The 56,396-nt window shown below is 68.9% G+C and carries 49 protein-coding genes and 1 pseudogene (1 of these 50 running past the window's edge); 35 read left to right on the top strand and 15 right to left on the bottom strand.

Going from position 1 to position 56,396, the window contains the following annotated elements:
- The 4 genes from BW949_RS08345 to BW949_RS08330 form a co-directional block, all read left to right on the top strand.
- A protein-coding gene (locus BW949_RS08345) for a homoserine O-succinyltransferase (protein WP_076365055.1) crosses the window boundary here: on the top strand, positions 1–884 show its 3' portion. Its footprint begins 37 nt before the window's first position; only the last 884 of its 921 coding nucleotides appear in the window; its start codon lies beyond the left edge, outside the window; the stop codon is at positions 882–884.
- The gene (locus BW949_RS08340; RefSeq protein WP_235816249.1) at positions 874–1,902 is read left to right on the top strand and encodes an alpha/beta fold hydrolase; all 1,029 of its coding nucleotides are present in this window, start codon (positions 874–876) and stop codon (positions 1,900–1,902) included. Before BW949_RS08345 ends, BW949_RS08340 begins: the two co-directional genes overlap by 11 nt.
- 101 nt (positions 1,903–2,003) lie before the next feature.
- Positions 2,004–2,888 (top strand): polyphosphate kinase 2, encoded by an 885-nt coding sequence (gene ppk2, locus BW949_RS08335; RefSeq protein ID WP_076365051.1) that lies wholly within the window; start codon positions 2,004–2,006, stop codon positions 2,886–2,888.
- A 7-nt stretch (positions 2,889–2,895) separates the two neighbouring features.
- Entirely contained in the window at positions 2,896–3,513 is a 618-nt protein-coding gene (locus BW949_RS08330; RefSeq protein ID WP_076365049.1) for a TetR/AcrR family transcriptional regulator, read from the top strand.
- A 25-nt stretch (positions 3,514–3,538) separates the two neighbouring features.
- Here BW949_RS08330 and BW949_RS08325 read toward each other — a convergent pair whose 3' ends face one another.
- Positions 3,539–4,174: a LysE family translocator gene (locus BW949_RS08325; RefSeq protein WP_076365047.1), complete on the bottom strand. Its 636-nt coding sequence runs from the start codon at positions 4,172–4,174 to the stop codon at positions 3,539–3,541.
- Positions 4,174–4,632 (bottom strand): Lrp/AsnC family transcriptional regulator, encoded by a 459-nt coding sequence (locus tag BW949_RS08320; protein ID WP_076365045.1) that lies wholly within the window; start codon positions 4,630–4,632, stop codon positions 4,174–4,176. The genes BW949_RS08325 and BW949_RS08320 overlap by 1 nt, the downstream gene beginning before the upstream one ends.
- 124 nt (positions 4,633–4,756) lie before the next feature.
- On the opposite strand from BW949_RS08320, the gene BW949_RS08315 reads away from it, so the two are divergent.
- A complete protein-coding gene (locus BW949_RS08315; RefSeq protein ID WP_076365043.1) occupies positions 4,757–6,133 on the top strand; it encodes a pyridoxal phosphate-dependent decarboxylase family protein in 1,377 nt (458 codons plus the stop codon).
- Between the two features lie 63 nt (positions 6,134–6,196).
- On the opposite strand, the gene BW949_RS08310 is transcribed toward BW949_RS08315, so the two are convergent.
- Positions 6,197–6,472 (bottom strand): hypothetical protein, encoded by a 276-nt coding sequence (locus BW949_RS08310; protein ID WP_076365041.1) that lies wholly within the window; start codon positions 6,470–6,472, stop codon positions 6,197–6,199.
- Positions 6,473–6,641: 169 nt separating this feature from the next.
- Positions 6,642–7,097, bottom strand: a complete 456-nt coding sequence (locus BW949_RS08305; RefSeq protein WP_076365039.1) for a type II toxin-antitoxin system RatA family toxin — start codon at positions 7,095–7,097, stop codon at positions 6,642–6,644.
- A gap of 87 nt (positions 7,098–7,184) precedes the next feature.
- Here BW949_RS08305 and hpt point away from each other — a divergent pair, with 87 nt between their 5' ends.
- From hpt to gluQRS, 7 genes are all read left to right on the top strand, one after another.
- Entirely contained in the window at positions 7,185–7,724 is a 540-nt protein-coding gene (hpt, locus tag BW949_RS08300; protein WP_076365037.1) for a hypoxanthine phosphoribosyltransferase, read from the top strand.
- Positions 7,724–8,251 (top strand): mismatch-specific DNA-glycosylase, encoded by a 528-nt coding sequence (locus BW949_RS08295; protein ID WP_076365035.1) that lies wholly within the window; start codon positions 7,724–7,726, stop codon positions 8,249–8,251. The genes hpt and BW949_RS08295 overlap by 1 nt, the downstream gene beginning before the upstream one ends.
- On the top strand, positions 8,248–8,427 hold the full coding sequence (locus tag BW949_RS08290; RefSeq protein WP_076365033.1) for a hypothetical protein: 180 nt from the start codon (positions 8,248–8,250) through the stop codon (positions 8,425–8,427). The genes BW949_RS08295 and BW949_RS08290 overlap by 4 nt, the downstream gene beginning before the upstream one ends.
- A gap of 225 nt (positions 8,428–8,652) precedes the next feature.
- Entirely contained in the window at positions 8,653–11,421 is a 2,769-nt protein-coding gene (gene gyrA, locus BW949_RS08285; protein WP_076365031.1) for a DNA gyrase subunit A, read from the top strand.
- Positions 11,422–11,582: 161 nt separating this feature from the next.
- Positions 11,583–11,933, top strand: coding sequence for a DUF6614 family protein (locus BW949_RS08280; RefSeq protein ID WP_076365029.1), 351 nt, complete (start codon positions 11,583–11,585; stop codon positions 11,931–11,933).
- A 118-nt stretch (positions 11,934–12,051) separates the two neighbouring features.
- Complete coding sequence (gene trmFO, locus BW949_RS08275) at positions 12,052–13,410, top strand: methylenetetrahydrofolate--tRNA-(uracil(54)-C(5))-methyltransferase (FADH(2)-oxidizing) TrmFO (protein WP_076365027.1); 1,359 nt, start codon at positions 12,052–12,054, stop codon at positions 13,408–13,410.
- Entirely contained in the window at positions 13,386–14,258 is an 873-nt protein-coding gene (gene gluQRS, locus BW949_RS08270) for a tRNA glutamyl-Q(34) synthetase GluQRS (protein ID WP_076365025.1), read from the top strand. Before trmFO ends, gluQRS begins: the two co-directional genes overlap by 25 nt.
- On the opposite strand, the gene hisI is transcribed toward gluQRS, so the two are convergent.
- Positions 14,255–14,614 carry a phosphoribosyl-AMP cyclohydrolase gene (gene hisI, locus BW949_RS08265; RefSeq protein ID WP_076365023.1) on the bottom strand — a complete coding sequence of 120 codons (360 nt, stop codon included), beginning with the start codon at positions 14,612–14,614 and terminating at the stop codon, positions 14,255–14,257. The genes gluQRS and hisI overlap by 4 nt on opposite strands.
- 59 nt (positions 14,615–14,673) lie before the next feature.
- Between hisI and BW949_RS08260 the strand changes: the two genes are divergently transcribed.
- The 3 genes from BW949_RS08260 to BW949_RS08250 all read left to right on the top strand — a co-directional run bounded on the left by BW949_RS08260 (position 14,674) and on the right by BW949_RS08250 (position 15,907).
- On the top strand, positions 14,674–15,129 hold the full coding sequence (locus tag BW949_RS08260) for an iron-sulfur cluster assembly scaffold protein (protein ID WP_076365021.1): 456 nt from the start codon (positions 14,674–14,676) through the stop codon (positions 15,127–15,129).
- 197 nt (positions 15,130–15,326) lie between these two features.
- Positions 15,327–15,482, top strand: coding sequence for a light-harvesting protein (locus BW949_RS08255; protein ID WP_076365019.1), 156 nt, complete (start codon positions 15,327–15,329; stop codon positions 15,480–15,482).
- Positions 15,483–15,496: 14 nt separating this feature from the next.
- Positions 15,497–15,907 carry a light-harvesting protein gene (locus BW949_RS08250; protein WP_076365017.1) on the top strand — a complete coding sequence of 137 codons (411 nt, stop codon included), beginning with the start codon at positions 15,497–15,499 and terminating at the stop codon, positions 15,905–15,907.
- A 217-nt stretch (positions 15,908–16,124) separates the two neighbouring features.
- On the opposite strand, the gene rpoD is transcribed toward BW949_RS08250, so the two are convergent.
- The 3 genes from rpoD to BW949_RS08235 all read right to left on the bottom strand — a co-directional run bounded on the left by rpoD (position 16,125) and on the right by BW949_RS08235 (position 21,995).
- Entirely contained in the window at positions 16,125–18,116 is a 1,992-nt protein-coding gene (gene rpoD / locus BW949_RS08245; protein WP_076365015.1) for an RNA polymerase sigma factor RpoD, read from the bottom strand.
- 247 nt (positions 18,117–18,363) lie between these two features.
- On the bottom strand, positions 18,364–20,346 hold the full coding sequence (dnaG, locus tag BW949_RS08240) for a DNA primase (RefSeq protein ID WP_076365013.1): 1,983 nt from the start codon (positions 20,344–20,346) through the stop codon (positions 18,364–18,366).
- Positions 20,347–20,525: 179 nt separating this feature from the next.
- Positions 20,526–21,995: a Glu/Leu/Phe/Val family dehydrogenase gene (locus tag BW949_RS08235; RefSeq protein WP_076365011.1), complete on the bottom strand. Its 1,470-nt coding sequence runs from the start codon at positions 21,993–21,995 to the stop codon at positions 20,526–20,528.
- 429 nt (positions 21,996–22,424) lie between these two features.
- Between BW949_RS08235 and BW949_RS08230 the strand changes: the two genes are divergently transcribed.
- The 3 genes from BW949_RS08230 to BW949_RS08220 are packed head-to-tail and all read left to right on the top strand — an operon-like array spanning position 22,425 to position 25,316.
- Positions 22,425–24,164 carry a TadE/TadG family type IV pilus assembly protein gene (locus BW949_RS08230; protein WP_076365009.1) on the top strand — a complete coding sequence of 580 codons (1,740 nt, stop codon included), beginning with the start codon at positions 22,425–22,427 and terminating at the stop codon, positions 24,162–24,164.
- The gene (locus BW949_RS08225) at positions 24,164–24,751 is read left to right on the top strand and encodes a TadE/TadG family type IV pilus assembly protein (RefSeq protein ID WP_076365007.1); all 588 of its coding nucleotides are present in this window, start codon (positions 24,164–24,166) and stop codon (positions 24,749–24,751) included. Before BW949_RS08230 ends, BW949_RS08225 begins: the two co-directional genes overlap by 1 nt.
- Positions 24,752–24,764: 13 nt before the next feature.
- Positions 24,765–25,316 (top strand): hypothetical protein, encoded by a 552-nt coding sequence (locus BW949_RS08220; protein ID WP_076365005.1) that lies wholly within the window; start codon positions 24,765–24,767, stop codon positions 25,314–25,316.
- A gap of 46 nt (positions 25,317–25,362) precedes the next feature.
- On the opposite strand, the gene BW949_RS08215 is transcribed toward BW949_RS08220, so the two are convergent.
- Positions 25,363–26,256, bottom strand: coding sequence for a type II toxin-antitoxin system death-on-curing family toxin (locus tag BW949_RS08215; protein WP_083947667.1), 894 nt, complete (start codon positions 26,254–26,256; stop codon positions 25,363–25,365).
- Between the two features lie 16 nt (positions 26,257–26,272).
- Positions 26,273–27,187, bottom strand: a complete 915-nt coding sequence (thyX, locus tag BW949_RS08210; protein ID WP_076365001.1) for an FAD-dependent thymidylate synthase — start codon at positions 27,185–27,187, stop codon at positions 26,273–26,275.
- Between the two features lie 218 nt (positions 27,188–27,405).
- On the opposite strand from thyX, the gene BW949_RS08205 reads away from it, so the two are divergent.
- From BW949_RS08205 to BW949_RS08195, 3 genes are read left to right on the top strand one after another with little or no spacing between them, the layout of a single operon-like run.
- Entirely contained in the window at positions 27,406–28,347 is a 942-nt protein-coding gene (locus BW949_RS08205) for a transferrin-binding protein-like solute binding protein (protein ID WP_076364999.1), read from the top strand.
- Positions 28,299–29,834: a hypothetical protein gene (locus BW949_RS08200; protein WP_076364997.1), complete on the top strand. Its 1,536-nt coding sequence runs from the start codon at positions 28,299–28,301 to the stop codon at positions 29,832–29,834. The genes BW949_RS08205 and BW949_RS08200 overlap by 49 nt, the downstream gene beginning before the upstream one ends.
- 49 nt (positions 29,835–29,883) lie before the next feature.
- The gene (locus tag BW949_RS08195) at positions 29,884–30,312 is read left to right on the top strand and encodes a VOC family protein (protein ID WP_076364995.1); all 429 of its coding nucleotides are present in this window, start codon (positions 29,884–29,886) and stop codon (positions 30,310–30,312) included.
- A gap of 41 nt (positions 30,313–30,353) precedes the next feature.
- Here the strand turns inward: BW949_RS08195 and BW949_RS08190 are convergent, their stop codons facing one another.
- The 3 genes from BW949_RS08190 to dnaE all read right to left on the bottom strand — a co-directional run bounded on the left by BW949_RS08190 (position 30,354) and on the right by dnaE (position 37,089).
- Entirely contained in the window at positions 30,354–30,662 is a 309-nt protein-coding gene (locus BW949_RS08190) for a hypothetical protein (protein ID WP_076364993.1), read from the bottom strand.
- Positions 30,655–33,504 (bottom strand): [protein-PII] uridylyltransferase family protein, encoded by a 2,850-nt coding sequence (locus tag BW949_RS08185; protein ID WP_076364991.1) that lies wholly within the window; start codon positions 33,502–33,504, stop codon positions 30,655–30,657. The genes BW949_RS08190 and BW949_RS08185 overlap by 8 nt, the downstream gene beginning before the upstream one ends.
- A 135-nt stretch (positions 33,505–33,639) precedes the next feature.
- The gene (gene dnaE / locus BW949_RS08180) at positions 33,640–37,089 is read right to left on the bottom strand and encodes a DNA polymerase III subunit alpha (protein ID WP_076364989.1); all 3,450 of its coding nucleotides are present in this window, start codon (positions 37,087–37,089) and stop codon (positions 33,640–33,642) included.
- Between the two features lie 131 nt (positions 37,090–37,220).
- On the opposite strand from dnaE, the gene BW949_RS08175 reads away from it, so the two are divergent.
- The 8 genes from BW949_RS08175 to BW949_RS08140 all read left to right on the top strand — a co-directional run bounded on the left by BW949_RS08175 (position 37,221) and on the right by BW949_RS08140 (position 47,249).
- Positions 37,221–38,666: a xanthine dehydrogenase small subunit gene (locus tag BW949_RS08175; protein ID WP_076364987.1), complete on the top strand. Its 1,446-nt coding sequence runs from the start codon at positions 37,221–37,223 to the stop codon at positions 38,664–38,666.
- Positions 38,663–40,933 (top strand): xanthine dehydrogenase molybdopterin binding subunit, encoded by a 2,271-nt coding sequence (gene xdhB / locus BW949_RS08170; RefSeq protein ID WP_076364985.1) that lies wholly within the window; start codon positions 38,663–38,665, stop codon positions 40,931–40,933. The genes BW949_RS08175 and xdhB overlap by 4 nt, the downstream gene beginning before the upstream one ends.
- A complete protein-coding gene (xdhC, locus tag BW949_RS08165) occupies positions 40,930–41,922 on the top strand; it encodes a xanthine dehydrogenase accessory protein XdhC (RefSeq protein WP_076364983.1) in 993 nt (330 codons plus the stop codon). Before xdhB ends, xdhC begins: the two co-directional genes overlap by 4 nt.
- Positions 41,919–43,520 carry an ABC transporter ATP-binding protein gene (locus tag BW949_RS08160; protein ID WP_083947666.1) on the top strand — a complete coding sequence of 534 codons (1,602 nt, stop codon included), beginning with the start codon at positions 41,919–41,921 and terminating at the stop codon, positions 43,518–43,520. The genes xdhC and BW949_RS08160 overlap by 4 nt, the downstream gene beginning before the upstream one ends.
- 64 nt (positions 43,521–43,584) lie before the next feature.
- The gene (locus BW949_RS08155; RefSeq protein WP_076364981.1) at positions 43,585–44,664 is read left to right on the top strand and encodes an ABC transporter permease; all 1,080 of its coding nucleotides are present in this window, start codon (positions 43,585–43,587) and stop codon (positions 44,662–44,664) included.
- The gene (locus BW949_RS08150) at positions 44,661–45,593 is read left to right on the top strand and encodes an ABC transporter permease (protein ID WP_076364979.1); all 933 of its coding nucleotides are present in this window, start codon (positions 44,661–44,663) and stop codon (positions 45,591–45,593) included. The genes BW949_RS08155 and BW949_RS08150 overlap by 4 nt, the downstream gene beginning before the upstream one ends.
- A gap of 58 nt (positions 45,594–45,651) precedes the next feature.
- Entirely contained in the window at positions 45,652–46,737 is a 1,086-nt protein-coding gene (locus BW949_RS08145; protein WP_076364977.1) for a BMP family ABC transporter substrate-binding protein, read from the top strand.
- Between the two features lie 122 nt (positions 46,738–46,859).
- Positions 46,860–47,249, top strand: a complete 390-nt coding sequence (locus BW949_RS08140) for a rhodanese-like domain-containing protein (protein WP_076364975.1) — start codon at positions 46,860–46,862, stop codon at positions 47,247–47,249.
- Positions 47,250–47,347: 98 nt separating this feature from the next.
- Here BW949_RS08140 and BW949_RS08135 read toward each other — a convergent pair whose 3' ends face one another.
- A complete protein-coding gene (locus BW949_RS08135) occupies positions 47,348–48,748 on the bottom strand; it encodes a GGDEF domain-containing protein (protein ID WP_076364973.1) in 1,401 nt (466 codons plus the stop codon).
- Positions 48,749–48,964: 216 nt separating this feature from the next.
- Between BW949_RS08135 and BW949_RS08130 the strand changes: the two genes are divergently transcribed.
- The 6 genes from BW949_RS08130 (at position 48,965) to BW949_RS08105 (ending at position 56,140) form a co-directional block, all read left to right on the top strand.
- Positions 48,965–50,248, top strand: a complete 1,284-nt coding sequence (locus tag BW949_RS08130; protein WP_076364971.1) for an NAD(P)/FAD-dependent oxidoreductase — start codon at positions 48,965–48,967, stop codon at positions 50,246–50,248.
- A 208-nt stretch (positions 50,249–50,456) separates the two neighbouring features.
- Positions 50,457–51,383, top strand: a complete 927-nt coding sequence (locus BW949_RS08125; RefSeq protein ID WP_076364969.1) for a lysophospholipid acyltransferase family protein — start codon at positions 50,457–50,459, stop codon at positions 51,381–51,383.
- Positions 51,380–52,069, top strand: a complete 690-nt coding sequence (gene pseF / locus BW949_RS08120; protein WP_076364967.1) for a pseudaminic acid cytidylyltransferase — start codon at positions 51,380–51,382, stop codon at positions 52,067–52,069. The genes BW949_RS08125 and pseF overlap by 4 nt, the downstream gene beginning before the upstream one ends.
- Positions 52,070–52,072: 3 nt before the next feature.
- Positions 52,073–53,635, top strand: a complete 1,563-nt coding sequence (gene pseG / locus BW949_RS08115; RefSeq protein ID WP_076364965.1) for a UDP-2,4-diacetamido-2,4,6-trideoxy-beta-L-altropyranose hydrolase — start codon at positions 52,073–52,075, stop codon at positions 53,633–53,635.
- The gene (gene pseI / locus BW949_RS08110) at positions 53,619–54,671 is read left to right on the top strand and encodes a pseudaminic acid synthase (RefSeq protein ID WP_076364963.1); all 1,053 of its coding nucleotides are present in this window, start codon (positions 53,619–53,621) and stop codon (positions 54,669–54,671) included. Before pseG ends, pseI begins: the two co-directional genes overlap by 17 nt.
- Before the next feature lie 2 nt (positions 54,672–54,673).
- The gene (locus BW949_RS08105) at positions 54,674–56,140 is read left to right on the top strand and encodes a capsular polysaccharide export protein, LipB/KpsS family (RefSeq protein ID WP_159440054.1); all 1,467 of its coding nucleotides are present in this window, start codon (positions 54,674–54,676) and stop codon (positions 56,138–56,140) included.
- 13 nt (positions 56,141–56,153) lie between these two features.
- Here BW949_RS08105 and BW949_RS08100 read toward each other — a convergent pair.
- A pseudogene (locus tag BW949_RS08100) lies at positions 56,154–56,396 on the bottom strand (UDP-N-acetylglucosamine 4,6-dehydratase (inverting)); the annotation flags it as partial.

The following is a 56,396-nucleotide window of genomic DNA, read 5'->3' as shown; positions in this document are numbered from 1 at the left end:
ACATCCTCCGCGAGGAGGGGGTAATGGTCATGAGCCCCGGCCGGGCGGCGGCGCAGGATATCCGGCCCTTGCGCATCGGGCTTCTCAACCTGATGCCCAAGAAGATCCAGACCGAGAACCAGTTTGCCCGGCTGATCGGGGCCACGCCGCTCCAGATCGACTTCCAGCTGATCCGCATGACCGAGCATCAGCCCAAGCACACCGCGGCCGAGCACATGGAGGCCTTCTACCGGCCCTTCGCCGAGGTCGAGGCCTCGGGCGACAAGTTCGACGGGCTGATCGTGACCGGCGCGCCGATCGAGCATCTGGAATTCCACGAGGTCACCTATTGGGACGAATTGCAGCGCGTCTTCGACTGGACGCAGACGCATGTGCATTCGACCTTCGGCGTCTGCTGGGGCGGCATGGCGATGGCGTGGCATTTCCACCGCGTGCCCAAGCATATCCTGCCGGCCAAGGCCTTCGGCTGCTTCCGCCACCGCAATCTGGCGCATGCCTCGCCCTATCTGCGCGGCTTCTCGGACGAGCTGCTGATCCCGGTCAGCCGCTGGACCGAGATGCGCGCCCCCGAGATCGAGGCCGCGGGGCTGCGCATCCTGTTGTCCTCGCGCCGGGTCGGACCCTGCCTGGTCGAGGATGCCTGCCACCGCGCGCTCTATGTCTTCAACCATTTCGAATATGACCGCGGCACGCTGGCCGAGGAATACGAGCGCGATCTTCAGGCCGGCAAGCCCGTCGTCGTGCCCTGCAATTACTTCCCCGACGACGATCCCACGCGCCGGCCGCTCAACCGCTGGCGCAGCCATGCGCATCTGCTCTATGGCAACTGGATCAACGAGATCTACCAGACCACCCCCTTCGAGATGGACCTCATTGGCCGTTGAACTTGCCCTGACCGGATTGACGGCGGCGCTCGGGGCCTCGGTGACCTGGGCGCGGGCGCGCCGACATGCCCGCCGCGCCGAGACCGACCACCCTCCGCGCGGGCAGATGATCGCGGTCGCGGGCGGGCGGGTCCATGCGCGGGTGCTGGGCTCGGGCGGGCGCGATCTGGTGATGATCCACGGCGCCAGCGGCAATCTCGAGGATTTCACGCTGGGGCTGGCCCAGGATCTGGCGCGCGATTTCCGCGTGGTTCTGTTCGACCGGCCGGGGCTGGGGCATTCGACCGGCGGGGCGGAGATGGTCGCGCCGCAGGCGCAGGCGGGCCGGCTGATGGCGGCGGCCGCGGCGCTGGATCTGCGCGCGCCGATCGTGCTGGGGCATTCCTATGGGGGCGCGGTGGCGCTGGCCTGGGCGCTGGCCACGCGCGGGGCGGGCGACGCGGCCCCACCCGCCCCGCCTACCCCGCCTTTGCCCCCATCCCTGCCGCCATCCGTGGCCGCGTCCGTCGCCGCGTCGGCGCTGGTTCTCGTGTCGGCTGCGGCGATGCCCTGGCCGGGCGGTCTGGGCCCGCTCTATCCGCTGATGGCCTCGGGGCTGGGGCGGCATGTGCTGGCGCCGATGGTGGCCGCCTACGCCGGGCGCGCGCAGATCGAGGCCGCGCTGGCCAGCGTCTTCGCGCCCCAGGCCGTGCCGCCGGGCTATGGCGCGCATCTGGGGGTGCGGCTGAGCACGCGCGCTTCCGTCCAGCACATGAACGCGCGCCAGGTCAACGGGCTGAAGCCGCATCTGCGGGCGATGGCGCAGGGCTATGGCGGGCTCGATCTGCCGGTCGAGATGGTCCACGGCACCGCCGATGTGATCGTGCCGCCCGCGATCCATGCCCGCCCGCTTGCCCGTCTGCTGCCTGCCGCGCATCTGCGCGAATTGCCGGGGGTCGGGCATATGCCCCACCATGTCGCCCCCGAGGCCGTGGCCGCCGCCGTGCGCCGCGCGGCCGGGCGCATCCCCGACGGCTGAGCCCGCGTCCCCTCCCCTTCGTCCCCCCCTCCTTTGTCTCCTGGCCTCTGGCCCTTTCGGGGCCCTGCCGCCATACTGCCCGGACCGACCCACGAGGCCCCATGAGCACCGACCTGCCCCCCCGCCCCTTCGAAGGCGCCATCACCCGCTATCTGCATGACACCGCCCCGCCGGAGATGCGCGCCGCCATCGCCGCGGCCGGCAAGAACGACATCCTGGCCCCGGATTACCCCTATCCGCGCGAGCTCACGCGCAAGCAGGCCGAGACGCTTCTGGCCCCGCTTCAGGTCGAGCTGGTCAAGATGATGTGGGCGCTGCGCGAGAACGGCCAGCGGCTGATGATCCTGTTCGAGGGGCGCGACGCCGCCGGCAAGGGCGGCGCCATCGAGACGGTGCGGCGCAACCTCAACCCGCGCTCGGCCTATATCGTGGCCCTGCCCAAGCCGACCGACCGCGAGGCCGGGCAATGGTATTTCCAGCGCTATGTCGATTGGCTGCCCGCGGCGGGCGAGATCGCGCTCTTTGACCGGTCGTGGTACAACCGCGGCGTGGTCGAGCATGTCTTCGGCTTCTGCACGCCCCATCAGCGGCGGCATTTCTTCGCCCAGCTTCCCGATTTCGAGAAGATGCTGGTCGATGAGGGGATCACCCTCGTCAAGCTCTGGCTCGAGGTCAGCCGGGCCGAACAGCTGCGCCGCTTTCTGGACCGCGAGCGCGACCCGCTCAAGCAATGGAAACTGTCGCATATCGACGTCGAGGGGCTGGCCCGCTGGGATGCCTATACCGCGGCCATCCACGAAACGCTGTCGGTCAGCGACACGCCCGAGGCGCGCTGGCATGTCATCCGCTCGGACGACAAGCACCGCGCGCGGATCGCGGCGATCCAGGTGGTGCTGGGCGCGCTCGATTATGCCGGCAAGGACGCGGATGTGATCGGGGCGCCCGACCCGGCGATCGCGGGCGGCATCGGCATGATGGGGCTCTAGCGGCGCGATGGCCAAGGCGGGATATCACCACGGCAACCTGCGCCAGGCGCTGGTCGAAGCGGCGCTGCGGCTGATCGAGACCAAGGGCCCGCAGGGTTTCACCCTGTCCGAGGCCGCCAAGCTGGCCGGGGTGACGCCGGCCGCCGTCTATCGTCATTTCGCCGGGCGCGATGACCTGATCGTGGAATGCGCGCGCCAGGGCTATGCGATCTTCGCCGATCTGATGGAGCATGCCTGGAACGACGGCCAGCCCAGCGCGCTGTCGGCTCTGGGGGCGGTGGGGCGCGCCTATCTTGCCTTTGCGCGCAAGTTTCCGGGCCATTACATGGCGATGTTCGAATCCGGTCTGGCCCCGGCCATGACCGCGCCGCTGGCGCCTGCGGCCGAACGCGCCGAAGCGGTGATGCTGGCTGCGGCGCACCGATTGTCGGAACATATCGCCGCGGACCGGCGCCCGCCCGCGGCGATGTTTGCCGCCCATGTCTGGGCGCTGGCGCATGGCGTGGTCGAGCTTTATGCCCGCCCCGGCGCGGGCAAGCGCGCGCCCTTCGCGCCCGAGGATCTTCTGGAAAGCGGGATCGGCATCTATCTGCGCGGGCTGGGGCTGATCGCGGCCGACGCCTGAGCGGGGGCGGCTGCCCGCCCGCGGCTCAGCCCCGCAGGATCAGCCCTCCCAGCGCGCGGGCCAGCGCCCAGACCCCGAACCCCGCCATCATCAGCGACGAGATCCGCGCCACCCACAGCGCAAATCCCCCCGGCAGCCGGTGGTGGAGCGCGGCCACCAGCCCCGACAGCAGCAGCCACCAGGCCATCGACCCGGCAAAGACCCCGGCCACGACCAGCGCCGCCGAGACGGCATCGGCCTGCCGCGCCAGACCCAGCCCCGCGAAGATCGCGGCAAAGGACAGGATCGTGGCCGGGTTGGCCAGCGTCAGCGCAAAGGTGGTGGCGGTCGTGGCCAGAAGGCCCGGCGTCCGGTCTTGCCCGGCGTCCACGGCGCGCGGCGCGGGCGTGCCGCGGGGCCAGCCGCGTCCGCCCAGCCAGATCAGGAAGGCGCCCCCCAGTAGGCCCAGCGGCAGCTCGATCCGCGCCAGCGCCGCCGCGAAGGCCGCAAATCCCGCCGCCGCCAGGCTGGCATAAAGCGCATCCGCCAGCGCCGTGCCCAGCCCGCCGGCCACCCCCGCCCAGAGCCCGCGCGCCAGCGTGCGCTGGATGCACAGCGCCCCGATCGGCCCCAGCGGCGCCGCGATCGCCAGCCCCATCAGCACCGCCTTGAGAAACAGCATCACACCCCCCTTGGCCGGAACGGCGGATCGACCACCGCCGACAGCGCCAGCAGGGTTTCCGAACGTGCGATCTGCCCGCCCGCCTTGAGCCCGGCCAGGAAGGTCTCGACCGCGTCGAGATCGGCCACCCGGATCTGCACCAGATAGGACCAGGGCCCGGTGACATGGTGGCAGGCGGTCACCTCCGGGCTTTCGCGCATGATGTCCCGAAAGGCGGCCTCGTTGCCGCCCGTGGCCAGCTCGACGAAGACAAAGCCCGTCACCGGACAGCCCATCGCCGCGGGGTCGGCATCCACGCTCAGCGCCCGGATCGTGCCGCGCGCCAGAAGCCGGCGCAGCCGTTCGTTCACCGCCGAGGCCGAGAGTCCCGCGCGCGCCCCGAGCGCCGCCAGCGATTGACGCGCGTCAAGGCTGAGGGCTTCGACAATCATGCGGTCTGCGTCGTCTAATTCCGTCATATCTGCGGCCTGAGTCTAGTATTTTCGCAAGAATGACGGAATTAGTTGCGTCCAGCAAGGGCCAATCGGCCGCCTTGCCTTGGCCCTCGCCGCATGGCCCTATGCCGCCCAGGAGGGTCTTGCCATGAACCATGACGATCTGCGCGACTGGTCGAAACGCGCCGCCGACTGGGCGCATGCCTATCACGCCGGGCTGCGCGCGCGCCCGGTGCGCCCCGATATCGCGCCCGGCACGCTGGCCGCGCGCCTGCCCGCCGCGCCCCCGGAAGGCCCCGAGCCGATGGAGGCGATCTGGTCGGATTTCCTCGATCTCGTGCCCGAGGGGCTGACCCATTGGCAGCACCCGCGCTTCTTTGCCTATTTCCCGGCCAATGCCGCGCCGGCCTCGATGTTGGCCGAACAGCTGGTCAATGCGATCGCGGCGCAGGCGATGCTGTGGCAGACCGCGCCCATCGCCACCGAGATGGAAGAGGTCATGGTCGCCTGGATGGCGCAGGCGCTGGGGCTTGAGCAGCGCCGCGGCGTGATCCACGACAGCGCCACCACCGCCACCCTGTCGGCGGTGCTGACGATGCGCGAACGCGCGCTGGGATGGGCGGGGCTCGAGGACGGGCTGTCCGGCGGACCAAGGGTGCGGATCTATGCCTCGGATCAGGTCCATTCCTCGGTCGACAAGGCGGTGCGCGTGGCCGGGATCGGCCAGTCGAACCTGGTGCGCATCCCCACCGATGCCGGCGGCGCCATGCAGGCCCAGGCGCTGGCCGCCGCCATTGCCGCCGATCGCGCGGCGGGGGCCTTGCCCGCGGGCGTGGTCGTCTGCGCCGGCGGCACCGGGGTCGGTGCCTTTGACCGGGTGGGCGAGATCGTGGACCTGGCCCGCGCCGAGGGGCTGATGAGCCATGTCGATGCCGCCTGGGCCGGAAGCGCCATGATCTGCCCCGAGTTCCGCCCGCTCTGGGCCGGGGCCGAGCGCGCCGATTCCGTGGTGATGAACCCGCATAAATGGCTGGGCGCGCAATTCGACTGCTCGATCCAGTTCCTGGCCGATCCCGGCCCGCAGATCCGCACGCTGGGGCTGCGGCCCAGCTACCTCGAGACGCCGGGCCAGGACGAGATCACCAATTTCAACGAATGGACCGTGCCGCTGGGTCGGCGCTTCCGGGCGCTGAAGCTGTGGTTCCTGCTTCGGGCCGAGGGGCTTGAGGGGCTGCGGGCGCGGCTGCGCAACCATGTCGCCTGGGCCGAGGCCGCGGCGCAGGATCTGGCGCGGCTGCCGGGTGTCGAGATCGTGACGCCGCCGTCGCTGTCGCTGTTCAGCTTCGCGCTGGCGAGCGAGGCCGCGACCGAGGCGCTGCTGACACGGATCAACGCCGACGGGCGCATCTACCTGACCCAGACGCGCCACCGCGGCCGTTATGTGATCCGCGTGCAGGTGGGCCCCTATGCGACCACGGCCGAGGATGTGGCCATGATCGCCCGCGTGGTCGAGGAGCTTCTCTGAGAACGCGCGCCGGTCCCGCGGTGATGTGCGCGCGGGGCCGGTGCAGGGGCCCCGTGCGACGGGTCAGCGGCAGACGGCTTCGACCGCGATCGCGCGGCGGCGCAATTCGGTGTAGAGCGCGGGCACGACGCGCGGTCCGTTGACCGCCCGCGCCAGCGCATCGGCCAGCTGTCCTTCGCTGGCGCCCGCGCGCACGCGCCAGACCATGCGGCGCGCCACGCCGTCGTCATAGACGATTTCAAGTCCGTCGCCGCTGCGCGCTGCGCGCAATCCCAGAAAATCCACGCCGCTTGCGCTGTGGAACGCCTTGGTGGCCGTTGCCATGATGTGACTGCCCATGCCTCGAAAGATGCCGCGGCGCGGGATCGTTTGTCGGCCCGCGCTCAGGGCGGCAGAATGGCGCTGCGGGGCGGTGCCGGTCAATCGGGCGCAGGCGGGGTGTCGCGCGTTGGTCACGCGCCTGCGTGATCTGTGCAACACCTGTGGCCGCGGCCCTGGCCTTGCCCCGTCAGGGGCGGCCGTAAAGCTGTTCGGCGCGGGTCTCGAAGGCGCGCACGATGCGCCGCATCGCCTCGTCGAAGACGACCCCGATCACCTTTTGCATCATGAGGTTACGGAATTCGAAATCGACGAAGAAGGCCACGTCGCAGCCGCCGCCGGGGCGGTCGGTGAACTGCCAGGCGCTCTTGAGATAGCGGAAGGGCCCATCCAGATATTCGGTCTCGATCAGCTTCTTCTCGGGCCAGAGTGTGACCCTGCTGCCAAAGCGTTCGCGGAACACCTTGAACGAGATCACCAGATCGGCCTCCATGATCCGGGCGCCATCCTCGCGCGGGCGGATCGAGCGGATGCGCGCCGCCGCGTTCCAGGGCAGGAACTCGGGGTAACGGGCCACGTCGGCCACCAGATCATACATCTGCTGGGCCGAATACGGCATGATGCGGTCTTCCTCGTGCCGGGGCATGGCATTCCTTCCGGGCTGTGACGCAGGAGCGGGTGACGGCGCGCGACTCTTTGGGCTAAAAGAGGGGCGGAAATCAAGGGGGCGAAAATGCCGGATCGTGCCTATGTCATCGACGAACTGATCTCAGCCAAGGCCATCGCGGCGCGGATCGAGGCGCTGGCGCGCGAGATCACCGCCGAATTTGCCGACACCGACAAGCTGGTCGTGGTGGGGCTTCTGCGCGGCTCGTTCGTGTTCATCGCCGATCTGGTGCGGGAATTGCCGCTGCCGGTCGAGGTCGATTTCCTCGAGGCCTCGAGCTATGGCAACGCCACCGAGAGCACGCGCGAGGTGCGCATCCTCAAGGATCTGCGCTCCGGCATCGAGGGGCGCGACGTGCTGGTCGTCGAGGATATCGTCGACACCGGCTTCACGCTGAGCCATGTGCTCAAGCTCCTCGAGGCGCGCAAGCCCCGCCGCCTCGAGACCATCGCCCTTCTCGACAAGCCCTCGCGGCGCGAGGTCGAGATCCGTGCCACCTGGACGGGCTTCGAGATCCCCGATGAATTTGTCGTGGGCTATGGCATCGACTTTGCCCAGCGCAACCGCAACCTGCCGCATATCGGCAAGGTCCGGTTCCTGGACTGATGCTGCCCGACCTGCTGGCGCCGGGGCTGGATGTGATCTTCTGCGGCACGGCGCCGGGGCGGATGTCGGCTGCGCGCGGGCATTATTATGCCAATCCTGGCAATCGCTTCTGGGCACTTCTTGAAGCGCATGCGATCACCCCGCGCCGGCTGTCCCCGGCCGAGGATCACCTGATGCCCGGCCTCGGGCTGGGGCTGACGGATCTGGCCGAGAAGGGCGTGGCGGGTCAGGATGCCGAGATCCCGCCCGGCGCCTGGCGCCCCGAGCGGCTGCGGGCCCATCTGGAGCACCTGCGCCCCGGTGCGGTGGCCTTCACCTCGCTGACGGCAGCGCGGCTGGCGCTGGGGCGGCGGGTCGTGGCGGGGCGTGGCGATGCGCTTGCCGGGCCCCTGTCCGCCGGGCCCCTGTCCGATGTGGCGGTCTTCGTGCTGCCCTCGCCTTCGGGGCTGGCGCGGCGGCATTTCCGTGACGCCCCCTGGGCGGAACTGGGCGCCTGGTTGGCCCTGCGTCGGGAGGAACGGCGATGAACCTGACCTGGCTTCTGCGCATGGCCCGCTGGGCGCGCCACCCGCCCTCGGCGGCGCGGGTGAAACTGGTGCTGGTCGTGGTGGCGCTGGTCTTTGGCCTGTGGGGGATCGAGGCGCTGGGGCTCTGGCCCGACTGGGCGCAGCTCGACCGCCCGCCCCGCCCGCCGCGCCCTTGAACGAACGGCCCCGCAATCGGCCCTGAAATCGGCCATGCGCCTTGGGCATGGGGTGTTGGCACGGGCTCTGCTTTGCGCGCGGCGCGTGCGGGCGCGTGATGCGCGAGCGCGCGCGGGCGGGCGCGAGGCGTTGCAGCCCAGAGCTTGCGCGGCTATAGTCGCACACCACCAAGATATGGCCTCGGTTCGAGCGTGGCCGAACAATTGAAACCTAGGCGGGCCAACGTGAGCGATACCCCAGAAACCCCTGACGATTCGAACGAAATCCGGCCCCGGGCCGAGGATCACGCGGGGCCCGCGGTCTCGATCACGCGCGAGATGCGCACCGCCTATCTCGACTACGCCATGTCGGTCATCGTCAGCCGGGCCATTCCCGACCTGCGCGACGGGCTGAAGCCGGTGCACCGGCGCATTCTCTATGCGATGCACGAGACCGGCAACACCTTCGACAAGCCCTATCGCAAGTCGGCCCGCCCGGTCGGCGACGTGATGGGGAAATACCACCCCCACGGCGATGCGGCGATCTATGACGCGCTGGTGCGGATGGCGCAGGATTTCTCGATGTCGCTGCCGCTTCTGGACGGCCAGGGCAACTTCGGCTCGATGGACGGCGATTCGGCCGCGGCCATGCGCTATACCGAGGTGCGCATGGCCAAGGCGGCGAACTTCCTTCTGGCCGATATCGAGAAGGACACCGTCGACTTCCAGGACAATTACGACGGCAAGGACCGCGAACCCACCGTCCTGCCGGCGCGTTTTCCCAACATGCTGGTCAACGGCGCGGGCGGCATCGCCGTCGGCATGGCGACCAACATCCCGCCGCACAACCTGGGCGAGGTGGTCGATGCCACGCTGGCGCTGATCGACAACCCCGACATGTCGACCGAGGCGCTGATGGAGATCGTCCCCGGCCCGGACTTTCCCACCGGCGGTCAGATCATGGGCCGGGGCGGCGCGCGCAAGGCCTATCTGGAGGGGCGCGGCTCGGTCATCATCCGCGCCAAGACCCGCGTCGAGGAGATCCGCAAGGACCGCTTCGCCATCATCGTCGAGGAAATCCCCTATCAGGTGAACAAGGCCACGATGATCGAGAAGATCGCGGAACTGGCCAAGGAAAAGCGGATCGAGGGCATTGCCTCGATCGCCGATGAATCCGACCGCGTCGGCGTGCGCGTGGTGATCGAACTCAAGCGCGACGCCACCCCCGATGTGGTGCTGAACCAGCTCTTCCGCTTCTCGCCGCTCCAGACCAGCTTCGGCTGCAACATGCTGGCCCTGAACGGTGGCCGGCCCGAGCAGCTGACCTTGCGCGATTTTCTGACCCATTTCATCACCTTCCGCGAGGAAGTGGTGGCGCGGCGCACCGCCTACGAGCTGCGCAAGGCGCGCGAGCGCAGCCATATCCTGTGCGGTCTTGCGGTGGCGGTGTCGAACGTGGACGAGGTGGTCGCCACGATCCGCGCCTCGGCCGATCCCGCCGAGGCCCGCACCCGGCTTATGGAACGGCGCTGGCCGGCCCATGACATCGCCGAATATATCCAGCTGATCGACGATCCGACCCACAAGATGAATTCGGACGGCACCTACAACCTGTCCGAGACGCAGGCGCGCGCCATTCTCGAGCTGCGCCTGCAACGCCTGACCGCGATGGGCGTCAAGGAGGTCACCGACGAGCTTCAGGAGCTGGCCGCCAAGATCCGCGACTATCTGGCGATCCTGGCCTCGCGCGAGCGGATCATGGGCATCATCGCCGACGAGCTGCGCGAGGTGCGCGAGCTTTTCGCCGTGCCGCGCCGCACCGAGATCGTGGATTGGGCCGGCGATCTCGAGGACGAAGATCTGATCGAGCGCGAGGACATGGTCGTCACCATCACCTCGGGCGGCTATATCAAGCGCACGGCGCTGGCCGAATTCCGCGCCCAGCGGCGCGGCGGCAAGGGGCTGGCCTCGATGGCCACCAAGGAAGACGACGTGGTGACCACGCTCTTCGTGGCCAACACCCATACCCAGCTTCTGTTCTTCACCACCGACGGCATGGTCTATTCGCTCAAGTGCTGGCGGCTGCCACTGGCGGGGCGCACCTCGAAGGGCAAGGCCATCGTCAACATCCTGCCCATCCCCGCCGGGGTCACCATCGCCGCGCTGATGCCGGTCGATGCCCCCGAGGAGGAATGGGACGGCTATCAGGTCTTCTTCGCCACCTCGGATGGCGACGTGCGCCGCAACGCGCTGTCGGATTTCGCCAAGGTGATGAAGAACGGCAAGATCGCCATGAAACTGCCCGAGGGCGTCAGCCTTGTGAACGTGCGCATGTGCACCGAGGGCGACGACGTGATGCTGGTCACCGCGCAGGGGCGCGCGATCCGCTTCCCGGTGCCGGAAGTGCGCGTCTTCAAGGGCCGCGATTCCACCGGCGTGCGCGGCGTGCGTCTGGCCGAGGGCGATCGCGTCGTGTCGATGTCGGTCATCCGCCATTTCGAGGCCGACCCGCAGGAACGCGCCGCCTACCTGAAACAGCGCCGCCTGATGGCCGGCGTCACCGAGGACGAGGGCGCCGACGACGACGAAGAGGCCGTGGCCGAGGGCCAGCTCAGCCCCGAACGCTATGCCGAGATGTCGGCGGCCGAGGATCTGATCCTGACCATCACCGCCAAGGGTCTGGGCAAGCTGTCCTCCAGCCACGACTACCCGGTGCGCGGGCGCGGCGGCCAGGGCGTCATGGCCATCGACAAGGGGATGCGCGGCGGCGCGCTGGTTGCGTCCTTCCCCGTCGAGACCAGCGATCAGGTCATGCTGGCCACCTCGACCGGCCAGTCGATCCGCTGCCCCGTCGACGGGATCAGCTTCCGGTCGCGCTCGGCCGGCGGGGTCAAGGTCTTCGACACCACCCGCGGCGAGGAAGTCGTGTCGGTCGCGCGCATCGCCGAGAGCGCCGAGGACGAGATCGCCCCGGATGGTGCCGCGGGAGAGGACGCGGGACAGGACGCGGGCTGAGCGCGCCTTCCCTTCCGCCTGAAGACAGGGCCGGCGCCTGCAAAGCGCCGGCCTTTCTTGCATTTCAGCCGAAATTGACGCGATATTCGGCGTTTCGCGGCGGGATTTAAGTCTTTCTAAAAGGTGTCGTGGTTCACTTTCCCGATAGTTGGGAGGTCGCCATGAACCTGTATCACTGCATGATCGAACTGAAGGACGACGCCAAGGCGCTGGTCTTTGCCGCCGCGGTCGACAACTGGATGGAACATCTGCGCGCGGCGGGGGTGATTTCCGACTGGCGGCTGTTGCGCCGCAAGATGGGGCTGGCCTCGGACACCTATCTGGATTTCCTGCTGGAGATCGAGGTCGAGAACATGGCCCAGTTCGACCGCGCCTTCAGCTATCTGGGCTCGGGCGACGAAGATGCCGCGCGCAAATACGAGCACATGCATCAGCTGATCGGGGCGCGCAAGATCGCGCTCTATCGCCCCTATCCCGACGCCGAGCGGGTCGAGCGGATGGCGATCATCTGACGCCCCTCCCCGCGGCATGTCCGTGATCGGCGGTCTATCGGGTATAGGCGGGTCCGCGTGGCGCCGGGCGCCCGCGCACGGGGCTTGCAATCGGCGCGCGCACGGCTAAACCCGCGCCATGACCGAAACGCATTCTACCCAAACGCTCCATATCGTCGGCGCGGGCCTTGCGGGCTCGGAAGCCGCCTGGCAGGCCGCCCAAGCCGGCGTGCCCGTCACCTTGCACGAGATGCGCCCCGAACGGGGCACCTTTGCCCATCGCACCGGCCTGTGCGCCGAGATGGTCTGCTCGAATTCCTTCCGCTCGGACGATGACGAGAAGAACGCCGTCGGCCTTCTGCATTGGGAGATGCGCGCGGCGAGTGGCCTCATCATGGAGATGGCCGACCGTCACCGTCTGCCCGCGGGAGGCGCGCTGGCCGTGGACCGCGAGGCCTTTGCCGAAGCCGTCACCGAACGGCTGCGCGCCCATCCGCGGATCCGCTTCGTCCCGGGCGAGATCACCGATCTGCCGCGGGACGGGCAGTGGATCATCGCCACGGGGCCCCTGACCTCCGACGCGCTGGGGCAGGCGATCGCCGCGGCGACCGGGCGCGCGTCGCTGGCCTTCTTCGACGCGATCGCCCCCATCGTGCACGCCGACACGATCGACATGGACATCGCCTGGCGCCAGAGCCGCTATGACAAGGGCGACACCGAGGACGAACAGAAGGCCTATATCAACTGTCCGATGACGCGCGACGATTACGAGGCCTTCATCGACGCGCTCCTGGCCGCCGAGAAGACCGAGTTCCACGACGGCGAGACGGCGGGCTATTTCGACGGCTGCCTGCCGATCGAGGTGATGGCCGAGCGCGGGCGCGACACGTTGCGCTTCGGGCCGATGAAGCCCGTGGGGCTGACCAACCCGCATTGCCCCGAGCAGAAGCCCTATGCCGTGGTGCAACTGCGTCGCGACAATGCGCTGGGGACGCTCTACAACATCGTCGGCTTCCAGACGAAGATGAAATACGGTGCCCAGCTCGAGGTGTTCCGCATGATCCCCGGTCTGCGCGAGGCCGCCTTCGCGCGGCTGGGCGGCATCCACCGCAACACCTTCCTGAATTCGCCGACCCTGCTCGATGACCGCATGCGGCTGAAATCGCATCCGCATCTGCGCTTTGCCGGGCAGATCACCGGGGTCGAGGGCTATGTCGAAAGCGCGGCGATGGGGCTTCTGGCCGGGCGCATGGCGGCGGCGGCGCTCCAGGGGCGCGACCTGCCCCCGCCCGGCCCCGAGACCGCGACCGGGGCGCTGGTCCATCACATCACCGGCGGCGCCGAGGCGCGCAGCTTCCAGCCGATGAACGTGAACTTCGGGCTGTTCCCGCCGATCGAGGCCAGGGGCGGGCGCCGGGGCCGGGCCACGCGCTATCCCGCCTATACCGCCCGCGCCAAGGAGGCCTTCGGCCAATGGCTGCTGGACGCGCAGGGCTGAGACGCACGCGCTTTGCGCCCTCGCCCACGGGGCTCTTGCATCTGGGCCATGCGCATGCGGCGCTGGTGGCGCAGGGGCGCGCCGATCCGGGCGAATTCCTGATCCGCATCGAGGATCTGGACCGCGCCCGCTGCCGCCCCGAACACGAGGCCGCGATCTTCCGCGATCTGGCCTGGCTGGGGCTTGACTGGGCGCCGCAGGTCTGGCGCCAGTCGGAACGCGCGGCGGTCTATCGCGCGGCGCTCGTTCGGCTGGCGGCGCGCGGGCTGACCTATCCCTGCCGCTGCACGCGCGGCGATATCCGCGCGGCGCTTTCCGCCCCCCAGGAAGGGGCGCCCGTCGCGGGGCCCGACGGTCTGGTCTATCCCGGCACCTGCCGCGGCCGGCCGATGGCCGAGGCCGCCCCCGGCGACGCGATCCGGCTTGATATGCGCCGGGCGCTGGCCGCCCTGCCCCGCCTGCCCAGCTTCACCGAGACTGGCGCGCTTCATGCCGGGTGCCACCGCCCCGACCCCGACTGGCTGGTCGCGGGCTGTGGCGACGTGATCTTGTGGCGGCGCGACATGGGCGCGGCCTATCATCTGGCGGTCGTGGTGGACGATGCTGCGCAGGGCATCACCGAGGTGACGCGCGGCGCCGATCTTTTCGAGGCGACCTTCCTCCATGTGCTGTTGCAGGCACTTCTTGACCTGCCGGTCCCGGCCTATCACCATCATGCGCTGATCCGCGACGATGCCGGCAAGCGTCTGGCCAAGCGCGACGACGCGCGCGCGCTGGCGACCTTGCGCGCCGAGGGCGCCTCCCCGGCCGATATCCGCGCGATGATCGCGGCCCAGATCGGCGCCTAGAGCATCGGCTTCATGATCTCGGTTTCCGCGCCGTCGCGGATGGCCGTGTAGAAGCACGAGCGGCGGTTGGTGTGGCAGGCCGGCCCCTCCTGGCGGACCAGCACCAGCAGGCAGTCGCGGTCGCAATCCACGCGCATCTCGACCAGATGTTGCAGATGCCCCGAGCTTTCGCCCTTGACCCAGAAGCTCTGGCGCGAGCGCGACCAATAGGTGACGCGCCCGGTCTCGAGCGTGCGGGCCACGGATTGGGCATTCATCCAGGCCATCATCAGCACCTCGCCGGTTTCGGCGTCCTGGGCGATGGCGGGGATCAGGCCGTTGGTGTCGAAGCGCAGGCTGGAAGGGTCGAAGGGCATGGGCTATCTCTCCTGGCTGAGGGGCGGCCCCTCTCTAGCGCCGGCCACGAGGGAAGACCATGACGGATCTGGTGAAGCTCTATTCGACGCAAGTGCTGGCGCTGGCCGCCGCGATCCCGCATCTGGGCCGATTGCCGGCGCCACAGGGGCGCGGCGTGGCGCGATCGCCGACCTGCGGCTCGGAGGTGGCGGTGGAGCTGTGCCTGGAGGGCGGGCGGATTTCGGAATTTGCGCAAGAGGTGCAGGCTTGCGCGCTGGGTCAGGCGGCGGCGGGGGTGCTGGGCGGCGCCGTTCTGGGGCGCAGTCCCGACGAGATCTGGGCCGCGCGCGCCGATCTTGCGGCGATGCTGAAAGGCGGGCCGGTGCCCGCGCCGCCCTTTGCCGCGTTCGAGGCCTTGCGCGCGGCGAATGAATATCCGCATCGCCATGCCTCGGTGCTGCTGGCGCTGGACGCCACGATTGCGGCGCTGCGCGATGCCGGCGCGCTGCCGCCCGCGCCGGCAAGCGGGGCCTGATCCCGCCGCCGCGCACGCGGTTGCCGGAGGTGTTGCCGGAGCACAATAGGTCGCACCCAGACCCGATTGCGAGGCTCACGTTTCCGTGATAGGCTGTGCAGGCCGACCCCTTTTACCGTTCCGCGCTGCCGCGGGGCATGTGGCGCAGCCGCGTCCGGGGGTCCGACGCAGTCGAACACCGTGAGGGGAGACGACCCATGACCGATGATCCGAACAAAGTCTGGCCGACGGGCCTGACCCTGGCCGAAGCCGAGGAAGTGCAAGCGCAGCTGGTGCTGGGCACCCGCGTTTTCGGCGGTATCGCGCTGCTGGCGCATTTTCTGGCGGCGATCGCCACGCCGTGGCTGGGCTGAGGGGGAACTGAGCTATGAATAACTCGAGCATCTGGCTGGTGGTCAAACCGACCGTCGGCGTTCCGCTGTTCCTGGGTGCCGTGGCGCTGTCGTCCTTTGCCGTGCACTACATGATCGTCAAGAACACCACCTGGATGGGTGCCTATTACCAGGGCTCGGCCGTGGTCGAGGCCCCGGCGGTGACCGAAGCGCCGGCCGTGGTGGAAGAAGTCGTGGTTGAGGAAGTGGTCGTGGTGGAAGAAGCCCCGGCTGCGGAAGAAGCTGCTCCGGCCGCCGAGGAAGCCCCGGCCGCGGAAGAAGCCCCGGCTGAGGAAGCTGTTCCGGCCGCTGAAGAAGCGCCCGCCGAAGAAGCCGCTCCGGCTGCGGAAGAGGCCCCGGCTGCTGAGGAAGCTCCGGCTGCGGAAGAAGCCCCGGCCGCTGAATAATCCGGCTGCGGTCTTTTTCAGACCTTGCTTCAACCGGTCGCGTTCAGGCGCGGCCGGTTTTTTCGTGTTTCGGGGTAGCAAAGGGGGCGCTGCCCCCTCTTTGCGCGGGGCGCGCAAATTCACCCCCGGGATATTTGGGCCAGCTCGAACGGAAAACGGGCCCGGCGCAAGAGAACGCACGGGCCCGGTATCTTCGAGACGGTGACGCCGCCGGGCGTCACTGGTCGAGGAAGGAGCGCAGCTTGCGCGAGCGCGAGGGATGCTTGAGCTTGCGCAGCGCCTTGGCCTCGATCTGGCGGATCCGTTCGCGGGTGACCGAGAATTGCTGGCCGACCTCTTCCAGCGTGTGGTCGGTGTTCATGCCGATGCCGAAGCGCATGCGCAGCACGCGTTCTTCGCGCGGGGTCAGCGAGGCCAGCACGCGGGTCGTGGTTTCCTTGAGGTTTTCCTGGATCGCGCTGTCGAGCGGCAGGACCGCGTTCTTGTCCTCGATGAAATCGCCCAGCTGGCTGTCTTCCTCGTCGCCGATGGGGGTTTCGAGGCTGATCGGTTCCTTGGCGATCTTCATCACCTTGCGGACCTTCTCGAGCGGCATTTGCAGCTTCTCGGCCAGTTCTTCGGGCGTGGGTTCGCGGCCGATCTCGTGGAGCATCTGCCGGCCCGTCCGCACCAGCTTGTTGATCGTCTCGATCATGTGCACGGGGATGCGGATGGTGCGGGCCTGATCGGCGATCGAGCGGGTGATCGCCTGGCGGATCCACCAGGTCGCATAGGTCGAGAACTTGTAGCCGCGGCGGTATTCGAACTTGTCGACCGCCTTCATCAGGCCGATGTTGCCTTCCTGAATGAGATCAAGGAATTGCAGCCCGCGGTTGGTGTATTTCTTGGCGATCGAGATCACGAGGCGGAGGTTGGCCTCGACCATTTCCTTCTTGGCCTGGCGCGCTTCCTTCTCGCCCTTCTGCACCTGGTTCACGATGCGGCGGAATTCCGAGATGTCCACGCCGACATATTGGCCGACCTGGGCCATCTCGGCGCGCAGGTCCTCGACCTTGTCGCGCGAGCGTTCGATCAGCGCCTGCCAGCCGCGGCCGGGTTTCTCGGCCATCCGGTCGAGCCAGGTCGGGTCCAGCTCGCAGCCGCGGTATTCGTCGATGAATTCGCGGCGGTTGATGCGGGCGGCATCGGCCAGCTTCACCATTGCGCTGTCGATCGACATGATCTTGCGGTTGATGCCGTAGAGCTGGTCGATCAGGGCCTCGATGCGGTTGTTGTGCAGGTGCAGCGAATTCACCAGCTCGACGATCTCGGAGCGCAGCGTCTGATAGGCGACCTCGGCGGCGGCCGAGAAGCTGTCGTCCTCGTTCAGGGTGGCCGACATGCGCATGTCCTGCATCTCGGACAATTGCGCGTAATCATGGGCGATCTTCTCGAGGGTCTCGAGCACGCGCGGCTTGAGCGCGGCCTCCATCGCGGCAAGGCTCATGTTCGAGCCTTCGTCGTCGTCCTCGTCGTCGTCGTTGCGGATGATCGGGTTGCCGTCGGCGTCCAGTTCCGGCTCGGCGCTGCCCTCGGCGCGGCGCGGGGCGGCCTCGCCCTCGGGCATCGGGGTGACGACGGGTTCCTCGAGGTCGTCCTCCTCGTCGAGCGAGCGCCCGAAGGTGGCGTCGAGGTCGATCACGTCGCGCAGCAGGATGTCTTCGCACAGAAGCTCGTCGCGCCAGATGGTGATCGCGTGGAAGGTCAGCGGGCTTTCGCACAGGCCCGCGATCATCGTGTTGCGGCCGGCCTCGATGCGCTTGGCGATGGCGATCTCGCCCTCGCGCGAGAGCAGTTCGACCGAGCCCATCTCGCGCAGATACATGCGCACCGGGTCGTCGGTGCGGTCGAGCGTCTCGCTTTGCGTGGTGGCCACGGCCACTTCGCGCGAGGTCGAGCTTTGCGCCACCACCTCGCCGCCTTCGTTGTCCTCGGCCTCGTCGGCCTCGATGACGTTGATGCCCATTTCCGAGAGCATCGACATCACGTCCTCGATCTGTTCCGAGGACACCTGCTCGGGCGGCAGGACGGTGTTCAACTGGTCATAGGTGATATAGCCGCGTTCGCGCGCCTCGGCGATCATCCGCTTGACCGCCGCCTGGCTCATGTCGAGCGTATGCGCGGCGTCCTGATCGTCCGGCTTGGCGTCGTCGGTGTCTTTCATGGCCATTGCATTCCTTGGGCGGGTGGTCGTCTGGCGAGTGTCGGGAGAAGGTCTTAGGCGTTCCGCAATCGACCGCACGCCGGGGAGGGCTCCGGCGGCGCAAGTCTGGAAACGGAGCGAATCAGGGTATTCAGGCGAATCATTACCGAACTTGTTATCGAATCGAGACGCCGAATCACAGGGGCGAAAACGGTCCTTTGCGCCCTTGTGACGGGAGTTTTTCCCGTTCGGGGCCGCCGGAGCGGTGGTCGTTTCAATCGCGGTGCTTGCGCCATGCCTGTCCCTCGATCAATGCCCGTATCCGGCCCGAAAGCTCGGCGTGGTTCTCGCCCTTTTCCTCGGCCTGCTCGAGCGACAGCCGCTCGGCCCGGCGCCGCTCCTGCGCGGTCTGGCTCAGCCGCCAGGTCAGCCCCTCGTCGGCCAGCCCCTCGATCTGTTCCATCGCTTCGGCGATCTCGGCCGGGCAGGCCCGCGCCGCGATCAGCCGGGCCAGCGTTTCCTCCAGCACCGCGCGCACGAAATCGGGCGCGGCCTCGGGGCGCGCGGCGGGCGAAATGCGCACATGGGGAAGCCGGCGCAGGCTTTCAAGGCTTGCCGCGCAATCGGGGGGCAGATCGTCGCCGTGCTGGCTCTGGGCCAGCAGCGCATGCAGCAGCGCCTCGCGGTCGGGGGTCGACATGGCCAGCACCTCGAGCCGGCTCTCGACCGCCTCGATCTGATCGGGATGGGCGGCCAGGATCGCCAGGATGGTGGTTTCCTGCACATCCTCGACGATGCGCGCGCCGGGGGCCGACAGGCTCGAGGCGCGGGTCGCGGGCAGAACCCCCGGCGAAGGGGCATTGCCGGGGCGGAAGCGGCCGTCCGCGGGGAACCAGCCGCCCTGCCCCTTGCGCCCGCCCTGCCAGCCGCCGCCGGTCTCGGGCCCGCTGCGCCGCGACCGGCCCGGCGTGGCCGCGCCGAACAAGGCCGCGCGCAACCGCTCGATCTCGGCGCCGTAATGGCCGCGCAGGCCCGGATCCTGGATCCGCCCGATCAGCGCGCGCAGCCGCTTGTCCAGCCCCGCGCGGCGTTCGGGGCTGTCGAAGACCTGGCCTTCGGTCTCGCGCGCCCAGAGCAGGTCGACCATCGGCCGGGCCTCCTTCAGAAGCGCGGCCATGGCCTCGCGGCCCTCGGCACGGATCAGATCGTCGGGGTCTTGCCCGCCCGGCAGCACCACGAAGCGCAGCCCCTTGCCGGCCTCGAGGAGCGGCAGCGCCAGGTCGATCACCCGATGCGCCGCGCGCAAGCCCGCGGTGTCGCCGTCCAGCGCGATCACCGGCTCGTCGTGGATGCGCCACATCAGCCGCAGCTGGTCTTCGGTGACAGCGGTCCCGAGCGGCGCGACCGCGCCTTCGAACCCGCCTTCCGCCATGGCGATCACGTCCATGTACCCTTCGCAGACCACCAGCGGCGCGCCGCGTCCGCAGGCCTCGCGCGCGCGGGCGATGTTGTAGAGCGCGCGCCCCTTGTCAAAGAGCGGCGTCTCGGGCGAGTTGAGATATTTCGCCCGTGCGTTCGGGTCCATCGCGCGCCCGCCCAGCCCGATGCAGCGCCCGCGCGCGTCGCGGATCGGGAAGATGATGCGCCCGCGGAAGCGGTCATAGGGGGCGCGGCCGTCGTCGGGGCGGGCGGCAAGGCCGGCCTCGATCACGCGTTCGGGGTCGGCGCCGCGCTGGGTCAGCGTGGCAAAGAGGCCCTGCCGCTGGTCGGGGGCAAAGCCGATCTCGAAGGTCTCGATCGCGGCCTCGGACAGGCGCCGGCGCGCCAGATAGGCCCGCGCCTCGGCCCCGGCCGCGCCCTTGAGCTGCACCCGGTAATGGCGCACGGCCTCGTCCATCAGGCGCGCCAGCTCGGCCCGGCGATCCTCGCGCCTGGCCTGGGCGGGGTCGCGCGCGGGCATCTCCATGCCGGCCTCGCGCGCCATCACCTCGACCGCCTCCATGAAGGACATTCCCTCGGCCTCGCGCAGGAAGGTCAGCGCGTCGCCGCTCGCATGGCAGCCGAAGCAATGGTAGAAGCCCTTGCGGTCATCGGCATGAAAGGACGCGGTCTTTTCGTGGTGAAAGGGGCAAGGCGCCCACCAGTCGCCCCGCCCCTGGTTCGATTTCTTCAGATCCCACGTCACCTTGCGCCCCACGATCTGGCTGATCGGGACGCGGTTGCGCAATTCGTCGAGAAATCCGGGTGGCAGACTCATGGCGCGCAGTATCCGGGGGAGCGCCGCCCAAGTCGAGAGGCGACAGAGAGGTTTCGCCGGGCCGCGAAAGGGGGCACGCGGGCGGCCCCTTCCAGCGTGCTCGCGCCTTGTCCGAACAGATGTTGTCCGATCCCCCCGTGCCCGATCACGGACAATTGGGGATCACAGGAACTCGGGGGTCACAGGCCCTTGGTCTGGTAGGACCGCGCCACCCGGCTGATCGCGGTGACATAGGCGGCCATGCGCAGGTCGGGCACTTCGGCGCGCGCATGCCAGATCTCGCGCATGGTCTGATAGGCGTCGCGCATCGTGTCATCGAGCCCCGAGCGCACCAGCTCCAGCTCGTCCGCGCCGCGCAGGAAGCGCGTCTTGAAATCGGGTGCCAGCGTCCAGCCCAGCCCCTTGTCCGCCGACAGCCGTTCCAGTTCGTTGACCAGCAGGTGGTTGCGCGCCTCCTCGGCCCGGCGCTGCATCCGCCCGAAGCGGATATGGCTGAGGTTCTTGACCCATTCGAAATAGGACACCGTGACCCCGCCGGCATTGGCATAGAGATCGGGGATGATGACCACGCCGCGCTCGCGCAGCAGCGCGTCGGCCGCGGCGGTGATGGGGCCGTTGGCGGCCTCGATGATGAGCGGCGCGCGCACCCGCGGGGCGTTGTCGCGGTGGATCACCCCCTCGAGCGCGGCGGGGATCAGGATATCGCATTCGGCCTCGAGCAATGCCGCCGCGTCCTCGACATAGGTGCCGACCGGACAGCCGGTGACGCCGCCGGTCTGGCGCAGCCAGGCGGTCACCTGTTCGATATCGAGACCGTTCTCGTCCCACAGCCCGCCGTCGCGTTCGGCCACGCCGACGATGCGCACGTCATCTTCCAGCGCCAGGAACCGCGCGGCATGGCTGCCCACATTGCCCAGGCCCTGCACCACGACGCGCTTGCCCGAAAGCCCGCCCTCCAGATGCGCCAGCCCGACGTCGCGCGGATGGCGGAAGAATTCGCGCAGCGCATATTGCACGCCGCGGCCCGTGGCCTCGACCCGGCCGTGGATGCCGCCCGCCTCGAGCGGCTTGCCGGTCACGCAGGCGCGCGCATTGATGTCCGAGGTGTTCATCCGCGCATATTGGTCGGCGATCCAGGCCATCTCGCGTTCGCCGGTGCCCATGTCGGGGGCGGGCACGTTCTGGGCGGGATTGATGAGATCGCGCTTGATCAGCTCATAGGCGAAGCGGCGGGTGATCTGTTCCAGCTCGTGCGGCTCCCAGGCGCGGGGGTCGATGCACAAGCCCCCCTTCGAGCCGCCGAAGGGCACCTCGACCAGCGCGCATTTGAGCGTCATCAGCGCGGCCAGCGCCTCGACCTCGTCCTGATCGACCGCCAGCGCATAGCGGATGCCACCCTTGACGGGCTCCATGTGTTCGGAATGGACCGAGCGATAGCCGGTGAAGGTGTGGATCTGCCCGCGCAGGCGCACGCCGAAACGCACCGTGTAGGTCGAATTGCAGACGCGGATCTTCTCGACCAGGCCGGGCGAGAGATCCATGACCGAAACGGCACGGTTGAACATCAGTTCCACCGATTGGCGGAACCCCGGTTCGTGGGCGGCTTCGGTCAGGCCGGAGACCTGGGCGCCGGAAGCGGTGTCGGACATGGCGGTTTCTCTCCCCTTGGATGGCGGCTTTGCGCCCCGGCAATCTAGCGCGCGGAACGGGCGCAGCCAATTCGCCCCTCCGGATTCTTGTTCCCGGATCTTGGCTGGCACGGCGCGCGAATCGGCCGGTGGCTGCAATTTCGATAAAATCTTACCAAACGGTTTCCCGACAAAAGGTTAACGGAATGGGGCCGGGCCGGTGCCGAACTTGCGCTGTTTTTGGAAACGACGCGCCGGGCTGGCGCGGGATCGTTGCGCGCGCGCGTCCAATGCCCGCGTCCCTGCCCCGCATTCGCCTCATTTCGGCCCAACAGGTGGGGGTATTCTTGTCCCCGGCCCAAGGTCTGCCCGCGTGGTCTGTTCCCGTGGCCGGATCACCGGGGCCCGTCCGTCCAGACGGCGGGCGTCCCCTTGGGGAAAGGATGAACGATGCACAACAGGCCCCATCTGCCCGATGCCGACCGCGCGCCCCCCCCTGCCGGGACGGGCCCGCGCCCGGCTGCCCGTTTTCCGCAGACCCTTGCCGGGGTCGGCGCCGATCTGGCCCGCGCCAGCCGCGCCCGGCTGCGGGGCTTTGCCCGCGCGGAAGACGGGGCGCTGATCGCGCTGTCGCTCTACATCTTCATTGCGATGCTGCTGCTGTCGGGGGTGGCGATCGAATTCATGCGCCAGGAAGAACGGCGCACGATCGTGCAGAACACCGCTGACCGGGCCACGCTGGCGGCCGCCGATCTCAGCCAGAGCATGAACCCCACCGATGTGGTCGTGGATTACTTCGACAAGGCGGGCCTGGGCGGGCTGAACGTGGTGCCGACGGTGGCCACCGGATCGTGGGGGGCGTCGAAGACCGTCTCGGTCGACATCGCCGCCACCTACCCCACCTTCCTGGCCTCGCTCGTGGGGCTGGACGAGATGACCGTGGCCGCGCAATCGACCGCGACCGAAAGCATCGGCCTGGTCGAGATCTCGCTCGTGCTCGACGTGTCGGGCTCGATGGGGGATCCGGTCTATTCGGGCCGCAGATATCTTGGCCGGCGCATCGATCTGCTGAAATCGGCGGCCAATGATTTCGTGGACACGATGTTCGAGAACGTGCAGCCCGCGGGCGCGCCGGCGGGCCGGCTGGCGATCTCGGTCGTGCCTTATAACCAGCAGGTGACGCTGGGCACCACCACCGCGCGCTATTTCAACCTGTCGAACGATCACAGCCAGAATACCTGCGTCGATTTCTACGATTTCGATTTCGGATCGGCTTCCGTGTCGCCGGCCGCTGCATTGCAACGCACCATGTGGGGCGACAGCTTCGACTATGCGCAATGGGGGTTCTCGACACCGAATTACTGGCAGATCCAGAACTGCGTCGAGGTTTCGCGCAATTCGGTTCTGGCCTTCTCGAACAGCCAGACCGACATCAAGAACAAGATCAACAGCCTGGACGCCGATGGCGATACCGCGATCGACATCGGGGCGAAATGGGGCTTTGCGCTGCTGGATCCGGCGGCGCGGCCGGCGCTGAATGCGATGATCTCGGCGGGCGATGCCTCGGCTTCGCTCAGCGGGAGGCCTTATTCCTATAATGAACGCGACGCGATGAAGGTCATGGTGCTGATGACCGACGGCCAGAATACGCGCTCCTATTCGCTCAAGCCCGCCTATCGCAGCGGCACCTCGCCCGTCGTGTCCACACGCGGCGCGAATGACACGCGCGAAGATTCGCTCTACTATTACAATTCGTATTACAACTACTATTATCGCTTCTACGACAACCGCTGGATTGCGGCCTGGAGCATGCCACGCACCTATCCCGTCAGCTACGAAGCCATGTATGCCCGCTGGCCGGTTCAATATGTGGTCAACAAGTATCTGTCCAAGGCGTGGAACATGAATTCCACCACGCTTTACAATCAGATGACGCTGCAATCGGAATATGACGACAAGGACACGCGGCTGCATAATCTGTGCGAAGCGGCCAAGGATGCCTCGGCAGCGGGCGATGCCAATAACCTGCTGATCTTCACCATCGCGGTGGATGCGCCCACCGATGGCAAGGTCGTCCTGGAAGATTGCGCCACCGCCAAGGCCACCGCCTTCGACGTGACCTCGGTCGAGATGAGCGAGGCCTTCGCCGGCATCGCGGCCTCGATCAACGCGCTGAGGCTGACCAACTGATGCCGACGGGCGCGCATATCCCCTGCGCTGCGGGCGCCAGAAGGCCTGTCGCCGGGCGCGGCCGGGCGCGGCTGCGACGGTTCCTGCGCCGCGAGGATGGCGCCGTCACCATTCCGGCGATCATCTTCATCCCCTTCTTCCTGATGATCATGTTCTCGTCGATCGAATTGTCGTTCCTGTCGATCCGGCACATGCTGCTGGAACGCGCGGTCGATGACGTGGCGCGGGTGCTGCGGCTGGGCATTGCGCCGCTGCCGCCGCTTCAGGATCTCAAGCGCACCTTGTGCGGACGCGTGGCGCTGGTGCCCAATTGCATGAAAGATCTGGCCGTCGAGGTCGTCGAGATCGACAAGACCACCTGGAGCTCGACCACGGCCGGGCAGCGCGTCCCTTGCGTCGACCGCTCGCTGGTCACCCAGCCCGACACCGAGGTCGAGCGCGGCGCGGCCAACCAGCTGATGCTGATGCGCGCCTGCCTCAAGGTCCACCCGATCATGCCCACTTTCGGCATCGGCCCGCTGTTGCCGCTGGACAGCGAAGGCACGCTGGCGCTGGTGTCGATGACCGCCTTTGTCAACGAGCCATGAGGGGGGACGGCACATGAGCCTGATGCGTGATCTGCGCCGTCTCCTGCGGCGTTTTGGCGCCGACGAGACGGGCTCGACCCCGGTCGAGGGCGTGTTGTCGGTCGTGGTCCTGGCCTGGTGGCTGGCGGTGTCGTTCCAGTTCACCGAAGCCTTCCGCACCCGCGCCACCAACGTCAAGGCCTCCTACACGATTGCCGACGCCATCTCGCGCGAGCGGGCGCCGGTCAACGACGCCTATATCGACGGGCTCAAGAAGCTGTTCGACTATATCACCCAGTCGAAATACGACAGCTGGATCCGCGTCAGCTCGATCTACTGGGACGCCCAGCAGAACCAGTTTCGCGTGGACTGGTCGCATGCCACCGGCTCGATCCCCGCCCAGACCGACGCGTCGATCGCCAAGGAGGCCGACCGCATCCCCGCGATGCCGGTGGGCGATACCGCGCTGGTGGTGGAAACCGCGATGCGCTTTGACCCGATCTTCGGGATCGGCATCGGCTCGGGCTGGCACAACAATTTCGTCGTCACCCGCCCCCGCGGCTTCCGCGTCGTCTGGGAAAACTGAGCGCGTCGGGTTGGTTTCACACAAGAGAACTCGTTAAATGAACCGCCTAGCGGTATGCCAGGTTTTGCAGCGCGGTGCGATAGCTCTTAATCAATTGAAAGGTTGGTTGCGCATCTCTGAGAAGAACTTCTCCGTCAAAACCATCTTGATCGGTAAGACCACACGCCTGCCTGACAAGCTTTAGTGTGCTATCCGCTACCTCGGCGCCTTCCCCATGGTAAGAGATATTTGTAACAACGACGTCTGCCTTCTCGATCCTGTCCGACCGGAAGAAGCGCGGGACGCGCTTGCTTTCAGTTCTCACGATGTCAATCGTCCCCTTGTATGCATTCTTGCATGAAAATCCGTTAGCCTCAAGAATTGAACGGAGCTCTCTGAATCTGAGCCGGCAATTCATGGGTTGAGTCCTTCGAGAGTTTTTCTGCAAGTATCTCGAGATGTATTCAATGGTGGGTCGCTGCGCCCCCTTTTTCTTAAGGGATTTTATCGCGGCTCTTTGCTCAATAGTGTTATCTGCAATTGACACGATGAAATCCTCGAGGTTTTTTTCTCGTCCCGTAGGGACTCGACCCATCCTATGTAGTTGCAGGAGTAGGCATAGCAGTGCAGTTCTTTTGTTTGCATCGTGGAATGGATGGTTCTTTACTATCCCAAATACAAGTGTGGAAATCGTTTCGAAGCCTTCAAGATCCGATATCTCGCTATACGTGGAATACTGTCGATCGACGGTCGATAAAAACCCATTGAGGTCACGAAATCCTATTCCGCCGAGGCCGTAATCCTCACGAAAGAAAAAGTCTGCGATGGCGAAGTGAGCGTCAAGAACCTCTTCATAGGTGAGCTGAAAGGGTCTTCTGCCCGCCAGGTCAGAGTCAGGGATTTGTCTTGCGTGATAATCCCGGAGTTCTCGAACTTTTTTCGATAGCAGCAAAGAAAGCAAGTTATCCTCTCGACGTTCAGCCCCATTCCTCGACGAATTCGCGCCATTCGCCCTTGCTCATGCCCGAGGTTTCCTCGGTCACGGTCTCGCCGGCCAGGCGGCGTTTCAGGACCGCGCGGGCCTGGGCCGACAGGCTTGCCGCGCCCAGCCGGTAATCGGCGAAGGCCTCATAGGCCAGCGGCACCCAATCCTTGACGATCTCGGCCATCTTCTCGGCATAGATGCGGATCTCGTATTGGGCGTGGTGATCGGCGCGCAGGCGCAGGAAGTGGAACAGGTTGTGCAGATCCACCTTCCAATACCATTGCGTATAGACATTGGCCGGCAGGTTCATCCGCGCCAGCTCGCGCGCAAGGCCCTGCTTGCCGGCCTCGGGGTCGGGGGTCAGCATGTCCTCGTAATGGTCATAGGCGCGGGTGGCATCCTCGCGCAGGATGTCCAGCACGCGCTGCGCCTCGGCCCCCTCCAGAAGCTGGCCGCGGCCCTGATTGTTGGTGCGCGATTGCGCGGCCAGCTGTTCGGGCGCGGGGATGTAGAATTCGCGGTCCAGCACCGAATAGCGGGCGGAATATTCGTTCACGTTGGCGGTGCGGTGGCGGATCCACTGGCGCGCCACGAAGATCGGCAGCTTGACGTGGAACTTGACCTCGCACATCTCGAAGGGCGTCGAATGCCAGTGCCGCATCAGATAGCGGATCAGCCCGCGGTCGTCGGACACGGCCTTGGTGCCGCGGCCATAGCTGACGCGGGCGGCCTGGCAGATGGCACCGTCGTCGCCCATGTAATCGACCACGCGGATCAGCCCGTGATCGAGGATCGGATGGGCGATGTGAAGCTGGGCCTCCATGCCCGGCGCGACCGCGCGCAAGGTGGGGCGCGGCTCGGCGCGGGCGGCCTCGATCTCGGCCTGCTGTTCCGGGGTCAGGGCCATGCAATCCTCCGTTCGATCAGAATCGCGCCCAAGGCGCGTTTGCGCTTTCATAGCCGCTGACCCGGCCTCGGGCCACCTGCATCGCGTCCGGCGCGGGGGGTGCATCAAAGCCGCACCGGGGGCCAAAACGACCCCACGTCATGCAAACGCGTTGACTTCGCGTCCCCCCTTCGCCAGCTTTCGCCCGAGGCAAGCTTCAACAAGAAAGCTATCGAGACATGATGCGTGCGATCAAGAGCATGGCAGCGGCCGTGGCCGTGGCCTCGTGCGGGGCAAGTCCGCTGGTGACGGCTTCGTCGAATTCGGGCGGCGGCACCACCACGGCGGCGATCCCGGCCGATCTGGCCGTCAACGTCAACAAGATCGTCTATGACCCCGGCACCACCCCCGGTGGCGGCACGATCCAGATCGAGATTGCCAGCCTCGACACCACGCCGCTGACGGCGACCTTCACGCGCGATGCCTCGCTCGATGTCACCGGCTACAAGGCCTTCCGCATGCAGGAGGACGCGCTGGACCGGATGTTCATCGCACTGGCGGCGGAAAGCGCGGATGGCTCGGTGCGCGCGGCCACGGTGGGCGATGGCGGCCAGTTCAACCGCTATTTCGCCGGCGGCTATTACGAGCGCGACGGCGCTTTCGACGCCCCCCCCGTCAACAGCGCCACCCCCGGCTCGGGCCAGGTGTCCTATGCCGGCAGCTATGCCGCCGTCACCAACGTGGGGCTGGCCGCGGGCGGGCCGACGGATGTGACGCTGCCCATCCCCGCCGGCACCGACCCGTCTCTGACGCCGTCGCAGCCCGCGCGTGTGGCGGGCGACATCTTCCTCAATGCCAATTTCGCCGACAGTTCCGTCAACGGCTCGATCTATAACCGCGTCATCGTCGACAGCGGTTTCTCGCTTGATGACGTGATCCTGGTCGCCGCGACCATCGACGGAAACGGCACCTTTGCCGGCACGACGGAAAATCCCGCGCAGGTGGGCACCGGCACCTATGGCGGCATTTTCGGCGGCACCGATGCGGCGGCGGTCGCGGGTGTCGTCCATCTCGAGGAATTCGAGAGCACCTGGACCAACGAACAGGAACATGGCGTCTTCGTGCTGACCCAATGCGGTCTGCCCGGAAGCGCGCCGATCTGCGCAACCGTCGCCCCCTGATGGCGCGTGCGGGCGCATGCCGGGGCGGGGCGGCCCTGCGCCGGGCCGTTCTGGCGCTTGCCCTGGCGCTGGGGACGGTGCCGCTGGCCGCCGGCGCCGAGACCGCCGCACCGGTCCCCGACCGCACGCCCGACACCGTGGACACGCCCCTGCCCGTCTTGCGCATTGCCGGGCTGCGGGCGTTTCAGGCCGGCGATCTGGATCTGGCCCTCCGTATCGCCGAGGCGCTGGTCGCGGCCGCGCCGGGCGACAGTTTCGGCCATTTCCTGGCCGCGCAGATCGCCGCCCAACGCGGCGACGCGGGGCCGGCGCTGCGGGCGGCCGCGCGCGCACATGACACCGCCCGCACCCCCGTTCAGCGCCACCAGAGCGCCGAGCTGGCCGCCGCAGCCGCGCTGAAACTCGGCCGGACCGGCCGCGCCGCCCGCTGGGCCGAAACCGCCGCGGCCGCCGCCCCCGATCCCGCCCGTGCCGCGCGCGACCGCGCCATTGCCGCGCGTCTGCGCGCCGCCAGCCCCTGGCGCGGCCAGCTGAGCTTTGGCTTCACGCCCTCCTCGAACGTCAATGGCGGCGCGCGCGACCGCTTCAACGTGATCGACGGCGTGCCGGTGGTGGGGATCCTGTCGGGCGATGCGCAGGCGCTCTCGGGGGTGATCGGCGCGCTTGACGCCAGCGCGCGCTATCGGCTGGGGGCTTCGGCGCGCGCGCGCACCGATCTGCGCGGCCGGCTGTCGATCCGCGAGGTGCGCCTGTCGGATAGCGCGCGCGCCCAGGCGCCGGGCGCGCGGGGCAGCGACTTTGCCTCGGCCAGCGCCGAGATCGGCCTGTCGCATCTGCGCAGCCTCGATGCGCAAACCGCGGTGACGCTCGATCTGGGGATGGGCCGCGCCTGGGAGGCCGCGCCCCTGCCCGGCCCGGTGCTGCGCTATGATCCGCGCCAGCCCAGCTATGATTTCGTCACCGCCAGCGCCGGTCTGCGGCGCAAGCTGGGCGGCGGGCTGGCCGATCTGTCGGCCGGGCTCGAACGGCGCATCGACGCGCAGAATGCGCTGGACGACGCCCATATCCGCCGGCTGGCCCTGGGCTGGACGGGCGACCTGCGGCTGGGCGGTGTTCCGCGCGGCCAGCTGGGGCTGAGCTGGTCGGTCGAGACCACCGACACCGACCGCCCCGGCTTCGATCATGTCTCGCGCCGTCTGATGGCGCGGCTGGTGCCGGTCCTGCCCGCCGGTCTGCCGCTGGGGCTGGCGCTCTCGGCGGGCACCGAGGCGCTGGATTATCGCCGCTATAACGTGGGCTTCATTCCCGTGCCCGGCGGGCGGCACGACACGATGATCTTTGCCGATGCCGAGATCTGGTCGGACCGGCTCGACATGGCGGGGTTCTCGCCGCGTCTGCGGCTGCGCAGCCTCTCGGTCAGCTCGAACGTGAGCCGCTTCGAGCGATCCGAGCTTTCCCTCGGGCTCGGTCTCAGGCACTCTTTCTGACGGCCCGCCCCCAGGGGGCAGGGTCGATCAGGGAGGAGGAGGAACGAACATGGCGTTGCGGTATCTGCATACGATGGTCCGGGTTCTGGATCTGGAAAAGTCGTTGGAATTCTGGAAAATTCTGGGGCTTCAGGAAATTCGGCGGATGGAGAACCAGGAGGGGCGCTTCACCCTCATCTTCCTGGCGCCGCCCGGCCAGAGCGAATGCCCGCTGGAGCTGACCTATAACTGGGACGGCGATCCGGGGCTGCCGTCGGACAGCCGCCATTTCGGCCATGTCGCCTATGAGGTCGACGACATCCACGCCACCTGCGCGCATCTGGCCGCCAACGGGGTGACGATCAACCGCCCCCCGCGCGACGGACGCATGGCCTTCGTGCGCAGCCCCGATAATGTCTCGGTCGAGCTGCTCCAGCGCGGCGCCGCCCTGCCCCCGGCCGAGCCCTGGGTGTCGGCCCCCAATATCGGGCATTGGTAAGGCGCGCGGGGGCAAGGCACGCGCGGATGGCCTCAGGCGCCTCAATGTTCGGTCGTGCGCTTGCCCTGCGGACGGCGCGCCGCCCAGCCGCCGCGGCGGCGCGCGGTTTCCCTGGGCGCGGACAGGGCTTCGGCCAGGATCGCGCTCATCGGGTGATCCGGCGCCGGGGTCGCATATTCGGCGATCAGCACACGCAGCGCGGTCGACATGTCGTGGCCTTCGGGCAGCGACAGCAGCCAGTCGAGAAAGATCGACCGGCATTCCCCGTCGCCCAGGCCCTCCATGCGATAGACCTCGCGGATCAGGCCCTTGGGGTCGATGTCGGCCGGAGGCGGGCTGCGCTCAGCCATGGGCGGCGTCCCGGTCCGGGCCGTCGGAGGGCGCCGCCGCCGCCGCATCCGTCGCGGGCGCCGAAATGCCCCGCGCCAGGAGCGTCTCGATCACCCCTTGCGTGCGCGCGACGGTGGCCGCCAGATGTTCGGCCAGTCCCGGCAGGTCGTCGCGCCCGGTCTCGCGCAACAGGAACGCCCGCCCGCCGTCGCCCAGCGTGTCCATGTCAAGCGCCCGGTCGGTCAGCAGCCGCCCCCCCGCCTGAAGCCGCCACAGGAAGCGATAGGCCGACAGCAGCGTCTCGGTCTCGTCCTTGTCCAGAAGCCCGGCGCGGCGCCCGGCACGGATCTGGGCCTCGACCCGGCGGGCAGGATCGCCCGTGCGCAGCGCAAAGCTCTGGGCCAGAAGCTCGATATCCTGAAGCCGTCCGGGCCCGATCTTGGCTTCCCAGGCGCCGTCGGGGGCCTTGGCGGCGAAGATCCGCGCCCGCATCCGGGCCAGCTCCTCGGCAACCTCGGCGCCCGCGCCCTTGGCCTTGAGCACCCGGCGACGGATCGTCTCGATCTCCGAGGCCAGATCGGGCGGCCCGGTCACCACCCGCGCCCGCGTCAGCGCCAGATGCTCCCAGGTCCAGGCCTCCTCCATCTGGTAGCTTTCGAAAGACGTCATCGTCACCGCCACCGGCCCCTGCCGCCCCGACGGGCGCAGCCGCATGTCGACCTCATAGAGCCGGCCCTCGGAGGTCGGCGCCGAAAGCGCGGTGACCAGGGCCTGGGTCAGGCGCGAATAATAGCTGCGCACCTGAAGCGGGCGCCGCCCTTCGGAACTTTCGGCATCGGCCGGATCGTAGATCACCAGCAGATCCAGGTCCGAGGCCGCGTTGAGCCGGCTGGCCCCAAGCGAGCCCATCGCCAGCACCGCCGCCCCGCGGCCGGGCGGGGGGCCGTGGCGGGTGGCGAAATCGGCGATCACCACGGGCCAGAGCACGGTCAGCACCGTATCTGCCAGATCGGCATATTGGGTGGCGGCTTCGGCAGCATCGGTCAGCCCGCGCAGATGGTGCACGCCGACGTGGAAATGCCATTCCTTGAGCCAGCGCCGCGCCGCATCTAGCTGGTTCTCGTAATCCTCGGCCGCCTCGAGCGCGGCGCGCAGCCCCTCGACCAGAGCGCCGGTCCCCGGCCAGGGGGCGAAGAATTCGCCCGCCAGAACCGCATCGAAGACGGCGGCATTGCGCGACAGATGCCGCGCCAGCCCCGGCGCGGTGGCGCAGATATCGACGATCAGGTCGATCAGATGCGGGTTGGCCTCGAAGAGCGAAAAGAGCTGCACCCCGGCGGGCAGGCGCGACAGGAAGCCGTCGAACTGGCGCAGGGCCTCTTCGGGGTTGGCCGCACGCATCATCCGGCGCAGGATCTCGGGCTCGACCCGGCCGAAGATCCCCGCCGCCCGCGCCGAACGCAGCGCCGGATAGGACCGCCAGCGTTCCAGCATCTCGCAGGTCTCGGCCGACAATTCGGGCATGTCGCCATTTTCCGACGGCGCGAAGAAGCCCCCGGTCAGCGTCTCGACCCGCTCGAGCCGGTCGCGCAGCCGTGCCGACCAGGCCGCCACATCGCCCTCGCCCATCAGGTTGACCACCCGCGCCAGCCCCTCCTGCGAGGTCGGCAGCGCATGGGTCTGGGCATCATTGACCATCTGGATGCGGTGTTCGATCTCGCGGTGGGCGCGGTAATGGTTGGTCAGATCGTCGGCCACCTCGGGCGGCAGCCAGCCGCGTTCGGCCAGCGCCGCCAGCGCCCCCACCGTGTCGCGCGGGCGCAGCGCCGGGTCGCGCCCCCCGGCGATCAGCTGCCGGGTCTGGGTGAAGAACTCGATCTCGCGGATGCCGCCCTGGCCCAGCTTCATGTCGTGGCCGGGCACGTTGATCGGCCCGTTCAGCCCCTTGTGGTCGCGGATGCGCAGGCGCATGTCATGGGCGTCCTGGATGGCGGCGAAATCCAGATGCCGGCGCCAGACAAACGGGGTCAGCGTCTTCAGGAACCGCTCGCCGGCCGCGATGTCGCCGGCACAGGCGCGCGCCTTGATATAGGCCGCACGTTCCCAGGTGCGGCCCTCGGCCTCGTAATAAAGTTCGGCCGCCGCCATCGACAGGCAGACCGGCGTCACCGCCGCATCGGGGCGCAGCCGCAGGTCGGTGCGGAAGACATAGCCTTCGGCGGTCAGATCCGACAGAAGCGCGGTCAGCCGGCGCACCACCTTGATCAGACTGGCGCGGGCCTCGGCCTGATCGGCGGGGTCATAGCGGGTCTCGTCGAAGAGACAGATCAGGTCGATGTCCGAGGAATAATTCAGCTCGCCCGCGCCCATCTTGCCCATGGCCAGCGCCACCAGCCCGCCCGCCGTCGCGGCATCCTCGGGGGTCTGGCCGGGCAGCTTGCCGCGGCGGATCTCGTCACCGACCAGCGCGCAAAGGCCGTGATGCACCGCCGCATCCGCCAGCCGCGTCAGCGCCCCGGTCACGCATTCAAGCGGCCACACCCCGCCCAGATCGGCCAGCGCCGCCAGAAGCGCCACGCGCCGCTTGGCCTGACGCAGCGCCGGCCCCAGATCCCCCGAGGACAGATCCGCCAGCCCCGACAGTGCATCGTCCAGCGCGGTCTCGGGACGGCCCGCCAGCGCCGGGCCGATCCAGTCGGCCTCGCGCGCGATCAGCCCGGCCAGATAGGGGCTCGAGCCCGCCGTTCCCGCGATCAGATCGCGCAGCGGGCGGGACAGTTCCGGGAAACGGGCCGCGGCCTCGGACCCGCGGTCGGGTTCGAAGGGCACGGGGCAACGAAGAAGGCGCGCATCAAAGGACATGGTCACGGGAAACGAAACGACGGCGGAAACACTGGCGCAAGGTTACAGGAACGTCAATTGTCCGATTGTCCTGCGGTCCGTTCGCCGCGCCGCCCCAGACCGCGGATCTGGGGGCCTTGGCGCGGGGCGCGCGGGTCAGATTTCCTCGACCACCGCAACCCCGCGGAGCGAACGCAGCGCGCCTTTCGTCCTGGGGTTGACGGGGAAATCCTTCCCCGCGGCGATCTCGTAATCCACGCCGCGGGCGGGATCGCTGACGCACAGATGCACCGGACCGCGGGCGCGGCTGGACTTTGCCTCGCCCCCCAGACGCGCCAGCAGCGCGGCCACGGCCTCGACCGCCTCGGGGGTCTCGACATGGACGCGCAGCCCGCTGCCCCCGGCATCGGCGGTGGCGCTCTCGATGGGCTGGGCGGCGCGGCACAGAAGCTTGAGCGTCTCGCCCTCGAGATTGGCCTCGACCGTCAGCACCACCGCCGCCCCCGGTTCAAGGTATTGACGGTTGGCCTCAAGCGTCTCGGAAAAGACCGTCACCTCGTAAAGGCCGGTCGGGTCGGACAATTGCACGAAGGCAAAGCGGTTGCCGCGGGTGGACTTGCGCTCCTGGCGGGCCGAGACGGTGCCGGCCAGCCGCGCCACCATCGGCCCGGCCTCGGCCGCGGCCTGGACCTCGGCCACCGTCATCACCTTCTTGCGCCGCAGCGCGGGCATGTAATCGTCAAGCGGGTGGCCCGAGAGATAGAAGCCGATCGCCTTGTGTTCCTCGGCCAGCCGTTCCGAGGGCAGCCAGTCGTCGCAATCGGCCAGCCGCGGCGGCGGCAGATCGCCCCCCGCCTCGCCGAACAGCGACACCTGCGCCGAGGTCCGCGCCTCGATCACCGCGGCGGAATAGAGCACCAGCGCCTCGAGGCTGTCGAAGACCCGGCGGCGGTTGGGGTCCAGCCGGTCGAAGGCGCCCGCGCGCGCCAGCATCTCGAGCGGGCGCTTGCCCACCCGCTTGAGATCGACGCGCGCGGCGAAATCGAACAGGTCGCGGAAGGGCGTGTCCCCGCGCGCGGTCACGATCAGGTTCATCGCCTCGACACCCACGTTCTTGAGCGCGCCCAGCGCATAGACGACCTTGCCGTCGCGCACGGTGAACTTGGCCAGCGAGGCATTGACGCAGGGCGCCACCGTCTCGATGCCCAGCCGGTCGACCTCGCGCTTGTAGACGGCCAGCTTGTCGGTCAGATGGATATCGCAGTTCATCACCGCGGCCATGAATTCGACCGGGTGATTGGCCTTCAGCCAGCCGGTCTGATAGCTGACCACCGCATAGGCCGCGGCGTGGGACTTGTTGAAGCCGTAGTTGGCGAATTTCTCCAGCAGGTCAAAGACTTCGCCCGCCTTCTTGGCGTCGATCCCGTGCGTGGCCTTGGCGCCCTCGATGAATTTGGGGCGTTCCTTGGCCATCTCCTCGGCGATCTTCTTGCCCATGGCCCGGCGCAGAAGGTCGGCGCCGCCCAGGCTGTAGCCCGCCATCACCTGCGCGATCTGCATCACCTGTTCCTGATAGACGATGATGCCCTGGGTCTCGGCCAGGATCGGGTCGATGGTGGGATGCAGGCTCTCGAGCGGCTTGAGCCCGTGCTTGACCTCGCAATAGGTGGGGATGTTCTCCATCGGGCCGGGCCGATAGAGCGCCACCAGCGCCACGATATCCTCGATGCAGGTGGGTTTCATGCGCCGCAGCGCGTCCATCATGCCAGAGCTTTCCACCTGGAACACGGCCACGGTGCGGGCATTGGCGTAAAGCTCGTAGGTGGCCGGATCGTCGAGCGGGATCGCCGACATGTCCACCTCGATCCCGCGCAGCTTCAGAAGATCGACCGCGTTCTGGATCACGGTCAGCGTCTTCAGCCCCAGAAAGTCGAACTTGACCAGACCCGCCTGTTCCACCCATTTCATGTTGAACTGCGTGGCCGGCATGTCCGAACGCGGATCGCGGTAAAGCGGCACCAATTCGTCCAGCGGCCGGTCCCCGATCACCACGCCCGCGGCATGGGTCGAGGCATTGCGCAAGAGCCCCTCGATCTTCTGGGCATAGGTCAGGAGCCGGTCCACCACCTCCTCGGCGCGGGCAGCCTCGCGCAGGCGGGGTTCGTCGGCCAGCGCCTTGCCGATCGAGACGGGCTTGACCCCCTCGACCGGGATCATCTTCGACAGCCGGTCCACCTGGCCATAGGGCAGCTGCAACACCCGCCCCACATCGCGCACCGCCGCCTTGGACAGAAGCGCGCCGAAGGTGATGATCTGGCCCACCTTCTCGCGGCCGTATTTCTCCTGGACGTAGCGGATCACCTCCTCGCGGCGGTCCATGCAGAAGTCGATGTCGAAGTCGGGCATCGACACCCGCTCGGGGTTCAGGAAGCGTTCGAACAGCAGCGAATAGCGCAGCGGGTCCAGATCGGTGATGGTCAGCGCATAGGCCACCAGCGAGCCCGCCCCCGACCCCCGACCCGGCCCCACCGGGATGTCATGTTCCTTGGCCCATTTGATGAAATCCGACACGATCAGGAAATAGCCGGGAAAGCCCATCTGCTCGATGATGCCCAGCTCGAATTTCAGCCGGTCCTCATAGGCTTCGACGGGCGCGGCATGGGGTATGACCTCAAGACGCCGGCGCAGCCCCTCCCAGGCCTGGCGGCGCAATTCCTCGACCTCGTCATCGGCGAAACGCGGCAGGATCGGCTTGCGCTTGTAGGCGGCAAAGGCGCAGCGGCGCGCGATCTCGACGGTGTTTTCCAGCGCTTCGGGCAGATCGGCAAAGAGCGCGGCCATCTCGGCCTCGGACTTCAGATAATGTTGCGGCGTCAGGCGCCGGCGCGGCTGGGGCTGATCGACATAGGTGCCGTCGGCAATGCACAACAGCGCGTCATGCGCCTCGTAGAGATCGGCATCGGGGAAATGCACGTCATTGGTGGCCACCAGCGGCAGGCCCATGTCATAGGCCATCTCGACAAGGCCGCGTTCGGTGGCGCGCTCGGCCTCGGTGCATTGACCGCCCTCGCCGGGATGGCGCTGCAATTCGACATAGAGCCGGTCGGGGTAGATCGCGGCCAGCCGCGCGGCCAGGTCGCGGGCGCGCGGCGCATGACCTTGCGCGATCAGCCGCCCCAGCGGCCCGTCGGGCCCGCCGGTCAGGCAGATCAGCCCCTCGGAATGGGCCTCCAGCTCCTCGAGCGTCACCTGAACCTCGGTCTCGGTCTCCTTGAGATAGAGACACGAGTTGAGCTTCATCAGGTTCATGTAGCCGGCTTCGGATTGCGCCAGAAGCACCAGCGCCGCCGGCGGCCGGGGTTTTTCGCCCAAGGGTGCCGGGTCATAGCCCACCGAGATCTGGCACCCCAGGATCGGCTGGATCCCCGCGCCCTGCGCCAGCACCGAAAATTCCAGCGCGGCGAACATCGCATTGGTGTCGGTGACGGCCACCGCGGGGATGTCGTTGGCCTCGCAATGCTTGATCAGCTTCTTGACCGGCATCGCCCCTTCCAGAAGCGAATATTCGGTGTGCAGGCGCAGGTGGATGAATCGCGGCTCGGTCATGGCGGCACATTAGCGCGCCGCCAGATGCCGCGAAAGCGGGCAGTTGCGCGACGGGCGGGCAGGCATGGGCGGGAAATCCCTTGCGTGCCTCTGAACTTCGGGGTTTTGCTGGGCCGTCGAGGGGAAGAAGAATGCTGATCGAATTCTGGCTGAACGGCACGCGGCAGAGCCTGCGCGGCGCCGATCCGCGCCGTCCGCTGCTGGACTGGCTGCGCGAGGAGGCGGGGCTCAAGGGCACCAAGGAGGGCTGCGCCGAGGGCGATTGCGGCGCCTGCACGGTGATCGTGCAGGATGCGGGCGGGCTGCGCGCACTCAATGCCTGCGTGAGCATGCTGGGCCAGATCGCCGGCAAGGCCGTCACCACGATCGAGGGCCTGGGCCCCGATCATCCGGTCGCCCGCGCGATGGTCGCGCATCACGGCGCGCAATGTGGCTTCTGCACGCCGGGCTTCGTGATGGCGCTGGCCGCGGCCCATGCGCAAGGCGCGCTGCCCCCGCCGCATGTCCCCGGCGCGCCCGCCGCGCAGCGCGACCCCGATCCCGCCCCCGGCGATCCGGCCCTGACCGAGGCCCTGGGCGGCAATCTCTGCCGTTGCACGGGCTATGCGCCGATCCTGCGCGCGGCCCGCGCCGCGGCGGCGGCGCCTGTGCCCGAGGGGCTCTTTGCCCCGCCCGCGCCCCTGCCCCCGCCCGAGACGACCCCCGAGGCCGATTTCTGCCGACCCCGCAGTCTGGACGATCTGCTGCGCTGGCGCGCGGCGCATCCGGGCGGCACGCTGGTCGGCGGCGGCACCGATGTCGGGCTGTGGCAATCCAAGCGGCTGATGGATCTGGGCCCGGTGGCCTTTGTCGCCGATATCCCCGCGCTGACCCGGATCGAGCCCGCGGGCGACCGCATCACCCTGGGCGCAGGCGTCACCATCGCGGCCATGCGCGCGGCGCTTTCGGCGGGCCATCCCGGCCTTGTGCCCTATCTCGGCCGCTTTGCCTCGGCCCAGATCCGGGCGGCGGCGACGCTGGGGGGGAACCTGGCCAGCGGCTCGCCCATTGCCGATACCGCGCCGCCGCTGCTGGCGCTGGGGGCCGAGATCACGCTGGCCTCATTGCGTGCGGGCGAACGGCGGATGGCGCTGGCCGAGTTCCTGACCGGCTATCGCCAGACCGCGCTGGCCCCCGACGAGGTCATCACCGCGATCACCCTGCCCGCGGCGTCCGATCTGCGCGCCTGGAAGCTGGCCAAGCGGCGCGATCAGGATATCTCGACCGTCTCGGCGGCCTTCGTGATCGACGCGCGGGGCGGGGTCATCACCGCCGCGCGGGCGGCCTTCGGCGGCATGGGCCCGGTCGCGGCGCGCGCGCCCGCGCTCGAGGCCGCGCTGATCGGCGCGCCCCTGACGGCCGATGCGCTGGCCGAGGCGGCGCAGGCGCTGGCGCAGGATTTCACGCCGCTTTCGGATCACCGCGCCAGTGCCGCCTATCGGATGCGCGCGGCCCGAGGTTTGGTCGTGCGGCTGGCCCCGGCCTTGAGCGGCGCGCCCCATGCGATTGGCGATATCGGACCGGAGGGCGCGCCATGAGCATCGGCAAGCCCCTGCCCCATGACGCAGCCCAGCTGTCGGTGACGGGGCGCGCGCGCTATCTCGATGACCTGCCCTGCCCGGCGGGCACGCTGCACCTGGCCTTTGGCTTGTCCGATGTGGCGCATGGCCGGATCACCGGCATGGACCTTGCGGCGGTGCGCGCGGCCCCCGATGTCGTGGCCGTCCTGACCGCGGCCGACATTCCGGGGCACAACGATGTCTCGCCCAACCCGCTGCCCGAGCCGCTTCTGGCCGAAGCCGAGGTCCATTTCGCCGGTCAGGCGCTGTTTCTGGTGGTCGCGCGCTCGCATATGGCGGCGCGGCGGGCGGCGCGTCTGGGCCGGGTCGAGATCACGCCGCTTCCGGCCATCGTGACGCTGGATCAGGCGCTGGCGGCGGGAAGCCATTTCGAGGGCGGCCCCATCGTCTGGCAGAGCGCGCCCCCTGATTTCACCGGGCTCGAGATCCTCGAGGGCCGGATCGAGGTCGGCGGGCAGGAGCATTTCTACCTCGAGGGGCAGGCCGCGCTGGCCCTGCCCGACGAGGACGGGATGACGGTGCAGTCCTCGACCCAGCATCCGACCGAGGTCCAGCACAAGGTGGCCGACGCGCTGGGCTGGCCGCTGGCGCGGGTGCGGGTCGAGGTCGGGCGCATGGGCGGGGCCTTCGGCGGCAAGGAAAGCCAGGCCAACGGCCCGGCGGTGGCGGCGGCGCTGGCCGCGCATCTGACCGGGCGGCCCTGCAAGATCCGGCTCGACCGCGACGACGACATGCGCATGACCGGCAAGCGCCACGAGATCCGCATCGACTATCGCGCGGGGCTTGATGCGAGCGGGCGCATCCGGGCGCTCGATCTGCGCCACATGTTGCGCTGCGGCTGGTCGGCCGATCTGTCGGCGCCGGTGGCCGACCGGGCGATGCTGCATGCCGCCAATGCCTATGACATTCCCGCGCTGCGCATCGAAAGCCACCGGCTGCGCACGAACACCCAATCGGCCACCGCCTTTCGCGGCTTTGGCGGCCCGCAGGGGATGATGGGGATCGAGCGCGTGCTGGCCCATGTCGCGCATCGGACCGGGCGCGAGCCCCTGGCGCTGCGGCGCGCGCATCTGCTGGCGGCGGGCCAGGCCACCCATTACGGGCAGGAGCTGGACGAAGCCCCCCTGCCCGCGATCCTCGATGCGCTTGAGGCGCGCGCCGATTATGCCGCCCGCCGCGCCGCCATCGCCCGCTGGAACGCGGAAAACCCGATCCTCAAGCGCGGGCTGGCGATCAGCCCGGTGATGTTCGGCATCTCGTTCACGCTGACGCATCTCAATCAGGCGGGCGCGCTGGTCAACGTCTATACCGACGGGACGGTCGCGCTTTCGCATGGCGGGACCGAGATGGGACAGGGTCTGAACCGCAAGATCGCCCAGATCGCGGCGACGGCCTTCGGGATCGCACCCGAGGCGGTGCGGATCACGCCCACCGACACCGCCAAGGTGCCCAACACCTCGGCCACGGCGGCCTCGTCGGGGACCGATCTCAACGGCGCGGCGGTGGCGGCGGCCTGCGCCCGGATCCGCGCGCGGCTGGCGGCGATGCTGGCCGCGAAGTGGGGCTGCGCGCCCGAGGAGATCGCCTTCGAGGACGGCAAGGTCCGCGCGGACACCCACGCGATGCCCTTCGCCGCCGCGGCAAAGGCCGCCTGGGAGGCGCGGATCTCGCTGTCGGCCACGGGTTTTCATGCCACGCCGGGGCTCGACTGGAACCGCAAGACCGGGCGCGGCCGCCCGTTTCACTATTTCGTCTGCGGCGCGGCCGCGACCGAGGTCGTTCTGGACATTCTGACCGGCGAGGCGCGGGTTCTGGCCGCCCATATCGTGCATGACGCCGGGGCCTCGCTCAATCCCGCGCTTGACCGCGGGCAGATCGAGGGCGGCTATGTCCAGGGTCTGGGCTGGCTGACCTGCGAGGAACTGGTCTGGGACGCGGCGGGCCAGCTGCGCACGCATTCGCCCTCGACCTACAAGATCCCGGCGGTGTCGGACATGCCGGGGGTGCTGGATGTCGCGCTCTGGCCGGGCGGTGCGGGGGCGCCCGCGATCCACCGCGCCCGCGCCGTGGGCGAGCCGCCCTTCATGCTGGCGATCTCGGCGCATCTGGCGCTTCTCGACGCCTGCGCCGCCTGCGGGCCGCATTGGCCCGACCTTCAGGCGCCGGCCACGCCCGAGGCGCTTCTGGCGGCGGTGGCGCGCGCCCGTGGGGAGGGGGACGCATGAGCTGGGATCCCGCGCGCCTGGCGGAGCTGGCCCGCGCCCGCGGCCCCTTCGTGCGCGTTCTGGTGGCCGGCACCCGCGGCTCGTCCCCGCGCGAGGCGGGCGCCGAGATGTGCGTCTGGGCCGACAGTTTCACCGGCACGATCGGCGGTGGCGCGCTGGAATGGCTGGCCTTGCAGGAGGCGCGCGCGGGGCTGGCCGAGGGCACGCTGGCGCCGGGGCTGCGGCGCGCGCAACGCGTCACGCTGGGCCCCGAGCTGGGGCAATGCTGCGCAGGCGTGGTCGAGCTGGTGCTCGAGGGCATCGGCCCCGATCTCGACACAGCCGGCGAACCGGGCTGGCGGCTCTGCCCCATCGACACGACCGCGCCGCCCCCCGACAGCCTGCGCCGCGCGCAGGCGGCCCCCCCGCGGCCCGCGCCGCCGCGGCTGGTATCGGGCTGGCTGATCGAATCCGCGCTTAGCCCCGCGCGCCCGGTCTGGATCTGGGGCGCGGGCCATGTCGGGCGCGCCCTGGCCGAGGTGCTGGCCCCGCTGCCCGATTTCGCGCTGATCTGGGCCGATGTGGACGCCTCGCGCTTTCCGCCCGCGCCGCCCGCAGGCGTTCGGATCGAGGCCACGCCCGATCTGGTGGCACTGGCTGCGACCGTGCCGGCCGACGCCCATCACCTGATCGTCACCCATTCGCATATGCTCGACCTTGAATTGTGCCACGTTCTGCTGGGGCGCGGCGCGGGGCGGATCGGGCTGATCGGCTCGGTCCAGAAACAGGCGCGTTTCGCCGCCCGGCTGCGCGATCTGGGGCATGGGCCGGGTGCGCTGGCCGCGATCACCTGCCCGATCGGGGATCCCGCCCTGGGCAAGCATCCGCAGGCCATTGCCCTTGGGGTGGCCTGCGCGTTAGTGAAACATGACCGTGCGGCGGCGCCTTGCGCTGCGGCCGGCCCGTCCGCCGAACCCGCATCCGACCCTCAAGCCGAGAGCCTGCCATGAGCCGCGCCGTTCCCCCGCTTCTGCGCCTGTCGGGGCTGAGCAAGTCCTATCCCGGCGTGCGCGCCAATGACGACATCTCCTTTGATATCGCGCCGGGCGAGGTGCATGCGCTTCTGGGCGAGAACGGCGCCGGCAAGTCGACGCTGGTCAAGATGATCTATGGCCTCGTGGCGCCCGATGCGGGCCGGATGGAGCTGTCGGGCGCCCCCTTCGCCCCGCCCGAACCGCGGGCTGCGCGCGCCGCCGGCGTCGGCATGGTGTTTCAGCATTTCTCGCTGTTCGAGGCGCTGAACGTGGCCGAGAACGTGGCGCTGGGGATGGATGACGCGCCGCCCATGCGCCAGCTTGCGCGCGCCATCCGCGAGGTGTCGGAAACCTATGGCCTGCCGCTCGACCCCAACCGGACCGTGGGCGATCTGTCGGCCGGCGAGCGCCAGCGGGTCGAGATCATCCGTTGCCTTCTGGCCGGGCCGCGGCTTCTGATCATGGACGAGCCGACCAGCGTGCTGACCCCGCAGGAGGTCAACATCCTGTTCAAGACGCTGCGCCAGCTGTCGGCCGAGGGGACCGCGATCCTCTATATCTCGCACAAGCTCGAGGAAATCCGCAGCCTGTGCGACACCGCCACGATCCTGCGCGGCGGCAAGGTGGTGGGCACGACCGACCCGCGCGCGCGCACCGCCCGCGAACTGGCCGAGATGATGGTGGGCGCGGAACTGCGCAGCCCCGCGCGCCCCGCCACGGCGCCGGGGCCGGCGCTTCTGGAGGCGCGCGCGCTGTCGCTGGCGCCCGGCACGGCCTTCGGGCCCGCGCTCAAGGGCGTGGGCTTCACGCTGCATGAAGGCGAGGTGCTGGGGATCGGCGGCGTGGCCGGCAACGGCCAGGAGGAACTTCTAGCGACGCTGTCGGGCGAGCGGCCTTCGGGGCCCGGCACGCTCTGGCTCGGGGGGCAGGATATCTCGGGGCTGGGGCCGAACGAACGGCGCGCGCTGGGGATCCTGGGCGCGCCCGAGGAACGTCTGGGCCATGCCGCCGCCCCCGACCTGAGCCTGACCGAAAACGCCCTTCTGACCGGGACCGTGCGCCGCCCGCTGGTCCGCCGCGGCTTCATCGACCGCCGGGCCGCGCGCGCCTTCGCCGAGGAGGTGATCCGCGATTTCGACGTGCGCACCCCCGGCCCCGAGGTCGCCGCGCGCGCGCTCTCGGGCGGCAACTTGCAGAAATTCGTGATCGGCCGCGAGGTCTTGCAGGCCCCGCGCGTGCTGGTCGTCAACCAACCCACCTGGGGCGTGGATGCCGCCGCCGCCGCCGCCATCCGCCAGGCGCTTCTGGACCTGACCGGACAGGGCGCGGGGGTGATCGTCATCTCGCAGGATCTCGAGGAACTGATGGAGATCGCGGACCGGTTCTGCGCGCTCAACGACGGGCGGCTGAGCGCGCCGCGCCCGATGGCGGGGCTGACGCTCGACGAGATCGGCCTGATGCTGGGCGGCGCGCATGGGATGCACCCGCCCGACGCGGGCCCGGATACGGGTCGAGACACGGGCCCCGACGCGGGCCCGCACGGGCTGGGCGCGGCCAGCCGCGGCGCGAGGTAAGCGCGCCCATGCCTCTGACTGCCCCCCGTTTTCCCCTTTCCCGAACAGCCAAGGGATTTGACGCATGATCCATCTGGAGCGGCGCCGCGCGGCCTCGCGGTTCTGGACATTGGCGGTGCCGGTCGTTGCGGTCCTGGCCACCATGCTGGCCGGCGCGGGCCTTTTCGCGGCGCTGGGAAAACCCCCGGCCGAGGCCCTGCGGATGATCTTCTGGGATCCGCTCCTCGGGCCCAATGCGGAGTATTTCCGCGGCCAGCTTCTGGTGAAGGCGGGGCCCCTGATCCTGATCGCCTGCGGTCTGGCGGTGGGCTTTCGCGCCGGGATCTGGAACATCGGCGCCGAGGGCCAGTATATCGTCGGCGCGCTGTCGGGGGCGGCGGTGGCGCTGGCGCTCTGGCCGGCCGAGTCGCCGCTGATCTTTCCGACGATGGTCCTTGCCGGCGCGCTGGGGGGCTGGGCCTGGGCGATGATCCCGGCGTTTCTCAAGACCCGGTTCGGCACCTCCGAGATCCTGGTGTCGCTGATGCTGGTCTATGTGGCGCAGAACCTGCTGGCCTACATGGCCTTCGGGCCGATGAAGAACCCGCAGGGCTTCGGCTTTCCCGGCTCGCGCAATCTCCAGCAATATCCGTCGGCGCATAACGCCGAGCTGATCGCGGGGTCGGGGCTGCATTGGGGCGTGGTGGCGGCCCTGCTGGCGGTGATCGGCACGCATCTGCTGATGAGCCGGCATCTGCTGGGCTTTCGCATCCGCGTCGCGGGCGAAGCCCCGCGCGCGGCCCGTTTCGCCGGGGTCAGCCCGGCGCGGCTGATCCGGTTCTGCCTGGGGCTGTCGGGGGCGCTGGCGGGCGTTGCGGGCATGTTCGAGGTGGCCGGCCCCTCGGGCCAGATCACCGACAGCTTCAACGCCAATTACGGCTTCACCGCGATCATCGTGGCCTTCCTGGGGCGGCTGAACCCCTGGGGGATCCTGGCGGCGGGCCTGCTGATGGCGCTGACCTATATCGGGGGGGATCTGGCGCAGCTGATGCTGGGGCTGCCGGCGGCTGCAATCCAGGCATTCCAGGGGATGCTGCTTTTCTTCCTTCTCGCCTTCGATCTTCTGACGCAATATCGCATTCGCTGGAAAGGAGCGCGGACATGACCCTGGGCGGGATTGACCTCATCGCGCTGACGGCCACGCTGATGGTCAGCTCGACGCCAGTTCTGCTGGCGGCGCTGGGCGAGCTGGTGGTCGAGAAATCGGGCGTGCTGAACCTGGGCGTCGAGGGGATGATGATCATGGGCGCGATCGGGGGCTTTGCCGCCGCGGTCATGACCGGATCGCCCGCGGTGGGCTTTGCCGCGGGGGCCCTTGCGGGCATGGGCATGGCGCTTCTCTTCGGGGTCATCACCCAGATCCTGCTGGCCAATCAGGTGGCCACGGGGCTGGCGCTGACGCTGTTCGGGCTGGGGCTCTCGGCGCTTTTCGGCAAGGGCTTCGAGGGCATCCGCCCGCCCCAGACCGCGCGCATCGACTTCGGCGGGCTGGCCGATCTGCCGGTGCTGGGGCCGATCCTGTTCTCGCATGACTGGGTGGTCTATTTCTCGCTGTTCGCGGTGGGGGCGGTGGGGCTGTTCCTGTCGCGCAGCCGCGCCGGCCTGATCCTGCGCGCGGTCGGCGAGAACCACGACGCCGCCCATGCGCTGGGCTACCGCGTCGTGGCGGTGCGGCTGGCGGCGCTGGCCTTCGGGGGGGCGATGGCGGGCCTCGGGGGGGCGTATCTGTCGCTCGTGCGGGTGCCGCAATGGACCGAGGGCATGACCGCGGGCGCGGGCTGGATCGCGCTGGCGATCGTGGTCTTTGCCGGCTGGCGGGCCGGCGGCGTCCTGCTGGGCGCCTATCTCTTCGGCGGCGTCACCGCGTTGCAACTGCGCCTTCAGGCGGCCGAATATGCCATTCCTGTCCAGCTTCTGTCGATGGCGCCCTATCTCATCACCATCATCGTCCTGGTGGCGATCTCGGCGCTTCATGCGCGCGGGCGCCAGGCTGCGCCCGCAGCACTGGGGCGCAGCTTCCATGCGTCGCGGTAAGGGCCGCGGCGCCGTTCCACAGTGCCCGGCACAGGGTGCATCACCAACGGGGGAACCCATGAAACGCAGAACCTTCCTTTCGACCACCGCCGCGCTGGGCGCGCTCAGCCTCGGGCTGCCGGGTCTGGCCCAGGCCCAGGAGCCGCTCAAGGTCGGCTTCATCTATGTGGGCCCGGTGGGCGACATGGGCTGGTCCTATCAGCACGAACAGGGCCGCCAGGCGATCGAGGCCGAATTCGGCGACCGCGTGCAGACCACCTACATGGAATCCGTGCCCGAAGGCCCCGACGCCGAACGCGCGCTGACCCAGCTGGCGCTGGCCGGCAATTCGCTGATCTTTGCCACCTCGTTTGGCTACATGGACGCGGTGATGAATGTCGCCGCCAAGTTCCCGAACGTGAAGTTCGAGCATGCCACCGGCTACAAGCGCGCCGAGAACGTGGCCACCTATGATGCCCGCTTCTACGAGGGGCGCGCCATTCAGGGCACCATCGCCGGGCGCATGACCAAGACCAACAAGATCGGCTATATCGGCTCGTTCCCGATCCCCGAGGTGGTGCAGGGCATCAACGCGGCCTTCATCCACGCCCGCAAGGTCAATCCGGCGGTCGAGATGAAGGTGGTCTGGGCCTATACCTGGTTCGACCCCGCCAAGGAGGCCGACGCCGCCGCCGCCCTGATCGCCGAGGGCTGCGATGTGGTCATGCAGCACACCGACTCGACCGCGCCCCAGGCCAAGGCCCAGGAGGCCGGCAACGTCATCACCTTCGGCCAGGCCTCTGACATGTCGGCCTTTGCGCCGATGCCGCGCGTGGGCTCGACCATCGACGACTGGGCGCCCTATTACATCGAGCGCGTGGGCAAGATGCTGGACGGCACCTGGACCTCGGACGCGACCTGGGGCGGCATCGGCTCCGGCATGGTGGGGATCGGCGAGATCACCTCGGCCGTGCCCGCCGAGGTCAAGGCCGAAGCGCTGGCCATGGCGGACGCCATCGGCAAGGGCGAATACCACCCCTTCACCGGCCCGCTGAACAAGCAGGACGGCACCCCCTGGCTGGCCGCGGGCGAAACCCCCGACGACGGCCAGCTCGCCGGGCTCGACTTCTATGTCGAGGGCATCACCGCCGAACTGCCGAAATGATGCGGACCGGGGCCGTCCGTGACGGGCATCCGTGATGGGCGGCCCCACCGTCAAACCGCCTGCCAATCCCCCTGGCGATCCCCCCGGACCGTCAGGGGCCACGACCCCGAAAGGAGGGCCATATGCTGACCGTCAAGGAATTGCTCGAGACCGCCAATGCGATGGTGCCGCATGTCAGCGTCGAGGAAGCCAAAACGCTGATGGCCGAGGGCGCGCTGGTGCTCGACGTGCGCGACGCCCCCGAGATCGCCCATAGCGGCAAGGTCGAGGGCGCCCACCACATCTCGCGCGGTATGCTGGAATTCCGCGCCGACCCGGACTGCCAGTTCCACGACCCCGAATTGCGCCGTGACCGCCCCGTGATCGTCTATTGCGCCTCGGGCGGGCGTTCGGCGCTGGCGGGCAAGCTGCTCAAGGACATGGGCTATCAGGAGGTCTACAACCTCGGCGGCTTTGCCGGCTGGGTCGAAGCCGGCGGGGCGGTGCGCCGCTCGCTCGATCCGGGGATGTAACGTCCCCGCCCCCCTCCCGCGCCACAGGGTGCGGAACCACGCAAGATCCGGGAACGCGCGCCGTCCAAGTGGGGGCGCGCGTTTTCCCTTGCAGGCGGCTATTCGGCCACGCGTTCGATCCCCGTCGGACGGGCGCCGGCCGCGACAACGCGATCGCGTCCGCGCGCCTTGGCGATATAGAGCGCGGCATCGGCACGGGCGAGAAACTCCACCGCCGTCTCGGGGCTCTGATAGACCGCACAGCCCAGCGACGCCGTCAGCCGCCCCGAATGCCCGCTCCAGGGCTCGAGCCGCATCTCCGCCACCGCCCGGCGCATCCGCTCGGCCAGCTCGATCGCGGCCTGACGGTCGGTGTCGGGCAAAAGCAGCGCGAATTCCTCGCCGCCGATGCGCGCCAGCTGGTCGGCGTGCCGGATGCGATCGGACAGCACCGCGCCCGTCCGGCGCAGCACCAGATCGCCGCAGGCATGCCCGCCGGTGTCATTGACCAGCTTGAAATGATCCAGATCGACGATGATCAGCGCCAACGGCATGGCCTCGCGCCGGGCGCGTTCCACCAGCGTCAGCAGGTCGCGTTCGAAACGGTGCCGGTTCAGAAGCCCGGTCAGCGCATCATGCGAGGCCATGTGCCGGGCCTCGCGCTCGCGCCGCCGCCGCGCGCGGTCCTCGCGCTCGCTCCAGAGCGCGCTGACCGACACCAGCAGCACGACAAAGATCCCCAGCGCCACGATCGCCAGGGCAAAGGGCTCGGCCAGCGCGCGATCCTCGACCTGGGCGATCATCCAATAGCCCACCGCCAGCGGCACCAGCAGCCCGATCAGGATCTGGCGCCGCACGATCCGGCCCGGCGCCTCGTCGCCCAGGATGACCCGCAGCGCGCCGCGATTGGCCCCCATCGCCAGACAGGCGCTGATCAGAAGCGCACAGAGCACCGTGGTCTGAGCCGACATCTCGCCGTAGAAATGCCCCATGCCATAGAGCGTGCCGGCAAAGGACAGGACCGGCGGCACCCCCGCCACCAGCGCCAGCGTTTGCGAGATGCCGGGCCGGCGCAGCGCGCGCGCGCCGACGGCCAGGCTCAGCACCGCCAGCGTCAGCGCGGCATTGCGGGTCATGTCATGGCTCGGAGCGGGCACACGATCGGGCAAGACGCGGTCCTGCACGACATGATCGAGCACGTCCGGCGCGACCTGCGCCAGAAGCGGGTCCGACCCCAGCACGAGACGCGTCAGACACAGCGCCAAGGCCATCACCGCCAGCGCCAGCTTGACGCCACGCCGGGCCGGCGATTGCCGGCGCGGCCCGTCCAGCATCAGCGAAAGCCCCAGCATCAGGGCCGACAGAAGCGTGACGGGATGGCTGGTGGTCTGGACCGGAAGCAGCTGATGCAGGGCCTCGCGGTCGAGGACATAGCCGCCCAGCCCGACCAGGCACAAGCCGGTGGCCAGGGCCGCAAGCCACGGACCGGCGCGCATCGCCCAGGTGATGGTGGATTTCATTACGTGTGGGCCATACTCGCAAGCGCTCCTCTGGAATTAGATTACGCTTATCTAAGGGATGCGGCAATGCGCCTGGCTGAGACCAAGGCGCGCAGTAAGATACGCCCCATTTCCCTATTTTTTCGTATGCGTGGCCATTTCTCTTGACGCGACCGCATGTCACATTCAATCATGCGCATATAAGGGGGCGAGCGCCCCGGAGGAGGGAGAATCGACATGACCCATTTCGTCGTTCTGGGGGCGGGGCTTGGCGGGGCCATCATGGCCTATGAGCTGCGCGACGCCGTGCGGCCGGAAGACAAGGTGACGGTGATCACCAAGGATCCGAAATACCACTTTGTCCCGTCCAACCCCTGGGTGGCCGTGGGCTGGCGCCAGCGCCAGGAGATCACCGCCGACCTGGGCCCGACGATGAAACGCAAGGGCATCGAATTCATCCCCGTCGCCGCGCAGAAGCTGCACCCCGACGAGAACCGGGTCGAACTGGTCGACGGCCAGTCGGTCAGCTATGATTACATCGTCATTGCCACCGGCCCCGAGCTGGCCTTCGACGAGATCGAGGGCTTCGGCCCCGACGGGCACACCCAGTCGATCTGCCACATCGACCACGCCGAACAGGCCCGCATCGCCTTCGAGCGCTTCTGCGAGAACCCCGGCCCGATCATCGTCGGCGCAGCGCAGGGTGCAAGCTGCTTCGGGCCCGCCTATGAATTCGCCTTCATTCTGGACACCGCGCTGCGCAAGGCCAAGATCCGCGATCAGGTGCCGATGACCTTTGTCACCTCGGAACCCTATGTCGGCCATCTGGGGCTTGACGGGGTGGGCGACACCAAGGGCCTGCTCGAGGGCGAGTTGCGCAACCACCATATCAAGTGGCTGACCTCCTCGCGCGTCAAGAAGGTCGAGGACGGTAAGATGGTCGTCGAGGAGATCGCCGAGGACGGCGCGGTCAAGAACACCCACGAGATGCCCTTCGGCTATGCCATGATGCTGCCGGCCTTCCGCGGCATTCCGGCGGTTTCGGGGATCGAGGGGCTGTCGAACCCGCGCGGCTTCACCATCGTCGACAAGTATCAGCGCAACCCGAAATACCAGAACGTCTTTGCCGTGGGCGTCTGCGTGGCGATCCCGCCGATCGGGCCGACGCCGGTGCCCTGCGGCGTGCCCAAGACCGGCTTCATGATCGAGTCGATGGTCACCGCCACGGCGCGCAACCTGGGCGACATCGCCCGCGGCGAGGAGCCCAGCCACATCGGCAGCTGGAACGCCGTCTGCCTGGCCGATTTCGGCGACAGCGGCATCGCCTTCGTGGCCCAGCCGCAGATCCCGCCGCGTAACGTGAACTGGTCGTCCTCGGGCAAGTGGGTCCACATGGCCAAGATCGGCTTCGAGAAATATTTCCTGCACAAGCTGCGCCAGGGCACGTCGGAAACCTTCTACGAAAAGATGGCGATGAAGGCGCTGGGGATCGACAAGCTCAAGGCTGTCAAGCGCGGCTGACCCCGGCCGGAGATCGACAATCAGGGCCCCCGGATCGGTTCCGGGGGCCCTTGCCTTGCCTCCCCACCCCCGCCCCCTCCCCCCCAGCCCCCGCGCGCGCAGGGGTCGGCCAAAGCCTGCCGGATGGCGGGCGTGCCGGGGCAATGCCACCTTTCCAAGCCCGGTCGAAGCGGCTAGGTAGACCGCCAGTGGAAAGGAACCCTTTGACATGGCAAAGACCCGTGCGCGCGTCCCGCTGATCGTCAAGGAACAGGTCGAATATGCCCTGGTCTCGGTAGCGCTTGCGCTGTTGTCGCGGCTGCCCTTCCGTTGGCGCGTGCCGGTGGCGGGCTGGCTGATGTCGCGCATTGCCGCCCCCGTTCTGGGGCTGCGCCGCCGCATCTCCGAGAACCTCGCCTTTGCCGTGCCCGACCTGCCCGCCGCCGAGCGCGCCCGCCTGCTGCGCGAGGTGCCCGACAATCTGGGCCGCATGTTCATCGAGCTGTTCTCGCCCGCCGACGTCAAGGCGATGGTGGCAAGGACGCCCCTTGACGGGCCGGGCCTGCCCGATCTTGAGGCCGCCCAGGCCGCGGGGCGCCCGATCATCGTGGTCTCGGGGCATTTCGGCAATTACGACGTGACGCGGGCGGCGCTGATCCGGCGCGGGCTCCAGATGGGCGGGCTTTACCGGCCGATGAACAACGCGCGCTTCAACGACCGCTATCTGGCCACGATCCGCCAGATCGGCGAGCCCTTGTTCCCGCGCGGCCACGAGGGTTTCGTGGGCATGATCCGGCATCTCAAGGCCGGCAAGTCCATGGCGCTGCTGGTCGATCAGCACATGGGCAGCGGCGCGCGGCTGCGCTTTTTCGGCAAGCCCGCCTTCACCGGCCTGTCCGCGGCCAGCTTGGCGCTGCGCTATGACGCGCTGTTGATCCCGATCTACGCGATCCGCCAGCCCGACGGGGTGAGCTTTCGCATCGAGGTCGAGCGTCCGATCCCGCCCAGCGACGAGGAAACCATGATGCAGGCCGTCAATGACAGCCTGGAAGCGCAGGTGCGCGCGCATATGGCGCAATGGCTCTGGACGCATCGGCGCTGGAAACGCGGCCCCGCCTCGCGCGAGGAGGCCGCCGCGGCGGAGGCGGGCGCATGAGCGACGCGGTGGCGATCCTGCCCGCGCGCGGCGGCTCGAAACGCATCCCGCGCAAGAATATCCGCCTCTTCGAGGGGCGCCCGGCGATCGGCTGGCCGATCGCGGCGGCGCGCGACAGCGGCCTGTTCGCGCGGATCGTGGTCAGCACCGATGACGCCGAGATCGCCGCGGTGGCCCGCGATCTGGGCGCCGAGACGCCCTTTTTGCGCGCGGCGCATCTGTCGGACGATCACGCCGGCACCACCGAGGTGGTGCGCGATGCCGTGGCCCGGCTGGGGCTGGCGCCGCAGGTGCCGGTCTGCTGCATCTATCCCACCGCCCTCTTCCTTGCGCCTGCGGATCTGGCGCAGGGGCGCGCGCATCTGGAGGACGGCGCGCGCTGGGTGCTCAGCGTCGGGCGCTATGCCACGCCCATCGACCGCGCCTATCGGCTGGAGGGCGGGAGCATGATCCCGCGCCAGCCCGAGATGATGCCGAAACGCTCGCAGGATCTGGAACCCGCCTTCTTCGACGCGGGCCAGTTCTACTGGGCCATGGCTGCCACCTGGGCCGATGCCACGGCCCGCATCTGGGACGGGGCCGCGGGGGTCGAGCTGCCGGCCGAGCGCGCGGTCGATATCGACACGCCCGAGGATTGGACCCGCGCCGAGATGCTGGCGCGTCTGGCCCGCCGCGCGGAGGGCTGAGCCTTGCGGCTGGTCATGCGCGTCGATGCCGGGCCGCAGATCGGGGGCGGCCATCTGATGCGCTGCCTCACGCTGGCGGGGGCGGCGCGCGAGCGCGGCCATGCGGTCCGCTTCATCGCGGCGCGGGCCGAGCTGAACCGCCATATCCACGCCGCGGGCTTCCCGCTTGATGAACTGGCCCCCCTGCCGCATGCGCCGGAGGCCTTTCCACGCCATGCGCATTGGCTGTCGCTGCCCTGGGCCGAGGACGCGCGCCGCGCGGCCGATCTGGTGGCGCAGGCGGGCGCCGATTGGCTGGTCGTCGATCACTATGGCCTGGACGCGCGCTGGGTGGCGCCGATCCGGGCCGCCTGCCCCGGCCTGCGGGTGCTGGCGCTCGATGATCTGGACGACCGCGACACCGGCGCCGACATGGTGCTGGACCCCGGCCATCTGGACCGCCGCGCCCCGCGCCGCCATCCGGTGCCGGCCACGCTGCCGGGCCCCGATTTCGCGCTTCTGCGCCCCGAATTCGCCGCCCATCGCGCCGCGGCGCTGGCCCGGCGCGGGGCGGGCGTGCGCCGCGTCCTGATCCTGCCGGGGATGATGGATGCCGCGGGGCTGGCGCCGCTGGCGCTGGACGCGCTGGCGGGCCGCGATCTGGAAGCCGAGGTGGTGATGGGGGCGAGCGCCCAGAGTGTCGCGGCCGTGCGCGCGCGGATCGCGGATCGGCCGGGCTGGAGCCTGACGCTCGATGCCACCGACATGGCGCAGCGCATGAGCACGGCCGATCTGTGCATCGGCGCGGGCGGCGGCACCTCGTGGGAGCGTTGCTGCCTGGGGCTGCCGACGCTGGCCGTGGCCGTGGCCGAGAACCAGGAGCCCGGCCTCGCGGCGCTGGCCGCGCGCGGCGCGGTCGAGCTCCTGTCGCTGGCCGAGGCGCGCGATCCGGCCCGGATGGCCAAGGCGCTTGCCCGCGCCCTTGCGCGCGCGCCCCAGATGGCGCAGGCGGCGGCCGGGCTGTGCGACGGGCGCGGCGCGGGAAGGGTTCTCGACGCGCTCGAGGGCGGCTTGCGGCCGCTCGCGCCCGAGGATTGCGCGCGCCTCTTCGAGTGGCGCAACCAGCCCCATGTGCGCGCCGCCAGCCACAACCACGACCCGCTCGACCCCGCCGTCCATGCCGCGTGGTTCGCGCGCACGCTTGCGCGCGACGATGGGCTGTGGTGCGTCTATGCCGAGGGCGGGCGCGATCTGGGTCTTGTCAGCGCGGTCGATCAGGGCGCGGGGCTCTGGCGCTGGAGCTTCTATCTGGGCGCGCCCGACGCTCCGCCCGGCGCCGGCGGGCGGATGCTGGCCGCCTTCCTGCGCCGTCTTGCCGCCGAGCCCCGGTGCCGTATCGTCGAGGGCGAGGTGCTCGAGACGAATCCCGCCTCGGTCACGCTGCACCAGCGGCTGGGTTTTGCCGAATGCCCCCCCGACACGGCGGCCGACCCCGCCGCCCCGCGCCCGCTTCCCGGTGTCCTGGTCTTTCGACGGACGCTGGCCCCCGCCGCCCAACACGGAGCCACCGATGACCCAAGCCTTTGAAATCGCGGGCCGCCCCATCGGGCCCGACCAGCCGCCCTATCTGATTGCCGAGCTGTCGGGCAACCATAACGGCGATCTGGGCCGGGCGCTGGCGCTGGTGGATGCCGCCGCCGAGACCGGGGCGGATGCGGTCAAGCTGCAAACCTATACCGCCGACACGATCACGCTGGACGTCGACCGCCCCGAGTTCCGCATCCATGGCGGGCTGTGGGACGGGCGCAGCCTGCACGATCTTTACCGCGAGGCCTCGACCCCCTGGGACTGGCACGCGGCGCTCTTTGCGCGCGCGCGCAGCCACGGGCTGGCGGTGTTTTCCTCGCCCTTCGACCCGACGGCGGTCGATTTCCTCGAGACGCTGGACGCGCCGGCCTACAAGATCGCCTCGTTCGAGCTGGTGGACACGCCCCTGATCCGCAAGACCGCGGCGACGGGCAAGCCGCTGATCATGTCGACGGGCATCGCCGATTATGCCGAGATCGAGGATGCCTGCCGCGCGGCGCGGGCGGGCGGCGCGGGGGGGCTGGCGCTTCTCCATTGCGTTTCGGCCTATCCCGCCCGCCCCGAGGAGATGCGGCTCGGCACGATCGCCACGCTGGCCGCGACCTTTGGCGTGCCGGTGGGGTTGTCCGATCACACGCTGGGCTCGGCCGTGGCGGTGGCGGCGGTCGCGCGCGGCGCCACGATCATCGAGAAACACATGACCTTGCGCCGCGCCGATGGCGGGCCTGATGCGGACTTCTCGCTCGAGCCGCAGGAGTTCCGCCAGCTTGTCTTGGACTGCCGCATGGCCCATGCCGCGCTGGGGCCCGCGCGCCCCGACCGCGCCGGGATCGGCGGCGCCAATGCGCAATTCCGCCGCTCGCTCTATGCGGTGGAAGACATCGCCGAGGGCGCGCCCTTCACCGCGCAGAACGTGCGCTCGATCCGGCCGGGGCTGGGGCTGGCGCCAAAACATCTGGACCGCGTGCTGGAGGCGCGCGCCCGCCGCGCCATCGCCCGCGGCGAGCCCCTCGACTGGTCGATGGTGGAGCGATGACGATGCGCCTTGCCGTCGTCTCGACGGCCGAGAACACCAACCGCGTGCTGGCGGCGCTGCAACGGCAGGCGGGCGACAGGGTCGAGGTCGTGCTGCATTTCGGCGGCACGAAGGACGACATCAAGGCCTCGGCGCTGAACCGGATGGACGCGCGCGCGGGCCGCATGGGCCATCTCTTTGCCGCGCAACGCTTCACCGGCGCGGCGCAGGTGCTGATGGACAGCCCCGAATTCCAGGCGTCCTTCGAGGATTTCGCCGACCAGATCCAGCGTCAGGGGGCCGGCAATGCCTATCGCAGCCACCCGCTGCGCAGCCTTCAGGATTACGCCGATTATTACCACATTCTGGCCGATGTGATCGGCCAGACCCTGATCGAACGGCAGGTCACGCATTGCCTGTTCTTCAACGTCCCGCATCTGACCTATGACACGGTGCTGTTCCAGGTCGCCCGCGCGATGGGGCTGGGCGTCACCATCGTCAGCCAGTCGCTCTTTCCCAACCGCATCTTCTCGCTGACCGACCCGGCCGATCTGGGCGATTTCCCCGCCGACCCCACGGCCGCCCCCTACCCGATCGAGCGCGGCTCGCGGCCCGATCTCTTCTACATGAAGGGCATCAAGCAGGAACGCGAGGCCGGCGGCCACCTCTCGGCCCGCGCTCTGGTCCAGCTGCTGGCCTATCTGGCGCTGAAACGGCCGGGGCTGGTGCTGCGGCCCCTCCATCTGTGGCGGCTGCTGCGCGACATGCGCCGCGTCTATGGCGGCTTGCCGAAATGGCGCGATCCCTTTGCGCGCTTCTTCCACGAGGATGCGCTGGCCTATTTCGAGCATCTCGCCGGCCTCGAGGATCAGGTGCTCGATCTCTCGGGCGAGTATGTCTATTTCCCGCTCCAGCTTCAGCCCGAGATGACGACCTCGGCGCTGGGGGGGCGGTTCCGTGATCAGGCCCATGCGATCGAAACCCTGGCCGCGATCCTGCCCGAGGGCGTGCGCATCCTGGTCAAGGAAAACCCCAAGCAGGGCGCCTTCATGCGCGGCCCGCTGTTCTTTCACCGGCTGCGGCGCATCCCGTCGGTGACCTTCCTGCCCAGCTGGGCCGACACCCACGCCCTGACCGGCAATGCGCGCTTCGTGGCCTCGATCACCGGCACCGTGGGGTGGGAGGCGATCCGCATGGGCAAGCCCGCGCTGGTCTTCGGCAAGGCGTGGTATCGCAATCTGCCGGGCGTGATCGAATGGCGCGAGGGGCTCAGCTATGCCGAGATCGCGGGGGTCGAGGTCGATCACGCGGCGCTGGAACGCGCGGTCGGCGCGCTTCTTGCGCGCAGCCATCCCGGCGTGGTCGAGCGCCATTTCGCCCGCGCGATGGCGGGCCACGACCCCGGCGCCAGCGCCGAGGAAACCGCCGCCAGCATCCTGGCCGTTCTGGAAGGCGCGCGCGCCCCGACCTTCCCGCCGCAACGCGGCTGAGCGGGCGCGCGGCTCAGAACTTCCCGATCCTGTCGCGGTTTTCGGTGATCCATCGGGCCAGGTCTTCGGGGCGCATCCAGTCGGTGTTGGTCTCGCTGGAATAGGTGAAGCCCTCGGGGACCCGGGTGCCGTCCTTGATCCGCACGGGGTCTTTCGACCAGTTGTGGATCGCCGGGATGATCTTGAAATGATCGGCATATTCGTAGGTATGCGCGGCATCCTCGGGGCCGATCATCTGCTCGTGCAGCTTCTCGCC

This window comes from Phaeovulum vinaykumarii, assembly GCF_900156695.1.
Lineage (GTDB): Bacteria > Pseudomonadota > Alphaproteobacteria > Rhodobacterales > Rhodobacteraceae > Bieblia_A > Bieblia_A vinaykumarii.
This window is presented reverse-complemented; position numbering and strand designations above follow the sequence as displayed.

Bases quoted from the DNA above. Each gene is read 5' to 3' on its own strand.
- hisI (WP_076365023.1), bottom strand. From the start codon at position 14,614: ATGCCCTTCGACCCTTCCAGCCTGCGCTTCGACACCAACGGCCTGATC.
- rpoD (WP_076365015.1), bottom strand. From the start codon at position 18,116: ATGGCCATGAAAGACACCGACGACGCCAAGCCGGACGATCAGGACGCC.
- BW949_RS08190 (WP_076364993.1), bottom strand. From the start codon at position 30,662: ATGGCTGAGCGCAGCCCGCCTCCGGCCGACATCGACCCCAAGGGCCTG.
- thyX (WP_076365001.1), bottom strand. From the start codon at position 27,187: ATGGCCCTGACCCCGGAACAGCAGGCCGAGATCGAGGCCGCCCGCGCC.
- BW949_RS08135 (WP_076364973.1), bottom strand. From the start codon at position 48,748: ATGAAATCCACCATCACCTGGGCGATGCGCGCCGGTCCGTGGCTTGCG.
- BW949_RS08260 (WP_076365021.1), top strand. From the start codon at position 14,674: ATGACGGATCTGGTGAAGCTCTATTCGACGCAAGTGCTGGCGCTGGCC.
- BW949_RS08230 (WP_076365009.1), top strand. From the start codon at position 22,425: ATGCACAACAGGCCCCATCTGCCCGATGCCGACCGCGCGCCCCCCCCT.
- BW949_RS08320 (WP_076365045.1), bottom strand. From the start codon at position 4,632: ATGACGGAATTAGACGACGCAGACCGCATGATTGTCGAAGCCCTCAGC.
- pseI (WP_076364963.1), top strand. From the start codon at position 53,619: ATGACCCAAGCCTTTGAAATCGCGGGCCGCCCCATCGGGCCCGACCAG.
- BW949_RS08325 (WP_076365047.1), bottom strand. From the start codon at position 4,174: ATGCTGTTTCTCAAGGCGGTGCTGATGGGGCTGGCGATCGCGGCGCCG.
- gluQRS (WP_076365025.1), top strand. From the start codon at position 13,386: ATGGCTGCTGGACGCGCAGGGCTGAGACGCACGCGCTTTGCGCCCTCG.
- dnaE (WP_076364989.1), bottom strand. From the start codon at position 37,089: ATGACCGAGCCGCGATTCATCCACCTGCGCCTGCACACCGAATATTCG.
- trmFO (WP_076365027.1), top strand. From the start codon at position 12,052: ATGACCGAAACGCATTCTACCCAAACGCTCCATATCGTCGGCGCGGGC.
- BW949_RS08310 (WP_076365041.1), bottom strand. From the start codon at position 6,472: ATGGGCAGTCACATCATGGCAACGGCCACCAAGGCGTTCCACAGCGCA.
- BW949_RS08175 (WP_076364987.1), top strand. From the start codon at position 37,221: ATGCTGATCGAATTCTGGCTGAACGGCACGCGGCAGAGCCTGCGCGGC.
- BW949_RS08295 (WP_076365035.1), top strand. From the start codon at position 7,724: ATGCTGCCCGACCTGCTGGCGCCGGGGCTGGATGTGATCTTCTGCGGC.
- BW949_RS08160 (WP_083947666.1), top strand. From the start codon at position 41,919: ATGAGCCGCGCCGTTCCCCCGCTTCTGCGCCTGTCGGGGCTGAGCAAG.
- BW949_RS08280 (WP_076365029.1), top strand. From the start codon at position 11,583: ATGAACCTGTATCACTGCATGATCGAACTGAAGGACGACGCCAAGGCG.
- BW949_RS08130 (WP_076364971.1), top strand. From the start codon at position 48,965: ATGACCCATTTCGTCGTTCTGGGGGCGGGGCTTGGCGGGGCCATCATG.
- BW949_RS08200 (WP_076364997.1), top strand. From the start codon at position 28,299: ATGCGGTCTGCCCGGAAGCGCGCCGATCTGCGCAACCGTCGCCCCCTG.
- BW949_RS08220 (WP_076365005.1), top strand. From the start codon at position 24,765: ATGAGCCTGATGCGTGATCTGCGCCGTCTCCTGCGGCGTTTTGGCGCC.
- xdhC (WP_076364983.1), top strand. From the start codon at position 40,930: ATGAGCTGGGATCCCGCGCGCCTGGCGGAGCTGGCCCGCGCCCGCGGC.
- BW949_RS08315 (WP_076365043.1), top strand. From the start codon at position 4,757: ATGAACCATGACGATCTGCGCGACTGGTCGAAACGCGCCGCCGACTGG.
- ppk2 (WP_076365051.1), top strand. From the start codon at position 2,004: ATGAGCACCGACCTGCCCCCCCGCCCCTTCGAAGGCGCCATCACCCGC.
- BW949_RS08145 (WP_076364977.1), top strand. From the start codon at position 45,652: ATGAAACGCAGAACCTTCCTTTCGACCACCGCCGCGCTGGGCGCGCTC.
- BW949_RS08150 (WP_076364979.1), top strand. From the start codon at position 44,661: ATGACCCTGGGCGGGATTGACCTCATCGCGCTGACGGCCACGCTGATG.
- BW949_RS08225 (WP_076365007.1), top strand. From the start codon at position 24,164: ATGCCGACGGGCGCGCATATCCCCTGCGCTGCGGGCGCCAGAAGGCCT.
- BW949_RS08195 (WP_076364995.1), top strand. From the start codon at position 29,884: ATGGCGTTGCGGTATCTGCATACGATGGTCCGGGTTCTGGATCTGGAA.
- BW949_RS08140 (WP_076364975.1), top strand. From the start codon at position 46,860: ATGCTGACCGTCAAGGAATTGCTCGAGACCGCCAATGCGATGGTGCCG.
- BW949_RS08125 (WP_076364969.1), top strand. From the start codon at position 50,457: ATGGCAAAGACCCGTGCGCGCGTCCCGCTGATCGTCAAGGAACAGGTC.
- hpt (WP_076365037.1), top strand. From the start codon at position 7,185: ATGCCGGATCGTGCCTATGTCATCGACGAACTGATCTCAGCCAAGGCC.
- BW949_RS08235 (WP_076365011.1), bottom strand. From the start codon at position 21,995: ATGTCCGACACCGCTTCCGGCGCCCAGGTCTCCGGCCTGACCGAAGCC.
- xdhB (WP_076364985.1), top strand. From the start codon at position 38,663: ATGAGCATCGGCAAGCCCCTGCCCCATGACGCAGCCCAGCTGTCGGTG.
- BW949_RS08255 (WP_076365019.1), top strand. From the start codon at position 15,327: ATGACCGATGATCCGAACAAAGTCTGGCCGACGGGCCTGACCCTGGCC.
- BW949_RS08330 (WP_076365049.1), top strand. From the start codon at position 2,896: ATGGCCAAGGCGGGATATCACCACGGCAACCTGCGCCAGGCGCTGGTC.
- BW949_RS08305 (WP_076365039.1), bottom strand. From the start codon at position 7,097: ATGCCCCGGCACGAGGAAGACCGCATCATGCCGTATTCGGCCCAGCAG.
- pseF (WP_076364967.1), top strand. From the start codon at position 51,380: ATGAGCGACGCGGTGGCGATCCTGCCCGCGCGCGGCGGCTCGAAACGC.
- BW949_RS08250 (WP_076365017.1), top strand. From the start codon at position 15,497: ATGAATAACTCGAGCATCTGGCTGGTGGTCAAACCGACCGTCGGCGTT.
- dnaG (WP_076365013.1), bottom strand. From the start codon at position 20,346: ATGAGTCTGCCACCCGGATTTCTCGACGAATTGCGCAACCGCGTCCCG.
- BW949_RS08205 (WP_076364999.1), top strand. From the start codon at position 27,406: ATGATGCGTGCGATCAAGAGCATGGCAGCGGCCGTGGCCGTGGCCTCG.
- BW949_RS08185 (WP_076364991.1), bottom strand. From the start codon at position 33,504: ATGTCCTTTGATGCGCGCCTTCTTCGTTGCCCCGTGCCCTTCGAACCC.
- BW949_RS08105 (WP_159440054.1), top strand. From the start codon at position 54,674: ATGCGCCTTGCCGTCGTCTCGACGGCCGAGAACACCAACCGCGTGCTG.
- BW949_RS08155 (WP_076364981.1), top strand. From the start codon at position 43,585: ATGATCCATCTGGAGCGGCGCCGCGCGGCCTCGCGGTTCTGGACATTG.
- BW949_RS08290 (WP_076365033.1), top strand. From the start codon at position 8,248: ATGAACCTGACCTGGCTTCTGCGCATGGCCCGCTGGGCGCGCCACCCG.